This is a genomic window from Mesorhizobium sp. B4-1-3 (genome assembly GCF_006439355.1).
Taxonomy (GTDB): domain Bacteria; phylum Pseudomonadota; class Alphaproteobacteria; order Rhizobiales; family Rhizobiaceae; genus Mesorhizobium.
Genome location: NZ_VFTG01000020.1, coordinates 1 through 54902, shown reverse-complemented (window position 1 = coordinate 54902; position 54902 = coordinate 1). Strand labels below are relative to the sequence as shown.

Here is a 54902-nt window from a genome sequence, read left to right as displayed (position 1 = left end):
CACTTTGGCTGGCGCCCCGCCTTGACCGCGTCCGCGCGGCTCTCGGCAGGCTGGACGTGCGCATCGTCGTGTCGATCGCATTGGATTCGATGCTGGAGGAAGGCGTCGACCTCGCCATCAGCTATCGGAACAGCACGGCAAGCCACCTCGCATCGGCCGACCTCTTCATCGAAAGAGTGATCCCGGCTTGCGCCCCGGCGCTGATCCGCAAGCGTGCCGACCAGCACAGCGCCGAAGTGCTCGACCGCCTGCCCCTCCTCCACATCGACCAGACGATGGGCGACGACGTTTATCCCACATGGGCAAACTGGTTCACCGCCGGCCGCGAGCGCAATCACATAGACCATGGACCGCGCTTCCCGTTGACGGTGCTGGCCGCGCAGGCCGCGATTTCCGGCATGGGCGCCCTGCTTGCCAGCGAACTGGTATTGAGGGAGCATTTCCGCTCCGGCCAGCTCGTCGAGATCGCCCGTAAGGTTCCGGCATTGACCATCAAGCGCCGCCTGGTCTGGCCGGTGGACGGACCGAAGGCCCGCCGCGCCGCCGCAGTCGCCGCGGCGCTTGCCAAATCGGAGGCGGACGATCCCAGGCCCATCGGATCATGACGCCTCTCCTGACAGCCTTCTGTCAGCAGCGTCCAAAGCGCTGCCGGAGCCTTTTCACTCGGCTCTTTCCATTTCGGCCGAGTCCACCCATATTCGGGCCATGGCCAGACATCCTGACAAGAAGACGCCTTCGCAAGACGGCGCGCCGAAGCGGCGCAGCCCGCTGACCGAATTCCTCGACGCCGCCGAACCGCTGGAGCCTGGCGGCTTCGCGGAAGCGCCGCAGGCCGACTTTGCCGGCGCGCCGCTGACCGGCTCGATCTCCGATTGGGCCGGGCAGATCGAGCGCGAAGCGGAAAAGCAGCCGAAGGCGAAAGCTCCGAAGAAGATTCCCGAACGCTCCTCGGCGCCCGGGCGCACCGCGCGCGGCACCTCGATGGGCGGCGCCGCGTCGGCCAAGGAGCGCGCGGCCGCCGGCCTCAACCCTGTGGCCGGCCTCGACATCAGCCTGGAGGATGCCGAGTCGGTTTCCTCCAGCGGCGTCACCGCAACGGTAGCGGCACTGTCGGCGCTGATCGAATCCGGCAATCCGCTGCACAAGGACGGCCAGCTCTGGACGCCGCACCGCCCGGCCCGGCCGGAAAAGTCGGAAGGCGGCATCGCCATCAAGATGGTGTCGGATTTCGAACCCGCCGGCGACCAGCCGACAGCGATCAAGGACCTCGTCGAAGGCGTCGAGCGGAACGACCGCACCCAGGTGCTGCTCGGCGTCACCGGCTCGGGCAAGACCTTCACCATGGCCAAGGTGATCGAGGAGACGCAGCGCCCTGCCCTGATCCTGGCGCCCAACAAGACGCTTGCCGCGCAGCTCTATGCCGAGTTCAAGAAATTCTTCCCGGAGAACGCGGTCGAGTATTTCGTCTCCTACTACGACTATTACCAGCCGGAAGCCTACGTCCCGCGCACCGACACCTATATCGAGAAGGAATCCTCGATCAACGAGCAGATCGACCGCATGCGCCACTCGGCGACGCGCTCGCTGCTCGAGCGCGACGACGTGATCATCGTCGCCTCGGTGTCCTGCATCTACGGTATCGGTTCGGTCGAGACCTATACGGCAATGACCTTCCAGATGCAGGTCGGCGACCGGCTCGACCAGCGCTCGCTTCTCGCCGATCTCGTCGCCCAGCAATACAAGCGCCAGGACATCAACTTCGTGCGCGGCTCGTTTCGCGTTCGCGGCGACACGATCGAGATCTTCCCCGCCCACCTGGAAGACCGCGCCTGGCGCATCTCGATGTTCGGCGACGAGATCGAACAGATCACCGAATTCGATCCGCTCACCGGCCAGAAGACCGGCGAGCTGAAAAGCGTCAAGATCTACGCCAATTCGCACTATGTGACGCCGCGCCCTACCTTGAATCAAGCCATCAAGTCGATCAAGGAAGAGCTGCAGCATCGCCTGCAAGAGCTTGAAAAGGCTGGCCGTTTGCTGGAAGCGCAGCGGCTGGAGCAGCGCACCCGCTTCGACCTGGAGATGCTGGAGGCGACCGGCTCCTGCGCCGGCATCGAGAATTATTCGCGCTATCTCACCGGACGCCGGCCGGGCGATCCGCCGCCGACCTTGTTCGAATATGTGCCCGACAATGCGCTGATCTTCATCGACGAAAGCCATGTCACCGTGCCGCAGATCGGCGGCATGTATCGCGGCGACTTCCGCCGCAAGGCGACGCTGGCCGAATATGGTTTCCGCCTGCCCTCCTGCATGGACAACCGGCCGCTGCGCTTCGAGGAATGGGACGCCATGCGCCCGCTGTCGGTGGCGGTTTCGGCGACGCCCGGCGCTTGGGAACTCGAGCAGTCCGGCGGCGTCTTCGCCGAGCAGGTCATCCGCCCGACCGGGCTGATCGATCCGCCGGTCGAGGTGCGCCCGGCCAAGAGCCAGGTCGACGACGTCGTCGGCGAGATCCGCGAGACGACGAAGCTCGGCTACCGCACGCTGGTGACCGTGCTGACCAAGCGCATGGCCGAGGACCTTACCGAATATCTGCATGAGAACGGCATCCGCGTCCGCTACATGCACTCCGACATCGACACGCTGGAACGCATCGAGATCCTGCGCGACCTGCGTCTCGGCGCCTTCGACGTGCTGGTCGGCATCAATCTGTTGCGCGAAGGCCTCGACATTCCCGAATGCGGCTTCGTCGCCATCCTCGACGCCGACAAGGAAGGGTTCCTGCGTTCGGAGACCTCGCTGATCCAAACCATCGGCCGCGCCGCCCGCAATGTTGACGGCAAGGTCATCCTCTACGCCGACCAGATCACCGGCTCGATGGAGCGGGCGATGGCCGAGACCAATCGCCGCCGCGAGAAGCAGATGGAGTGGAACGCGGCCAACGGCATCACGCCGGAATCGGTGAAGTCGCGCATCGCCGACATCCTCGACTCGGTCTACGAGAAGGACCACGTGCGCGCCGACATTTCGCAGTTCACCGACGACGCCGGCGCCATGATCGGCAACAATCTCAAGACCCATCTCGAGGCGCTGGACAAGCAGATGCGCGACGCAGCCGCCAATCTAGACTTCGAGAAGGCCGCCCGCATCCGCGACGAGATCAAGCGGCTGCGCGAGATGGAACTCGCCATTTCCGACGATCCGCTGGCACGCGAGGTGGAAAGCCAAAGCCCCGCGTCGGGCCGCGAGAAGGGCAAGCACAACAAGGGCGTGGCCAGGCATCGTACCGCCGAGGAGCAGGAGCGTTTCCGCAGGCTCGATGAAGCGCGCGCCGCCGAGGAGGCGGCCAACGCCGCCCGGCCCAACCTCTTCCGCAAGCCGCATCTCGACGAGATGGGCGCCGACGGCGCCGTTCCGGTGAGGAAGCCGCTCTTCGCCAAGCCGTCTATCGACGACATGGGACCCGGTACCGACATGACGACGCCGGCCGGCGCGGTGTCGCGCTCGCTGTTCAAGAAACAGACGGCGCAGGAAGCGCACGGCTCCGACTTCGGCATTCCCGGCGACCGCACCAAGCCGCTGTTCCGCAAGAACTCGCTCGACGAGATGACGGTGCGCCGAACGGAGAAACCGGTCGAAGGAAAGAGGCCGGTGAAGCCGCAGCCAACCTCGGGAACTGGCGAGACTGAGCGTGGCGCGAAGGACGACAAGCCAGTTGTTCGTCAACGCGCCGGAATCGGCTCCTACGAAGACCCGGCCGACGAGCGCCGCCAAAACCGGCGTCCGAGCAAGACGGGACGGCCGGGGCAGTAGCGCCTTCTCCCTTCTCCTCTTGCGGGAGAAGGGAAGTGCTCTGCCGCCCCCTTCCCTCCTGTCCTCCCCCGGTGTACCCAATCTCCCAACTCGAACATCTGGAAAGGAGGGCTGCGTGTCTATCGATCACCATCGTCAGCGTGGCCCGATTTGTGCCCTGCGAGCTTGCTTGCAGGGCTGACCGGGACGGTCCGGGTTTTCCCGTTTCGATTTTTGGTCTGCCCTTCGTGGTGCCGCTAAGCTGATCCGTTGATCAGCCAGCGCACCGTCAAAGTGCATCAGCTGGACTTTCCGGCAAGACCAGAGAAATCGACATGGCCCTGATCAGCCTCAAATCCCTCGGCGTCAGCATGAGTGCGCCGCTCTTCTCCAACCTCGACCTCATCATCGGCGCCGGCGACCGGCTGGGCATCGTTGCCGCCAATGGCCGTGGCAAATCCACGCTTCTCAAATGCCTGGCCGGCGAATTCGAACCCACCGCCGGCGACATCACCCGGTCGCGCGGCCTGCGCGTCGGCCATGTCGAACAATCCGTTCCCGACGCGCTGCTCGATCGCGGCTTCCATGACGTCGTCGCCGACGCCTTACCGCGCGAACAGCTCGACAACGAACTCTGGCGCGTCGATGTGGTGCTGGATTCGCTCGACGTGCGGGAAGAACTGCGCGGCCGGCCGATGCGCGCGCTGAGCGGCGGCTGGCAGCGCCTGGCGTTGATCGCCCGCGTCTGGGTCACCGATCCGGACGTGCTGCTGCTCGACGAGCCGACCAATCATCTCGACCTTGCCAGGATCGGCCAACTCGAGACATGGCTCAACGCGCTGCCGCGCGACGTGCCGGTCATCATCGCCAGCCACGACCGCGCCTTCCTCGACGCCACGACCAACCGCACCCTGTTCCTGCGTCCCGAAGAATCACCGGTGTTCGCGCTGCCTTATTCGCGCGCCAGGCAGGCACTCGACGAGCTCGACTCCTCCATGGCGCGCAAGTTCGAGCGCGACATGAAGATCGCCCAGCAGTTGCGCAAGCAGGCCGCCAAGCTGAACAACATCGGCATCAATTCCGGCAGCGACCTGTTGACGGTGAAGACCAAGCAGTTGAAGGAACGGGCCGAGAAGCTGGAAGATGCCGCGGTGGCGGCGCATCGCGAGCGCTCGGCCGGCGCGATCAGGCTGGCGAACCGCGGCACTCACGCCAAGGTGCTGATCACGCTGGAAGACGCGGCGGTCGAAACGCCTGACGGCACGCTGCTGTTCAGGACCGGCAAGCGCCACATCTGCCAGGGCGATCGCATCGTGCTGCTTGGCCGCAACGGCGTCGGCAAGACGCGCTTCATAGCGATGATCCGCGACGCCATCGCCGAGCCGGGGTCGGTCGCGAACGTCAAGGTGACTCCGTCGACCGTGCTCGGCTACAGCGACCAGGCGCTGTCGGGCATCGATGGCGACGACACGCCGCTGGCGATGGTCTCGCGCCGCTTCGAGGTCGGCGAGCAGCGCGCCCGCTCGCTGCTCGCCGGCGCCGGCGTGGCGATCGAGATGCAGGAGAGGAGGATCGGCGTTCTGTCCGGCGGACAGAAGTCAAGGCTGATGATGCTGGTGCTGAGACTCATCCATCCCAATTTCTATCTGCTCGACGAGCCGACCAACCATCTCGACATCGATGGCCAGGAAGCGCTCGAGGACGAGTTGCTGAAGCATCAGGCGAGCTGCCTGCTTGCCTCGCATGACCGCTCCTTCATCCGCGCCGTCGGCAACCGCTTCTGGCTGATCGACAGGCGGCGGTTGACCGAAGTCGACGACCCGGAAGCGTTCTTCCGCTCCGTCGCCGAAACGCCGAACTGAGAGACGATATATCTGCCGGGCCAGAATTCGAAGCAACACCGGCCCGACAGGCTCTGCTGCCCGTCCGGCAATACTTTTCCATCTGCTAAAAAAGGAGCATCTTGAATTGCTCAGCCATGGAGGGAACGGGCCATGCGTGCAGTGGAAATCGTCAGCAATCTCTACAAAGCCTATGCGGACCGCGACATCGAGGGCGCCCTCGCCTATTGCGCCGAGGATGTCGTATTCCGCTGGATTGCCGATCCCCGGCAATCGCGTCATGCCGGCACCGCGCATGGCAAGCAGGAATTCCTCGCCAGGCTCCTGGTGCTCGACGATGACTTCGAATACCGGCACTTCGTCCCGGTCGAGATCATCGACGGCGGCGACAAGGTCGCTGCGCAGGTCGAGATCTACATGACACGCCGCGCCACCGGGCAGGAGTTCATCATGCGCACCGCCAATTTCTGGACGGTGCGCGACGGCGAGATCATCGAGATGGTGGAATATTACGACACCGCGCTGGCGGCGTCGGTGTTCTGAAAAAGATTGAGGCGATCTGTCGGATCGCCTGTTGCCTCCTCGTCCTTGGGATGCCGACATGGTGATGCCGGCATCAACCAGGGAGAACCAACATGTCGGTACTGTCATCCATCGGCCGCCTCGCCAACCGGTATGCCGCGGCGCGTGCCCGTCATCGGAGCGAGCGCATCCTGCTTTCGCTGCCCGCTGAGTTGCGCAAGGACATCGGCTTTCCGGAGATTTTCGAAACGCGGGAAAGCCGCCGTGCCGCCACCTTCTCGGCGAAAGTCATATAAAGTGACATATCCAATGCGATTGTTCTCCGGTCGCCCGGGCTGCCGGGAACCGGCCCTTTAAGAAATTTTCGGGAGGCATGTAGGATCGCCGCCGGTTCGTCCGTCCTTGGATGGCCAGATCAACCCCGTGAAGAGGAACACGAGAATGAACGACCAGACCCCGCCCCGCGCCAAGGTCCTTGGCGGATTGACCCCCTACCTGCAGGTTGACGGCGCCATCAAGGCCGCCGAGTTCTACAAGAAGGCTTTCGGCGCGGAGGAAGTGTTCGCCTACCCGCCGGACGACAAGGGCCGCACCATGCACATCCATCTCTATGTAAACGGCTCGACGCTGATGCTGGGCGATGCCTATCCCGAACACGGCCATCCGCATCAGGCGGCACAGGGCTACACGCTGCAGCTCCATCTCGGCAGCGACGACATCGATGCCTGGTGGAAGCGTGCGGTCGGTGCCGGCTGCGAAGTCGTTACCCCGCTTCAGGTGATGTTCTGGGGCGACCGCTGGGGCCAGGTGAAAGACCCCTTTGGCGTCGCCTGGGCGATGAACGCGCCGGTGAAGTGAGCCGTCCACCTCTCCCCTGTGGGAGAGGTCGGATTGCCCGATTTGCCCTTCGCAAATCGGCTGGCAATCCGGGTGAGGGGTAGCTTGGCGCCAAGCTGGAGCACCCCTCACCCGTCTCGGCGCTGCGCGCCGATCCACCTTCTCCCGCAAGCAAGGGGAGAAAGAAGATGCCTCCAAAGGAGTTTCATCATGTCCTATGTCGATGGTTTCGTGATCGCCGTGCCGAAGGCAAATCTCGATGACTATAAGAAGCTGGCCAACACCGCAGGCCCGATATGGATGGAGCACGGCGCGCTCTCCTATGTCGAATGCATCGGCGACGACGTGCCCTATGGCGAGCTGACCTCGTTCCCGCGCGCCGTTCAGGCCAAGGACGACGAGTTCGTCATCTTCGCCTGGGTCGTCTACGAGTCCAGGCAAAGCCGCGATGCGGTCATGACCAAGGTGATGGCCGATGAGCGTCTCAAGATGGACTGGTCCGCCATGCCGTTCGACGGCAAACGCATGATCTTCGGCGGCTTCCAGCCATTCATCGAGTTGTAGGGCACAGCCTATCGGTCGTCATCCACGGGCGGAGCAGGAGCGGAGCTCCTGCGCAGACCCGAGGGTCATGCCGTGACATAGCGGCGCCGCTAATCGCGAAGCCCTCCGATGATTCAGAGCAAGCGGCCTACCAGTTCAATGCTGCTCTATCCGTTCTGAAGCTTGTCCAACAGCGGTCTCAGCCGGTCCCCATACCGCTTCCACAGGTCGACGGAGCCCTGATACATCGGCTGGCGCACCTGCGCGGCCGAAGCGGTGCGCACCGGACGATCCGTCTCGTGGAAGGACAGCACCTTGTCGTCCCAGGGTAGGCCGAGATATGCCATCAGCGCCCGCGTCTGCCCTTCCTGGTCGGCGACGAAATCCTCATAGCGCACATCGTGCACGACGCCCGGCAGCACCTTGTGCCAATGCGCCATGATGTCGGCGTACAGGTTGTGGAAATCGGCGAGCTCGCCGAGGTCGTAGCCGTAGCGGTGACTGTCGCCGCGGAAATGCACCTTGAAGATCGACAGGCACGTCGCCGCCGCATCGCGCGCGCAATGCACGATCTTGGCCTTCGGCAGCATCATGTGCAGCAAGCCGACCAGCAGGAAGTTGCCCGGCATCTTGTCGGTGACATGGCGGTACCCACGATAGCGGGCATGCAGCATGTCGAGATAGGCTTGGCCCGCTTCGGCGAAGGCCTTGTCGGGCATGTCGGCGATACCACCGGGGAAGCCGCCCGGCATGCTCATCGGAAACTGCTTGCCGACGGCCGCCTTGAGGATGTTCAACTCGCCGGCGCCAAGGACCTGGGGGTGGCTGGCGATGATCTGCTCGACCAGTGTGGTGCCGGAACGCGGCATGCCGACGACGAAGATCGGCGTGTCGTCTGAAATGTCGCTTGTCCGATGCTTCTCGAAAAAGGCGGTGTCGAAGGCCGCCTTCATCGCCTCGAATTCACTGCGCGTGCGCGCGGGATCGTAGGCGATCGCCTTGCGGCGGATGGCATTGCCCTCCGCGAAATAGTCGAAGGCGCGGCCATAGTCCTTGAGATCGTCATTGACCTTGCCCAGGCCGAAGGAGAGCTGCATGCGCGCGAGGCTGCCCTGCGGCGCCTTGGCGTGCTCGGCCTCCATGCCGGCAAGCTCCTTGTCGCGCTCGGTCTGGCGCTTGACCTGCGTGAGCAGCAGCCAGGCCCTGGCCATGTTCGGGGCGATCGCCAGCGCCTGGCGGGCGAGATCGGCCGCCTCGTCGAGCTTGCCATTCTCCATCATAGCGACGCCCAGCCCGTAGAGGAGCTCGGCATCCTTCGGCCGGATCGACAGCGCCTCGCGGAACAGCTTGATCGCCTCGTCCAGCCGTCCGGCTTCCTGCAGCGTCTCGGCAAGGCCGATGCGCGCACGGACATGGAACGGGTTGCGGCCGATCGTGCCGCGATAGATCTCCTCGGCGGCTTCGAACTGGCCGAGCTGCGTCAGCGACGAACCGAGATTGTCGCGCGCGGCCAATTGGTCGGGCCGGATATCCACCGCGCCACGGAAGAAATCGATCGCGGCGGCGACACGCCCGAGATCGCGCATGACCGTGCCCATATTGTTGAGGAAGTCGGCATTCTCGGGCTGCAGCGTCACCGACTGCTCGATGAGATCGAGCCCTTCCTCGCTCCTGCCGGTCTGGTGCAGCAGCAATCCGAGGAAATGCAGCGCCGCGGCATGGTTCGGCTGCTGCCCCAGGACTTGCCGGTAAAGCGCCTCGGCCTCCTGGCGGCGCCCCGCCTGGTGGAATTGCAACGCCTTTTGCACATACGGATCGAGCGGGCTGGGCGAGCCACCAGGCCTGCCGCCAGCGTTTGCCGCTCTTCTGTGATCTTTGCTAATGGGAAACCTGCCGTATTTGTTGGTCCGCCGGACCTAAGCCATACGGGCAACAGATTCAAGACAAAGCATCAGCGCGCGTCGCGGTGTCCATTGCGCGGATGGACACCGCCGTCTTTTCAGCAGGGCCCGTCGCCGACGATGCGATAGTCCGCCGCGCGGGCCTCGCATGCGTTCGGGAAGGTGCGCATTTGCCCGTGGCGCCTCGCGCAGACCGGAGCATATTCGCGCGTGCAGAACGTCTGCTCCCCACCACCACCGCCGCCGCCATCACGGCAAGCACCTTCCTGCAGGATGCGGTAGCCTTCCCTTTCGGCTAGGCAGGCATTGGCGAAGGTCTGGCGGTCGCCGCCGCGCCGGGCGCAAACTGGTTGGTACTGCATGGTGCAGAACTGCGGATGCGGCCCGGGCGGGCGCGGCCGAGGCCCGTCATCGACGACCACGGTACAGGCCGCCAGCAGCGCCGACAGGATGAAAACGACAACGCCCAGACGCGAGACCGCAAGAAATCGCATATGGCCCTCCTCCTGCCCGGCCCAGTGACGCCGGCTCGCGGCATCCTCGCATCCCGCGCGGCAAACGCAACCACCGGTTATGGAGCAGCGGGACCCGCGGTCGCCACCCTCATTCTGGCCTATGCTTGGTCCGTCTCTGGCCGATGACCGGTGATGAGGCCGAGTCTATCGAGGCCGCAGCGTTGGACGCGCCGAGGGCCGCCCGCGAGCGTCGTCTTGCAACCATCACGTTTCCGTGTAATAAATTTCGCCGTTCGGGCATTTGCGACCCGGAGAGCGGAACGTTTTGGACGACCTTTCCCCGACAAGTGTGAATCTCTGACAGCCCCGTTTTTCGGCGGGGGGTTTGACCATGCGCGAATGCATGACCGCCGAAGCAACCACCGGGATTTGCCCAAGGCGCGAGGCAGCGGGCAAACCACAAGACTGACACGGGTGAAGGAGTTTTCCCCAATGGCCCAGACCGGTACCGTAAAGTTCTTCAATGCCACCAAAGGCTTCGGCTTCATCACGCCGGATGGTGGCGCCAAGGACGTGTTCGTCCACATCTCCGCGATCGAGGCTTCCGGCTTGCGCACGTTGGTCGACGGCCAGAAGGTCACCTTCGACGTCGAGCCCGACCGCATGGGCAAAGGCCCGAAGGCGGTCAACCTGCGCGCCGCGTGATCGCCGGAACAGCCTGTCCTTGCGGACGCGATGGTGCGGCGGGTTCATAAATCGGCTTGCGGGCAGGCTCGAAATTGCGAAGGCGCGACGGAACCGTCGCGCCTTTTTCGCGCGCAAATGCCCGGGTCGGCAGTGAAAACTTTCTCTTGCCGATAGCGCTAAAATAAAGGACAAATTTCCTCTCGGGCAGTTTGCCGGCCCGAGACTTGACTTGATGGGATCAAAGGAGTTTCCCATGCCGCAGACCGGCACCGTCAAATTCTTCAACCATGCCAAGGGCTTCGGCTTCATCACGCCCGATGATGGCGCGAAGGATGTCTTCGTCCATATTTCGGCCGTGCAGGCGTCGGGCCTTCCCGGTCTTGAGGATGGGCAGAAAGTAACATTCGACACCGAGCCGGACAAGCGCGGCAAGGGTCCGAAGGCCGTCAATCTGTCGATCGGCTAAGCCGACTCGCGACGGATCCGACGGAGGCTACGTCAGGCGGGACCGCTCCCGCCGGTACCGGGCTGTGCCCAAGCCTCGAAACCGGGCTGTGCCCAGGCCTCGAAGTCGCCCCAGCCCGAAAATCGCCCGCCTCAAAAAATCGCTTGGGCCGAGTTCCGTTCAGCCTCCGTTCAGCCACGGTCTTCTATTAACCTTTGCTAAAGCCGGTCCGTATCCCCTGAAAATGCGCGGGCCGGCGCGAAGGAGACCGAAAATGAACCATTTTCTCAAGACCGCCATCCTGAGCGTTGGCATTGCCGCGTCCACCTTGGCCACCTTCTCGGCGGCCAGTGCCGACGACTGGCGCTGGCACCATCATCGCAGTCACGGTGGCGACGCCCTCGCCGCCGGTGTTGTCGGCCTCGCCGCAGGCGCCCTCATCGGCAGCGCGCTAAGCAACCCCGGCCCGCGCTATTACGATCCCGCCTATGATGACGGTTATTATGTCGACCGGCCGGTGGTGCGCCGCTACTATGTGCAGCAGCCTCGCGTCGTCTATGCCGACCGCTATGCCGAACCATGGACCCGCGGCTGGTACGAATATTGCTCGGACCGCTACCGCACCTTCAACTCGCGCACCGGCACCTTCACCGGCAATGACGGCGCCCAGCATTTCTGCGTCGCCAACTAAGCCAAGCTGGGGTCCCTGCCCTCAAGAAAGTGCCGCCCTCGGGCGGCGCTTTTCTTTTGCCGGCAAGGTCAGATCAGGAACGGATTGGTCCGCCGCTCATCGCCAAAACGGCTGCCCGGACCGTGACCGCAGATGAAGCCGATATCGTCGCCGAGCGGCAGAAGCTTTTGCTTGATCGAGGCGATCAGGGCGGCGTGGTCGCCGCCGGGCAGATCGGTGCGCCCGATCGAGCCGCGAAACAGCACGTCGCCGACATGCGCGAACTTGGCCGCGCGGTTGTAGTAGACCACGTGGCCCGGCGCATGCCCCGGGCAATGCAGCACCTCGAACTGATGCTCGCCGAAGGACACGACCTCGCCTTCGGTCAGAAAACGGTCCGGCACGCAATTGCGCACCGGATCGGTAAGGCCAAAACGCTTGGCCTGGTTCTCGAGATTGGCAAGCAGCGGCTGGTCGGCCTCGTGCGGGCCGATAATATCGATGCCCAGCGCGTCCTTCAATTCCATGGCGCCGCCGGCATGGTCGATATGGCCATGGGTGATCCAGATCGCGCCGGCGGTGATGGCATTGTCCTTCAGCACCGACAGTATCTTGTCGACATCGCCGCCGGGGTCGACGACGACGCCCGTCTTGTCGTCCATGTCGAAGAGGATGGTGCAGTTCTGCTGGAATGGCGTGACCGGCACGATGCCGGCATTGAGCTGACCCATAACGTTCCTTTCCAAGTTTCGCCCTGATGTAGACAGGTGGGCAAACGCCGTCCACCGTTGGGCACAAATATCCCGGAAACGAAAATGGGCGGCCGAAGCCGCCCATTTGCAAACTTGAAACGACAGACCTTACTTCTTCATCGCGTTCATGACCGCGCCGATAATGCCGGTCAGGATGGCGCCGCCACCCACGCCGCCGAGAAGGTTCTTCAGGTCGAGCGCGCTGCCGATTCCGCCCGCCGCTGCCGCTGCGTCGACTCCACCGCCTCCGAGCAGACTGCCAAGGATAGCCGCACCGCCGACGCCGCCGATCGCGCCGCCGAGAATCCTGGTAAGCTGGCCCATCGCTGCCTGCTTCAGCGCCGCGCCAACCGCCTGGCCACCGATAACGCCGGCAATTACCTGTACAACGATCTGAATAATCGTGTTGCTGTCCATGTAACTAGTCCCTCCATAGCTGCCTGCCTCCAAGGGCGACACCATCATGAGACGCCGAACCGTTCGAAAGTCAAATGCGTGAAAGCTTAAATAAAAGGGGCGGCCCGAAAACCGCCCCTATTGCGCAAAAAAGTTGTGACTATCGCTATTCTGCGGCAATCGCATGCTTTGGCTGCACCGCAGCCGAATAGTCATTCATCAACGTCTTGGCGATCTCGCCGACCTCGAATCGGTACGGGCCGATCTCCGAAACCGGTGTGACCTCGGCCGCCGTCCCGGTGAGGAAGCACTGCTCGAAACCTTCGAGCTCCTCAGGCATGATGGCACGCTCGACCAGGTCGAAACCGCGATCCTTCGCCAGGCCGATCACCGTGCGGCGGGTTATGCCGTCGAGGAAGCAGTCGGGCGTGGGCGTATGGATCTTGCCGTCCTTGACGAAGAAGATGTTGGCGCCGGTGGCTTCCGCCACCTGGCCGCGCCAATCGAGCATCATGGCGTCGGCGTAACCCTTGGCTTCGGCGGCGTGCTTGGACAGCGTGCAGATCATGTAAAGGCCGGCGGCCTTCGACTTTGACGGCGCGGTGCGCGGATCGGGCCGGCGCCACTCGGCGATGTCGAGGCGGATGCCCTTGAGCTTCTGCGCGGGGTCGAAATAGCTCGGCCACTGCCAGATGGCGATGGCGCAGTTGATGCGGTTGTTCTGCGCCGAGACGCCCATCTGCTCGCTGCCGCGCCAGGCGATCGGACGCACATAGGCGTCCTGGAAACCCTGTTTCTTCAAAAGCGTACGGCAGGCCTCGTCGATCTCGGCGACCGGATAGGGAATCTTGAAGCCGAGCAGGCGCGCCGATTCATGCAGGCGCCCATTGTGCTCGGTCAACTTGAAGATCTGGCCGCCATAAGCGCGCTCGCCCTCGAAGACGGCGCTGGCATAGTGCAGGCCATGGGTCAGCACATGGATCTTGGCGTCGGCCCATTTGACGAACTCGCCGTTCATCCAGATGAAGCCGTCCAATTGGTCGAAAGGAACGGATGCCATGGAAACCTCCCGCGGGCGGGCGCCCGCAATCGTTGTCTTTTAGAGCCTTTCGTATCGGCCCCGCCACGGGATCCGAAACGCTGGCCAATGCTTGAAAGCGTAGGCGGATATTCAATTCGTGGCAAACTCAGGAAGTTCCGGAAAAACGGGTTCCGCTTGCCTTTTCGTTCGCAATCCGCCGAAAAGCTTGTCAAAAATTATCATTGCCCGGAAATTACGTCAATAGTACTGACATAATTCCCGCCTCGCATGGAGAAATGATGACGGATCCAAGCCCCGCAGCCGGAAAACCGATCAGGACGGCGATCGCAAACGAGGACGGCATCGACTTCGCCATCATCGAACTATTTTTCTTCGCCTACCGCGATTTCACCTCCGACCCCGACCAGATCCTCGCCGAATACGGCTTCGGCCGCGCCCATCATCGTGTGCTGCATTTCGTCAACCGCAGGCCCGGGCTCACCGTCGCCGAACTGCTCGATGTGCTGAAGATCACCAAACAGAGCCTGGCGCGGGTCTTGAAGCAGTTGATCGATACCGATCATATCGTCCAGGTTCAGGGTCCGCGCGACCGCCGGCAGCGCGAGCTCTACCCGACCGCCAAGGGTCGCGCGCTGGCCCTGGCGCTGGCGCGGCCACAGTCGCGCCGCATCCGTGCGGCATTGGAGGATTCCGGAGCCGCGGAACGCGCCACGATCGAGCGATTCCTGGAAGCGATGGTCAATCCGGAACTAAGAGCGCAGATCGACATTGTGCCTGCGCAAACATCGGGGAAGAACCATGGAGACCATTGAGAAGGTTGATCATCCGGCCGCGCCCGACGATGACGCGCCGCACCTCTTGGTTGTCGATGACGACACGCGTATCCGCAACCTGCTCAAGCAGTATCTGTCCGAGAACGGTTTTCGCGTCACCGTCGCCGGCAATTCCGGCGAGGCCAGGCGCAAGCTCGCCGGCCTCGACTTCGACCTGTTGGTGCTCGACGTGATGATGCCGGGCGAGACCGGCGTCGATCTCACCAAGGCGCTGCGGGCCGAGAAGAACGTGCCGATCCTGATGCTGACGGCGCTGTCCGAGACCGACAGCCGCATTACCGGGCTGGAGGCCGGCGCCGATGATTATCTGCCGAAGCCGTTCGATCCGCGCGAGCTCATCCTGCGCATCAACAACATCCTGCGCCGTGGCGGCCCGGCGGCGACGCCGAAGGTCGAACAGCTGGTGTTCGGACCCTACACGTTCCAGATCGCCAAGCGCGAATTGAAGCGCGGCGGCGAGGCGCTCAAGCTGACCGACCGCGAGCAGGAGATCCTCGCGATCTTCGCCGGGCGGGCGGGCGAGACGATACCGCGCCATGAACTGGTGGGCGATGAATCGGATGTCGGCGAGCGCACCATCGACGTGCAGATCAACCGGCTGCGCCGCAAGATCGAGCGCGATCCGTCCAATCCGGTGTGGCTGCAGACGGTGCGCGGTATTGGGTATCGGCTCAGCGTCGAATAAACTACCGTCGAAGGCCCTTTGCTGAACGGCCATCGACGAGCGGAAGGGCGAATGGCGACCACGCAACTGGACGAGCCGAAAGGAGGCGGCCCCGGCGATCTCGCGCTGCGGATGCTGAGGGCGATGCCGCGCGCCTGGAACCGGTTCTGGCGACTGGTCGCGCTCTACATGCCGAAGCGGCTCTACGCCCGCTCGCTGATCATCGTCATAGCGCCGATGATCCTTTTGCAGTCGGTCGTCGCCTTCGTCTTCATGGAACGCCATTGGCAGACGGTCACCCAGCGTCTGTCGCAGGCGACGATCTCGGACATTGCGGCCGTCATCGACATGATGGAGACCTATCCGCACGACGCCGACTACGCCAACATCATCCGCATCGCCCAGGACCGCATGCAGCTGAAGGTGGACCTGCTGCCGCCCGATCCGCTGCCGCCGCCAGGCCCGAAGCCGTTCTTCTCGATCCTCGACGAGGCGCTGTCGTCGGAGATCACCAGGCAGATCAACCGCCCGTTCTGGATCGACACGGTCGGCAACTCGAACGTTGTCGAAGTCCGCGTCCAGCTTGAAGGCAAGGTGCTGCGCGTCTTCGTGCGGCGCAGCCAGGCCTATGCCTCGAACACCCATATCTTCCTGATGTGGATGGTCGGCACCTCGCTGGTCCTGTTGATGATCGCCATTCCCTTCCTGCGCAATCAGATCAGGCCGATCCTGACGCTCGCCGAGGCCGCCGAGAGTTTCGGCAAGGGTCGGCCGATGCCTCGCGATTTCCGACCGCGCGGCGCCGAGGAAGTTCGCCGCGCGGGTTTCGCCTTCATCCAGATGCGTGAGCGCATCGAGCGCCAGATCGAGCAGCGCACCGCCATGCTGACCGGCGTCAGCCACGACCTCAGGACCATCCTCACCCGATTCAAGCTGCAGCTGGCGCTGGCCGGCGGCAAGTCGGAGACCAAGGCCGCGCTCAACCAGGACATCGACGACATGCAGTCGATGCTGGAGGGCTATCTCTCCTTTGCCCGTGGCGAGGCTGCGGAGGACACCGGCCGTTTCGACCTCAACGCCTATTTCCATAAGCTCGGCGAGGAAGCGCAACTGCGTCGCTGCAAGCTCACGACGACGCTGACAGGCGATCCGGCCGTGCATGTGCGGCCGAACGCCTTTGCCCGTTTGCTTTCGAACGTCATCGGCAATGCGTTCCGCTATGCCAAGACCGTCGAGGTCCACGCTAATCACGGTCGCGGCTCGCTCACCGTCACTATCGACGACGACGGTCCCGGCATCGCGCCCGACAAGCGCGAAGAGGTGTTCAAGCCTTTCCTGCGGCTCGACGAGGCGCGCAACCTCGACGCCAGCGGCACGGGACTTGGCCTGTCGATCGCCCGCGACATCGCCCGCAGCCACGGCGGCGACATCAGCCTCGAGGACAGCCCGCTCGGCGGCCTGCGCGCCGTCATCAAGGTGCCCGCCTAAACAGAGCATGATCCCGAACCGACCTTCGGTTCGGGATCATGCTCAGTCAGAAAACGGCTTCATCCGCCCGTCATGAAATCATGGTCAAGAGCGCGCATGAAGCGCGTGACCTTCGTTGATTCGGCCCTGCCGCCCCGCTTCGATCCCGTGCCCGCCCGGGTGCGCTGGAGCGAGGCGCGGGCTGCCGCCTGGCTGCCGTTCCGGCACCACGCCGGCGTGCCCAGGAACTATTGCAGACGATCGCCATGCGCATCGGGATCGCCATGCGTATCCTGATGGTCACCGACGCATGGCGGCCGCAGGTCAATGGCGTGGTGCACACGCTGGAACGCCTGACCGAGGCGCTGAAACCGTTCGACGTCGAGCTCGATTTCCTGACGCCGAACCTCTTTCGCACCTTGCCGATGCCGACCTATCCCGACATCCGCCTGGCGCTGACGACGCCTGGCCGTGTCGCGCGCCTGATAGAGGTCGCCAGGGCCGACCACGTCCATATCGTCACCGAGGGTCCGCTCGGCATCATGGCGCGCCGCCATTGCCGAAAGGTGGGCCGCCCCTTCACCACCAGCTACCACACGCGCTTTCCCGAATATCTCAGGGCCCGCCTGCCGGTGCCGGAAAGCTGGGCCTACAACTGGCTGCGCGACTTCCACAATTCCGGACAGGGCACGCTTGTCGCCACGCAATCGCTGGCGGACGATCTCGCGGCGCGCGGCTTCAACAAGCTGAGGCCCTGGACGCGCGGCGTCGACATCGACCATTTCCGGCCCGACAAGCGCAAGGAAACCGGATTCCCCCGTCCGGTTTTCCTGTGCGTCGGCCGCGTCGCGATCGAGAAGAACCTGACCGCCTTCCTCGATCTCGACCTGCCCGGCAGCAAGGTGATCGTCGGCGAAGGGCCGGAACTGGCAAAGCTCAAGGCGCGCTATCCCAACGCGCATTTCCTCGGTCATCGCCCGAACGACGAGTTGGCCGAGATCTACGCGTCGGCCGACGTCTTCGTCTTTCCGAGTCGCACCGATACCTTCGGCAACGTCATCATCGAGGCGCTGGCCAGCGGAACGCCCGTCGCCGCCTATCCGGTGACCGGACCGATCGACATCGTCGGCGATGGCGTCGGCGGGGCCGTGTCGAACAACCTCGGCGAGGCGGCGATGAAGGCGCTTCACGTCGATCGCGCCGAAGCGCGCCAGCGCGCCATGCGCTACAGTTGGCAGGCCTGCGCCGAAATGTTCCTCGATGCGGTCGAGGAAGCACTGGGCATGCCAAGTAAGCGCGCCGACCAGGACAGGGTGGCTCCGGGTCGCCCCAGGCTCGTCCTAGAATAGGCGCCCGCCGTCCGGAACCTTGCGCTCGATAGCGCCGAGCACGACGGCGCCCTGCTCGTCGGGAAAGCCGAGCGTCAGCACTTCCGACATGAACGGGCCGATCTGGCGCGGCGGGAAGTTGACCACCGCGAAGACCTGGCGGCCGATCAGCGTCTCCGGCGCGTAGTATTTGGTGATCTGCGCCGACGACTTCTTCACCCCGATCGCCGGACCGAAATCGATCTTCAGCTTGATGGCCGGCTTGCGCGCCTCCGGAAACGGCTCAGCCTCGACGATCGTGCCGGCACGGATGTCGACCCGGTCGAAATCGGCAAAACTGATCTCGGGCTTGCGCTCGCTGCTGGAACTCATCGGCGATATTGGTTTGGTTCAGGCGTTTCCGTGCGTCTCGAAGAGCACGCTGGAGAGCGCGTCCTTGGCCGATGTACCCGACCAGACGACGAACTGGAAGGCCTGGAAATAGCATTCGCAGGCCTCGAGCGCCGACGACAGAAGCACCTCGACCTGCTGGCTCGAAGGCTCGACCCCGCCGGCAAGCAGCAGCGACTGCCGGAACATAATCGCGCCTTCCTGCTCCCACAGATCGAAATGCCCGAACAGCATCTGCTCGTTGATGAGCGACAACAGCCGCATCACTTCCAGCGCGCGCGTCTCCGGCACCTTGATGTCGAAGGCGCAGGCCAGATGCAGCGCCTCGAAATCCTCCATCCAGGAGAAGGAGACGTGGTAGTCGGTCCAACTGCCGGCGACCGAAATCGAAATCTCGTCGTCACCGGCGCGTTCGAAGGACCAGTCGTTGTTGTGGGCCACCTGCTCGATGACATCCACCGGGTGGATTTCGCGGGAGAATTCGAGTTCGAGGAGTTCCATGAATGCTTCCTGTGTTCAGGGGAGCGCCACACGCTCCGCGGGGCACACACGACGAACAATCTTGTCTAGAACTCGGACGGTCAGGACTTTCCAACGCAAAGACCCAACCGGACCCCACCGCCCGGCGCATGACCCTGCTCGAATCATGCAACAAATTCAGTCTATTGATCGGGAGTCGCGTGAACAGCCCAATTTTTCGCACTGCGTCATCCGCATGTGGAAAGGTGGCTGTCACGAAGATTCATGCAATGCCGGTAAGCGATTCACGGCAAAGCGATTTTTCGGATCGCGCTATGTGGAAAAGTTTAACGATTATTTTTTTGCGCGGGGCTTTGCGGCACCCGCAGGTGCGGCCTGCCCGGTCAGTTCGGCGAGCTTGGCCTCGAGCGCCTCGACGCGCGTCGCCAGCTGGATGTTGTCTTCCCGCGCCTTGACCGCCATCTCGCGCATGGCCTCGAATTCCTCGCGCTGCACCACGTCCATGGAGTTCAGCATGCGCTCGGCCTGCGCCCGGAACGCCGTCTCCACCTCGCGCCGCACGCCCTGTGCGGCGCCCGCGGCGTCGGTCATGATCTTCGCGAATTCGTCGAGAATGCGGTTCGGTCCGGTCGCCATGGCAGATCCTCGCTTTGTCGTTTTGACGTAGTGGCGCGCGGCGCGGAATGCAAGCATGTCTCAAGCGAGCAATCGCCACTGGATTGCACGGCCAATAACTATTATTATTCCGAGTGAAGATCGCAAGGGAGCACACCATGGCCATCAGCGCAGATCTGGGTCATCGCCTGGAGGATGTCGTGAACCGACTCGTCAGCGATGGCCGCTACAATTCGAAAAGCGAGGTTTTGCGCGAAGGCGTTCGCCTCGTTGAGGAGCGGGAGAAGCGACTCGCCGTACTGGATGCTGCGCTCTCGAAAGGCATGGCCGACGTTGCCGAGGGGCGCATAAAGCCAGCCGAGGAGGTGTTTGACCGCCTGGAGGCCAAATACAAGGCGATGGCCGCGAGGAGCAGGTGAGGCGGCTGATCTTTGCCGCGCAGGCCGAGACGGACCTCGAGGCCATCGCAGAACACATTGCCAGGGACAACCCGTTCCGGGCCGTGACCTTTCTTCAGGAACTGCGCAGTGCTTGCGTCGAACTGCGCGCGATGCCTGAGCGTTATTCCCTGATTCCGCGCCATCAATCTTCAGGGATTCGGCGTCGCGTCCACGATCACTATCTGATTTTCTTCCACGTCGGCACTGACACCGTTGAGATCCTGCACGTCCTGCATGGCGCGATGGACTATGAACAGATTTTGTTCCCAGGAGCCTTATAGTAAGCTCGCTTACTCACGACATCGACCTTGCCTTGACCGCGCCAAAACCCTGCCGCATGGTCCGCGCCCAATCGTGACCGTCTCCGGGGATCCCGTCTTGAGCGAATATTTCCTGTTGCCGCTGGCCTCCCTGCCCTTCCCCAACATCGATCCGGTCATCGTCCATATCGGGCCGCTGGCGGTGCATTGGTACGGCGTCGGCTACATTGTCGGCATCCTCTTTGCCTGGTGGTACGCGAAGCGCCTTGTCACCAACCCGCGCCTGTGGCCAGACGGCAAGCTGCCGATGAAGCCCGAGGATCTCGACGACTTCATCGTCTGGGCGGCGATCGGCGTCGTGCTGGGTGGGCGCACCGGCTACGTACTGTTTTATGACCTGCCGCGCTACATCGCGCATCCGCTCGACATCTTCGCGGTCTGGCAGGGCGGCATGTCGTTCCACGGCGGCCTGCTCGGCGTCATCCTCGCCATGACGCTGTTCTCGATCAATCGCCGCATCCACACCTGGACACTGTTCGACGTGGTGTCAGCCGGCGTGCCGGTCGGGCTCGGCCTTGTGCGCGTCGCCAACTTCATCAATTCGGAGCTGTGGGGGCGGCCGTCGGACGTGCCCTGGGCGATCGAATTCCCCAATGGCGGGCCGTTCACCCGCCATCCCAGCCAGCTCTACGAGGCTCTGCTCGAAGGCCTCGCGCTGTTCCTGGTGCTGCGCTTCCTCACCCATTCGCGCCTGAAACTGAAGACGCCGCGCTTCGTCGGCGGCGCCTTCATCTGCGGCTACGGCCTGTCGCGCATTTTCGTCGAGTTCTTCCGCGAGCCCGACCAGCAGCTCGGCTACCTGCTCGGCACCAGCTGGCTGACCATGGGCATGATCCTGTCCACGCCGATGGTGCTGGCCGGCATCTGGGCCATGGCGACAGCGAAGCCGGCGCCCGAACCGCGGACGGCATGACACGGCTGAGGGAGCGCATCGTAGGCCTGATGGGCGCCACGGGGCCGATCCCGGTCAGCGAATATATGGCGCTTTGCCTGTTCGATCCCGACGAGGGCTATTACACGACGCGCGAGCCCTTCGGCGCCGCCGGCGACTTCATCACCGCGCCCGAGATCAGCCAGATATTCGGCGAGCTCGTCGCCGTCTGGCTCTACCAGGCCTGGCAGGGTGCCGGCAGGCCTCTGCCCGTAACCTTTGCCGAGATCGGTCCCGGCCGCGGCACCCTGATGAAGGACATGCTGCGCACCTGGTCGCGGCTCGACCCGGCGCTCGTCGCCGGCGCTTCCTTCGCCATGATCGAGACCAGCCAGCGCCTGGCCGAGATCCAGAAGCAAACGCTCGCCGGTCAGGGCGTGGCGTTTGCCTGGCACCAGGCCATCGACACGCTGCCGCCGCAGCCGCTCTTCATCGTCGGCAACGAATTGTTCGACGCGGTGCCGATCCGGCAGTTCGTCTATGTCGGTACGGGATGGCGCGAGCGCGTTGTCGGCCTCGACGGCGCCGATGAACTGCATTTCTTCGCCGGCGCGGGGTCCATCGACCCGGCGCTGCTGCCGGCAGCCGCTGCCGATCCGCCGCAAGGCGCCATCGTCGAAGTGGCGCCTGCCCGTTCGGCGCTGATGTCGCGGATCGCCGAACGCATAGCCGGCTACGGCGGCGCCGGCCTCTTCATCGATTACGGCCATCTGCAGGCAGGGATCGGCGACACTTTCCAGGCGCTGCGCCGGCACCAACGCGAGGACGTTTTGGCCAATCCTGGCGAAGCCGACCTCACCGCCCATGTCGATTTCGCCGCTCTTGCCGACACGGCGCGGGCTCGTGGTCTCGAGGTGGAATTGTCGACCCAGGGCGAATTCCTGCTCGGCATGGGCCTGCTCGAGCGCGCCGGCACGCTCGGCGCCGATGCCGATACCGAGACACGTCAAGCCATTTCCGACGCGGTCGAACGCCTGGCCGGCCCCGATGCGATGGGGGAGCTGTTCAAGGTCATGAAGATCCTGCCGGCGGCGAAATCCGCGTGAGATCGGCGAGCGGCGTCGCCGTCTGGCCCGCTTCGTTCTCCGAACTTCGCCTTGACGAACCCGCCCTGCACGGACGACAAACCCAGCCATGCTGAATCAGACCAGACCCGATCCAGTGCGCTCGCCGCTGCTTGAAAGGGCGCCAGGCATGCGCCACGGCTACTTCACCCGCGTCGGCGGCGTCTCCGACGGCATCTATCGGGGGCTCAACATCGGCATGGGCTCCAGCGACGATCAGACACTGGTCGCCGAGAACCGGCGGCGCGTTGCCGACTGGATGGGCGTGCCGGCGGATCATCTGTTGACCGCGCACCAGGTCCATTCGCCGGATGTCGTTGTCGCCAGGCAACCCTTCGCCGGTCCTCGCCCGAAGGCCGATGCCATCGTCACCGACCGGCCCGGCATTGCCGTCGGCGCCTCTACAGCCGATTGCGGACCGGTGCTGTTCGCCGACGCCGAGGCGCGCATCATCGGCGCCGCGCATGCCGGCTGGAAGGGCGCCTTCACCGGCGTGCTCGAAAACACCATCCTGGCCATGGAAGGCCTCGGCGCCCGCCGCGATCGCATCGTCGCCGTGCTCGGCCCCTCGATCGGACCTGACAATTACGAGGTCGGCCCGGAATTCGTTGCCCGCTTCGTCGAGGCCGATGGCGAAAATATCGGCTATTTCAGACCGTCGGCGAATCCCGGCCACTCGATGTTCGACCTCAACCGATATACGATCGACCGGCTGCGCAAGGCCGGAGTGACGGCCGAAGGACTCGGCCGCTGCACTTACGCGGAAGAAGATCTTTTCTATTCCTACCGACGCACCACCCACCGCAAGGAAGCGGATTATGGACGACAGGTCTCGGCAATCGTTTTGGAGAAAGAATAATGGCGTTGCATTTCGAACGATCGGAATTCGATGCGCGGCGCGACCGGCTGCTGATCGAGATGGCCGAAAAGAAGCTCGACGCCGTGCTTTTGTTTGCGCAGGAGAGCATGTACTGGCTGACAGGCTACGACACGTTCGGCTTCTGCTTTTTCCAGTGCCTGGTGGTGAAGGCCGACGGCTCGATGGTGCTGCTCACCCGCTCCGCTGATCTGAGACAAGCGCGCCACACCTCGACCATCGACAACATCGTGTTGTGGACCGACCGCCAGGATGCCAATCCGGCGATCGACCTGCGCAACCTGCTCAACGACCTCGACCTGCTCGGCGCCCGCATCGGCGTCGAATACGACACCCATGGCCTGACCGCCTATAATGGCCGCCGCCTGGACGAGCAGCTGCAGACCTTCGGCCAGATCGCCGATGCTTCCGGCATCGTCGGCCGGCTGCGCCTGTTCAAGAGCCCGGCCGAGATCGCCAAGGCGGAAAAGGCCGCCAATCTTTCCGACGACGCGCTGGACGCGGCGCTGCCGCTGATCAAGCAAGGCGGCGACGAAGGGCTCATCCTCGCAGCCATGCAGGGCGCGGTCTTTGCCGGCGGCGGCGACTATCCCGCCAACGAGTATATCATCGGCTCCGGCGCCGATGCCTTGCTCTGCCGCTACAAGGCCGGCCGCCGCAAGCTCACCAAGAACGACCAGCTGACGCTCGAATGGGCCGGCGTCTTCCACCACTACCATGCCCCCATGATGCGCACCGTTCTGACCGGCAAGGTGTCGAAACGTCACCAGGAATTGTTCGACGCTTCCCGTGCCGCCCTGCTCGCGGTCGAGAAGGCGATGACGCCGGGCAACACCTTCGGCGATGTCTTCGACGCGCATGCCCGCACGCTCGAGGCGCACAATCTGACCAAGCACCGGCTGAACGCCTGCGGCTATTCGGTCGGCGCCCGTTTCACGCCGTCCTGGATGGACATGCCGATGTTCTACCAGGGCAATCCGGAGCCGATCGCACCCAATATGACGTTGTTTGCGCATATGATCATCATGGACTCCGAGACCGAGACCGCGATGACCCTTGGCCGCACCTACCTCACCACGGAATCGGCGCCGAAGCCGCTGTCGCGCCATGATCTCGACTTGATCGTGCAGTGAATCCATAATGGTTGATTCACGCGGGGGCGTTCGCCACTAGGGAGTTTTCAGGCAAATGAGACGATCGCGGGTGACGACCGTGTCATTGCTTGCGGCGTTGGCTCTCGGCGCCTGCACCAACGCCAAGGATGTCCTGGAACCTTCGGCGATCACCCCGCCCGCAAGTTCGGCCCAGTCTTCGGCCGCCCCTCAGGGCACATCGACGACAGCCATCTCACCGACCACGACCGCGCCGGCTCCTTCGACCGCCACCGCGACGACGGCATCGGCAAAACCCGCAACGCCGGCCCAGACCGCCGCCCTGGCCAAGACGCGGCTGCAGGTGGCGCCGATCGTTGGCGCGTCGGTGGACGCGGCGGCACCGTTGACGGCGGAACTGCAGGCCCGTGCCAAACAGCGCGGCCTGACGCTTGTCGGCAGCACGGACCAGACGGCGACGCATGTGCTGAAGGGCTATTTCTCGACGATGTCCGAGGGCAAGGACACGACCGTCATCTATGTCTGGGACATTTACGATCCGTCCGGCAACCGCCTGCATCGCATCAACGGCCAGCAGAAGGCGCCCGCCGCCGGCAGCGGCGAAGGCTGGCCCACGGTGGCGCCCGCCACCATGCAGGCCATCGCCGACCAGACAATCGACCAATTCGCCGCCTGGCTCGGCAGCGGCGCCGGTTGACCGGACCGGCCGAACTGTTGCCGGCCAAAACTGTTGCTGGCTTACGATGTTTTCCCTGTTTGTTGCGCTCGCCGGAAGGATTCCCCACAACGAGGCTTGCAATACCGGCGCGGGCCGCTAAAAGCCCGCATAAAAGGCTCATGAGAGTCTCTCCGGCCTCTCCATCCTTCACCAGGAACGGTGCATGAAGCTTTTCGCGGGCAATTCCAACCGGGTGCTGGCCGAAGCGGTCGCTCGCTATCTCAACATCCCGTTAGGGAAGGCCAGCGTCAGGCGCTTCGCCGACCAGGAAATCTTTGTCGAGATCCAGGAAAACGTGCGCGGCGAGGATGTGTTCATCCTGCAGTCGACCTCTTATCCGACCAACGACCATCTGATGGAGCTGCTCATCATGATGGACGCCTTCATGCGCTCTTCGGCCCGGCGCATCACGGCGGTCATCCCCTATTTCGGCTATGCGAGGCAGGACCGCCGCGCCTCCGGCCGCACGCCGATCTCGGCCAAGCTGGTCGCCAACATGATCACCCGCGCCGGCGCCAACCGCGTGCTGACGCTCGACCTGCATGCCGGCCAGATCCAGGGTTTCTTCGACATCCCGACCGACAATCTGTTCTCGGTGCCGGTGATGGCGCGCGACGTGAAGGCCAAGTACAAGCAGCTCGGCAATGTCGTCGTCGTATCGCCCGACATCGGCGGCGTGGTGCGGGCGCGCGCGCTGGCCAAACGTTTCGATGCACAGCTCGCCATCGTCGACAAACGCCGCGAGCGCCCGGGCGAATCGGAAGTCATGAACATCATCGGCGCCGTCGCCGGCAAGGATTGCCTCTTGATCGACGACATCGTCGATTCCGGCGGCACGCTTTGCAACGCGGCCGACGCGCTGCTCGCCAACGGCGCGACCTCGGTCACCGCCTATATCACCCATGGCGTGCTCTCCGGCGGCGCCGTCGTCCGTATCGCCGGCTCGAAGCTGCAAGAGCTGGTGATCACCGATTCCATCCAGCCGACGCAGGGCGTGCTCGACGCCCCGAACATCCGCGTCATTTCGATCGCCGACCTGATGGGCGAAGCGATCTCGCGCACGGCGACGGAAGAATCGGTGTCGAGCCTGTTCGATTAGTCGGAACGGGTGGCCTCCGGCGCATAGCGCAGCAGCGTCACCCCTTGCGCAAGGCGCCGTGTTCCGAGCGGCTTCAACGCTAACGACAGACCGGACTGGAAATACGGCTTGCCGCCGCCCAGCACGACTGGATGCATGTAGAGCCGGTACTCGTCGATCAGGCCCGCGCGCGCAAGCTGCCCGGCAAGCTCGGCGCCGGAGACGGAAATTTCGCCGTCCGTATCCGCCTTGAGCGATCTCGCCACCGCCTCGACATCACTCTTCATCAGACGGGCATTCGGCCCGACCTCCCGAAGCGTGGTCGAAAACACGACCTTCGGCGTCTCCCGCCAGGCGCGGGCGAAATCACGCTCGACGTCTTCAGCGCAGATCTCCCGCTCCGGACTGTCCCAGAAGCGCATGGTTTCATACATCCTGCGTCCGCACAGCGCGATTGAAGTCCGCCGCATCTCGTCGTTGAAATGCCGATGCAATTCTTCTTCGGGAACCGGCAGGCCGATGTCGCCACCCGGCCCGGCGATGTAGCAGTCCAGCGATGTCAGCATTGCATAGACGATCGTTGCCACCAGCGTTCCTCCGATTTTGCCTCCCCACAAAGAGGAACATAACTGATTGCAATTTGCAATCGGTATTTGGCAAACGGAACCCGACTGAGAACCGACACGTCAACTCAATGCTGACGAGGCCGTCTCACGCGGCGATCGGACCGCCTGTGCGGCGCGGGCTTTCACCGACATCGCGCGCGCCGCGCATATAGCCGCGCGGCGAGGTGCCGAGCATGCGCTTGAACATGGTCGTGAAGGCCGGCACGCTGTCATAGCCGAGATCGAGCGCCACCCTGGTGATCGGCTCGCCGTCGGCGAGCTTGGGCAGCGCCGCGAATAGGCACGCCTGCTGGCGCCAGGTCGACAGCGACAGCCCGGTCTGGCGGTGGAAAGCGCGGGTGAAGGTGCGGCGGCTCATGCCCGCGGCATCCGCCCATTCGTCGATCGTCGCATGCGGCGACGGGGCCGCCACGAAGCGCCGGCAAAGTGCTGCAAGTTTCGGATCGGACGGGAAGGGCAGGCCGAGCGGCCGTTCCGGCAGGTTCGGGATTTCGTGCAGCAGAAGTCCCATGATGAGCGCGGCGCGCCCTTCGAGTTCGCCGCCCTGCGGCAGCTTCTCGGATTCCACGATCAGGCTGTGCATCAATTCGGTGATGCCGACGACCCGCAGGCCTTCCGGCAGGCCAGCGACCGCATCCGGCACGACATAGACCGAGCGCATCGAGATGTCGCCCAGCATCTCTACGGAATGCTCGGTGCCGGCCGGTATCCACATCGCGTGGTCGGGCGGCACCATCCAGCGTCCATGCCTGGTCGTCACCAGGACGACGCCGACCAGCGCATGCAGCAACTGGCTGCGGCTATGGCGATGCCGCGGCACGTGGTACCCGTCCGGATATTCCGTCGGCAGCGCCACGGCCGGCCCGACGGCCTGTTCCAGCCATTGCCAGCGGCTTTCATGCAACCTGCCGAGCTCGGCGGCATTGCCCTTGAATATCTCCTTGCCATGCGGCATCGATGTGGCCCGCTTGCGAAACTATTGGACCAAACCACGAAAGAAGTCGCTTGGCAACGGGCCTATAAGGCTGGCTGCGGTTCGCCGCCTAGAGCATGATCCCGAAAGTGGGAACCGGTTTTCGGACAAGATCATGCTCCAACAGACTACGGAGCATTGCCTTGACTGACACGACCGCCACCTCCGTCGCCGCACCGGCGCCGGCAAGCAACATCTCGGCGCAAGCGACGGCCTTTACCGTCATCCTTGCGGTGAGCTTCTGCCACTGCGTCAATGACATCATGCAGTCGCTGCTTTCGGCGATCTATCCGCTGCTCAAGGACAATTACGGTCTCGATTTCTGGCAGATCGGCCTTCTGACCTTTACCTTTCAGGTTACGGCCTCGTTGCTGCAGCCGGTGATCGGCATGATCACCGACAAGAAGCCGATGCCCTACTCCTTGCCCTGGGGCATGGCTTCCTCGCTGGTCGGCCTGGTGGTGCTCGCTCATGCAGGCCATTACTGGCTGCTTTTGATCGGCGCCTCGCTGATCGGCATCGGCTCGGCGATCTTCCATCCGGAATCCTCGCGTATCGCCCGCTTCGCCTCGGGCGGCCGCTTCGGCCTCGCGCAGTCGCTGTTCCAGGTCGGCGGCAATTTCGGCCAGGCCATGGGACCGTTGCTCGCCGCCTTCATCGTCGTGCCGTTCGGTCAGACCAGTATTTCCTGGTTCGCCGTCGGCTCGCTGATCGGCATCGTGGTGCTGTGGCAGGTCGGCGGCTGGTACAGCCGGCTGCGCGCCTCGATGGCCAGCCGCAAGCAGGCTGCCCACGTTTCGCCTTTCGCGCGCAAGAAGGTCATGTGGGCGCTGGCCGTGCTGACTCTGCTGGTGCTGACCAAGAACGCCTATATCGCGTCGCTCTCCAGCTACTACACCTTCTACGCCATCCATAAGTTCGGCGTTTCGGTGCAAATGAGCCAGGTGATGCTGTTCCTGTTCCTCGGCGCCTCGGCGCTCGGCATCCTGCTCGGCGGCCCGTTCGGCGATCGCTACGGCCAGAAGGCGATGATCTGGTTCTCGATCGTCGGCGTGCTGCCCTTCACGCTCGCGCTGCCCTACGCCAATATGGAATGGACGATGGTTCTTACAGTGCTGATCGGCTTGATCCTGTCGTCGGCCTTCTCCAACATCGTCGTCTTCGCGCAGGAGCTGGTTCCCGGCCGCGTCGGCATGATCGCCGGCATCTTCTTCGGCTTTGCCTTCGGCATGGGCGGCATCGCCGCCGCGGTGCTCGGCGTCGTCGCCGACATGAAGGGCATCGACTTCGTCTACCAGATCTGCTCGTACCTGCCCTTCCTCGGCCTGCTGACGGTGTTCCTGCCCAACATGAAGGAAGCGCGGAAGGCCTGAACTGCCGGATCAGCGGCTGACAACGATCGCCGCCGGGTTCGGAACCTTGACGGTTCCGGATCCGGCGGCATCTCCATAGCGCAACGTCCCAAAACGCAGGTTCTTTCCTCAACGCCCGCCGGTACGCGAAATCAGCTTCTTCTCCACAAGCCCATGCGCCGCAGCAGGCCGGGCAGAAAGCCGCCGGGACCATCGACAGCAGTCGCCTGGGGCAGCCGCCTCGGCAGCGCTGCGAATTGCCCAGGAAGCTTTTGGAGCGTCGCGGTCCAAAGCAGCGTGTCGAGCTGTGCGATGTCTGCCTGCGTCAATGCTTCCGGTTCGCTTCTGAGGGCCTGCGCGAGCAAATCCCGAAAATCTTCCGGCCTGTCCGCCAGCCGGACATTTCGCCAATGCTTGAATTGCTCGTAGCCACGAAACGCGAAGCTCGTCGCCACGACCGGCTTGCGGCTGTACAGCGCTTCCGCGGTCTTGATGTTGGTGCCGCCGCCTTCGACGATCGGAAGCATCACGGCATCGGCAAGCTCGATCAGCGCGCCGAGGGTCGCACCGTCCTGCACGCCGAGCAGCTCGATCCGGGCATTGTCAGCACCATGGTGCCGCAGGTATCGGGGATCGTTCCGGATCTGGTCGGCAACGCCGCCCACCACGACGATCCGCTCGGTGGGTGAGAGAAAACCGAGGTCCGGTCCCGTCATCCGGAGAAAACCGCGGATGTTGGGCGGATGGCCCGACCCGACGAACAGCGCGGTGCGCAGGCCGGCGAAGCGCGACGCCCAATGATCGAAGGCGGCGGACGTTTCGCGCGGCCATATGCCGTTGGCGGCGACCACCACGCTTGGATTGAGCTTGCGGAAAAAGGCTGCGTCCTGCTCGCTGACGGTGACGACCAGGTCTGCCTTTGCGGCAAGATCGGATTCGATGTCCGCCGCGCGTTGCGCGCTCCACAGGTCCGTCCCCGCGCCGGCTATCGCGGCCTCTTGCGCCAGCAATTGCTGTTCGACGTTGTGCGAACTGTACACGATCGAAAAGCGTGCCTCCGGCGAGCCCGTCTCGACATACTCATGCAAAGCCGGCCAAAGCCAGCATTGCTCGAGGGCGATGACATCCGGCCTGAAGTCATCGAGGAATTTTGCGATTGCGCGGCGACTGGATTTGCTGCGCGCCACGAATTCGGCGCTGGCGACATCGGAACGCCATTTGCGCCTGGCCATCTTCTTGCGAAAGCGGCGCGGCATCTCGATGAAAAGATCGCCGGTCTCCATTTCCCGCCTGGCACCGCGGTGGGGGGTAACGACCACATGACGTGTTTCCCATCCACAATCCCGCAGGACCTTGTGAATGGCATTTGCCCTCAATTGACCGCCATGGACCGGCCGCCAGATCGGAAACGTTCCCAGCGAAACATACCTCATCGGATCGACCTGATGCTACAGCCGCTGGCATCAGGCAGCGGTCCCAAGCCGACACCCATTCTGTTGCCCCCTCTTCGGAGGGGATACTACCATTTTCGGCGTCGAGTCCGGACATGAGATATTGGCGGGTGGGTGCTGGCTTCTCACCGATGTCGAAGAGAACGGCAGGGGGTCGGCCATCCTGCTCAACCTTGCACGATGGTCCTTCCCTCTTCGAGCACCCGCCCTTGGGCGGGTGCTTTCACGGTTTCAGCAGGCAAGCTCAGGCCTTGAAGAAGGCCAGCAGGTCCGCGTTGATGACGTCTGCATGGGTCGTCGCCATGCCGTGCGGAAAGCCCTTGTAGACCTTGAGCTCGCCCTTCTTGAGCAGCTTGATAGCAAGCAGCGCGGAGTCGGCGATCGGCACGATCTGGTCTTCGTCGCCATGCATGACCAGGACCGGCACGTCGATTGTTTTCAGGTCTTCGGTGAAGTCCGTTTCCGAGAAGGCCTTGATACAGTCGTAATGCGCCTTGGCGCCGCCCATCATGCCCTGGCGCCACCAATTGTCGATGACGCCTTCGGAAACCTGCGCGCCCGGGCGGTTGAAGCCGTAGAACGGTCCGGCCGGCACGTCGTGGAAGAACTGGGCGCGGTTGGCGGACAGCGCCGCCCGGAAATCGTCGAACACCTCGATCGGCAGACCACCTGGATTTGCCGGCGTCTTCACCATGATCGGCGGCACCGCACCGATCAGTACGGCCTTGGCGACGCGGCCTGCGCCGCCATATTGCGCGACATAGCGCGCCACCTCGCCGCCACCCGTCGAATGACCGACATGGATGGCGTCCTTGAGGTCGAGATGCGCGGCGAGCGCCGCCACGTCGGCGGCATAGGTGTCCATCTCATTGCCGATGTCGGTCTGGCTGGAACGGCCATGGCCGCGCCGGTCATGCGCGATGACGCGGTAGCCTTGGGCCAGGAAGAACAGCATCTGGGCGTCCCAGTCGTCGCTGCTCAGCGGCCAGCCATGATGGAAGACGATCGGCTGGCCCGTCCCCCAATCCTTATAGAAGATCTGCGTTCCGTCCTTGGTGGTGATCGTGTCGCTGCCCGAGCCCGGCTTGGTTTGCGAGGTCATCTCAATCTCCTTTGGTTGATACCGCAATAAACAATATCGCGATAAATAATTTGGTAACGGAGACTGGAAGCCTTGTCCATGAAAATATGTATCGCGATATCGTTTTTCGTGGTACACACCAGATGCTCAGTCGGCAAAAGGAATGCGCAGTGCCTCTCCCGTTGGATAATCAGCTCTGCTTCACGCTCTATGCCACCTCGATGGCGATCAACCGCGCCTACAAGCCGATGCTGGACGAGATGGGCATCACCTATCCGCAATATCTCGTGCTCAACGCGCTGGGAGAGGCGGACGGCATGTCGGTTGGCAGCATCGCGCATCGGCTCGCCTTGGAATCGAGCACCATCACGCCGCTGGTGAAGCGAATGGAGCAGGCTGGCCTTGTCACCCGGCAGCGCAGCCGGACCGACGAGCGCCAGGTGCAGGTCGACCTGACCCCCAGCGGACGAGCCCTGCTCGTCCAGTGCAGCTGCCTGAACGAGACGCTGATCGAACGCTCAGGCATGAAATTGGCTGAACTCGATGTCTTGAACCGGCAAATCCAGACATTGCGCGATGCGCTGAACGGCGGCCAAGCGAACGACGACGCCTAATGCGTTTCACCGTTTCATGGAAACGGCGAACGCCCTATCTCTTTGATTTAGCGCAATTCCGGACGGAAAACCGCTCACACTTTTCCTGGAATTGCTCTAGCGTCCGGAATCGCGCAAAAGCTGCGGTCATGCCTCGATCTGCACCGGCGGCAGCGGCGGCGCCTCCAACCCCTGGAACGGGTCGCGCCAGGCATCGATCGCTTCCAGCCGGCCATACCAGCGGCGGACCGAGGGATAGTCGTCGAGCGGCAATCCGGCGACGTCGTTGAACGGCAGGAACGTCGCCATGCGGAAATCCGCATAGGAGATCGAATTGCCGACCAGCCATTCCCGCGCGGAAAGCTCAGGCTCAAGGACCGCCGCGGCTCCATGGAACTGCCTCAGCCCTTCCTCGACCAGCGCCTGATCGATCGGACCCAGGCCATAGCGCTGCTTGGTGCCGCGCTCGAAATGCACCATGTCGCAAGCGAAGGCGAAGCGTTCCTTGCCCCAGCTGATCCAACGGATCATGTCCGGCTCGTCGTCCCCGCCGTGCCAGAAATCCGAACGCGTCTCGCGCGAAAGCCGGCAGGCGATCGCGTCGGCCTCCCACAGGGTCCATCCCGCGCCGACCAATATCGGCAAGGTCAGATTGGGATTGAGCGCGCGGTAACGCTCGGCCTGCCCCGGCGCCATCGGCGATGCGAACTCGAACGCGATCTCCGCTTTGAGATAGCGCGCCGTCGCGACAGCGAGGCGAGGATTGGGATTGCGGCTGAACAGGAGTTTCATAGTGGTCCCCACGGATCTGGTCACGCGCCGCAGGACGTTCGGGAACCGCCCGATCCTACATTTGTCGCAAACGGGATTTCCGGTTTATGCTCGGCACCGGAACCACCCTGCAGGCCTTTCAGCCCAACCGCTTGCACCCTTGCCCGCCTTCCGCTATAGAGCCGCCATCCGCGTAGACACCCTTGGAGGCAACGCGGAGGAAGGCCGCCCAGGCCTCGCATGATCCCCAGACGCATTTGGATCGCCAAACGCATCGGACAGGTCGTGCAAGGCCGCGACGGCTTTCGACGTTTACGGTTGGCTTCGTGCTTGCCGCAAGCGCTCCATAACACGCGAAAGGAAATGCCATGAGCCACGATGCTTACGAGCTCAAGGCCGAAGCGCGCGAACAGGTCGGTAAGGGGTCCGCCCGTGCAGTTCGCCGCAACGGTAAAGTGCCTGCAGTTATTTACGGCGACAAGCAGCCTCCCCTGGCGATTGCGCTGAACTACAAGGACATCTTCTACAAGATCCATGGCGGCGGGTTCCTGACAACGGTCGCCACGATCGATGTCGACGGCAAGAAGATCCAGGTCCTGCCGAAGGATTTCCAGCTCGACCCGGTCAAGGATTTCCCTGTCCATGTCGACTTCCTGCGCATCGGCAAGGACACCGAAGTCAATGTCGACGTGCCTGTCCACTTCATCAATGAGGACAAGTCGCCCGGCATCAAGCGCGGCGGCGTGCTCAACATCGTTCGCCACGAAGTCGAGTTCCACTGCCCGGCCAACGCGATCCCGGAATTCATCACCGTCGATCTCGCCGGCACCGACATCGGCGACTCGATCCACATCTCGGCCGTCAAGCTGCCGGCCGGCGTCAAGCCGGTCATCTCCGATCGCGACTTCACCATCGCGACCATTGCCGGCTCGTCGGCGATGAAGCCGGAGGCTGAAGCCACCACCGAGACGGCCACCGAGACGGCGGCCCCGGCGGCCGAAGAGAAGTAATTCTCCACGCTTGGAGGCGACGATGCTTGTCTTTGCAGGCCTCGGCAATCCGGGCGCGAAATACGAGAACAACCGGCACAATGTCGGCTTCATGGCGGCGGACGCGATAGCCCGCCGCCATTCCTTTTCGCCCTGGTCGAGAAAATTCCAGGGCCTGATCTCAGAAGGCACGCTCGGCGGCGAGAAAATCCTGCTGATCAAGCCGCAAACCTTCATGAACCTGTCCGGACAGTCGGTCGGCGAGGCGCTGCGCTTCTATAAGCTCGAACCCGCCGCGCTCACCGTTTTCTACGACGAGATCGACCTTGCCGCCGGCAAGCTCAGGGTCAAGGTGGGCGGCGGCTCCGGCGGCCACAACGGCATCCGCTCGATCGACCAGCATGTCGGCAACGCCTATCGCCGGGTGCGCATCGGCGTCGGCCATCCCGGCGTCAAGGAGATGGTGCACGGCCACGTGCTCGGCGATTTCGCCAAGGCGGACTACGAGTGGCTCGATGTCCTGCTGGACGCAATCGCCGACGACGCTGCGCTGCTCGCCAAGGGCGACGACAGCTCGTTCATGAACCGCGTCACGCTCACTCTGCGCGACAAGCTCGTGCCGACCGGCAACGACGACCGCCCGCCGCCCAAGCCGCCGAAACAGCAAAGCCATATCCGCCAGGCGCGCCCGCAGCAGCCGGCGACAAAAATTCCCGAAAGCGGCCCGATGGCCGCCATGCTGAAGAAGCTGTTCGGAAAGGACTAAGAGGCGGTACCGCCCGCACCGCCCGACGTCCCGCCAGACTTCGCCGGCTTGCACGATGATCCCGCGATAACCAGATTAGCCGCCATGAGGCGGCCCGGCCGATCGGGGCTTGACGTTCGTCACCCCTATCGCCCATAGCCCTCACCAAATCGAATTCCCACAGGACTGGACGAACATGGGTTTCAAATGTGGCATCGTTGGCTTGCCCAACGTCGGCAAGTCGACGCTGTTCAACGCGCTGACCAGGACGGCCGCCGCGCAGGCCGCCAACTATCCTTTCTGCACCATCGAGCCGAACACCGGCGAGGTGGCGGTGCCTGATCCACGCCTGCAGAAGATCGCGGCGATCGGCAAGTCGAAGGAGATCATCCCGACCCGCATCTCCTTTGTCGACATCGCCGGCCTGGTACGCGGCGCCTCCAAGGGCGAAGGGCTGGGCAACCAATTCCTCGCCAACATCCGCGAGGTCGACGCCATCGTGCATGTGCTGCGCTGCTTCGAGGATGACGACATCACCCATGTCGAAGGCCGCATCGACCCGGTGGCCGACGCCGAGACGGTCGAGACCGAGCTGATGCTCGCCGACCTCGAAAGCCTCGAGCGCCGCATCGTCCAGTTCCGCAAGCGCGCCGCCGGCAAGGACAAGGAAGCCATGGCCGTGCTGCCGATGATGGAAGCCGCCCTCGAATTGCTGCAGGCCGGCAAGCCGACGCGCTTCCTGCTCAACGGCATCGCGCCGGAGGATTTGCGCATCCTGCAGGGGCTGAACCTGCTCACCTCGCATCCCGTTCTCTATGTCTGCAACGTCGCCGAGGCGGATGCCGCCACCGGCAACGAGCACACCCGCGCGGTGGAGAAGATGGCCGCCGCGCAAGGCGCCGGCACGGTGGTGATCTCGGCGGCGATCGAAGCGGAAGTCGCCCAGCTTTCCGACGAGGAGGAAATGGAGTTCCTGGCCTCGATCGGCCTCGACGAGCCTGGCCTCAACAAGGTGATCCGCGCCGGCTACGAGCTCCTGCACCTGATCACCTATTTCACCGTCGGGCCGAAGGAGACGCGCGCCTGGACTATCCACAAGGGCGATAAGGCGCCGCAGGCGGCCGGCGTCATCCATACCGACTTCGAACGCGGCTTCATCCGCGCCCAGACGATCTCCTACAACGACTTCGTCACGCTGGGCGGCGAAGTGGCGGCCAAGGAAGCCGGCAAGGCGCGCGACGAAGGCAAGGAATATGTCGTCCAGGACGGCGACATCATGCTGTTCAAGTTCAATACCTGATGGCCTGACTGGCTTACCAGAAATCACTTGACCAAACCGTCCTAGGCCTGCATCCGGGTTGCCCGATCTTTGGGATAACCGGATTGCCGACATGACCGGAAAGACCTGGGCTTATGAGGATTTCGTCGAGGGCGCCTCGCTGGACATCGGCAGCAAGACCGTAAGCGCTGCCGAGATCATCGAATTCGCCTCGGAATTCGATGCTCAGCCGATGCATCTCGACGAGGAAGCCGGCAGAGCCAGCATCCTCGGCGGGCTTTCGGCTTCGGGCTGGCACACCTGCGCGATGTTCATGCGCATGCTGTGCGACGCCTTCCTGCTCGATTCGACTTCTCAAGGGTCGCCCGGCATCGAGCATGTGAAATGGAAGAAGCCGGTTCTGGCCGGCGACACCCTGCGCGGCACGGTCACGATCCTGTCCAAGCGCCAATCCAAATCGCGGCCCCAGCTCGGCTTGATCACCATGCATAGCGAACTGGTCAACCAGCGCGGCGAAAGCGTCTTCGAGCTGGAGAACACCGGCATGTTTCTGACCCGCGAGGCCGCGGCATGAGCCTCGACGAATTCTTCCTGATCGGCCAGACGGTCACGCTCGGCTCGCACAAGTTCGAGGCCGACGAGATCAAGGCGTTCGCCAGGAAATACGATCCGCAGATCTTCCATGTCGATGAAGAGGCGGCGAGGAAGAGCGTGCTCGGCGGGCTCTGCGCCTCGGGATGGCACACCGCCGCCACCTGGATGAAATACAATCTCGAAAAGCGCATGGAAACCGAGGGCGTACGCTGGACCGGCCCCGGCCCGCAGCCCGAATTCGGCCCCTCGCCCGGCTTCCGCAATTTGAAGTGGCTGAAGCCGGTCTATGCCGGCGAGACGGTGACCTTCACGCGCACCGCGCTGGCGCACCGCCCGCTCGCCGGGCGCCCTGGCTGGAACCTGCTTACGCTGCGCTCGGAAGGCTTCGATTCGACCGGCGACAAGGTGATTGAGTTCGACAGCGCCGTTCTGGTGAAGGTGGAGTAGCGAGTGGTGTGTAGTAAAGGCGCATAAATTTCGTGCTCGAACGTATTCGCTATTCGCTATTCACTATTCACCACTGACTAATGCCCCTCATACCCGATCAGCGTCCTGACCGGCACGCCGAGCGCTTCCAGCTTCTGGCGACCGCCGAGGTCCGGCAGGTCGATGACGAAGCAGGCGGCGACGATGTCGGCGCCGATTTGCCTGAGCAACTTCACCGCCGCTTCCGCCGTGCCGCCGGTGGCGATCAGGTCGTCGACCACGATCACCTTCTCGCCCGGCGAGACGCCATCCTTGTGCATCTCCATCTCGTCCAGCCCGTATTCGAGGCTGTAGGCCACGCGCACCGTCTCGTAAGGCAGCTTGCCCTTCTTGCGGATCGGCACGAAGCCCGCCGACAACTGGTGCGCAACGGCGCCGCCGAGGATGAAGCCGCGTGCCTCGATGCCCGCGATCTTGTCGATCTTCAGCCCGGCATAGGGATGCACCAGCTCGTCGATGGCGCGGCGGAAGGCACGCGCGTCGCCAAGCAGCGTGGTGATGTCGCGAAACAGGATACCGGGCTTCGGATAGTCCGGGATGGTGCGGATAGCTGCAAGCAGCGTGTCTTCGAGGGAGGATTTCATCGAGGCTTTCCGCATGTCCGGCTGTCGGATTTGACGGCGCCGGCCATTGCTGCCCGACGCGACCGACAAGGGCTACCGCGATGTCGCGCCGGAGACAAGCACATCCGGCAAGGATCGGCGCCGACCGGCCGCGGCCAAAAGGAAGGGCGCCCGCGAAGGCGCCCTTCGAAAGCAGGCGCTGCCGTGCGGCTACATGCCGAGGTCCGAGCGCAGTTCGGAGCGCGCCACTTCGTACTCGGCCTTGAAATCGGGACGGTTGAGTAGGACCGCGGCGATCACGCTGCCGGAAATCTTGCCCATCTCGATATCGGAGGGATAGTGGATGCCGCCGACCACGCGATTATGGGCGAATTCGGCCGCACGCGCCATGATCTCTGCCCGCTTCTCCGGCACCATGTCGGCAAGAATGATGCCCATCATCGTGCCGACCGTCGCGTGGCCAGACGGCCACGAGCCGGAGTTCGACAGCTTCACGACCGGCTTGACGAGATCGCTGAGCTGATGCGGGCGAGGACGCTTCCAGACATCCTTGGCAGGATCGACCACGGCGCCTTCGGTCGCCACGACGCGATCGAAGAAGGCGCTGAATTTTGGCAGCGTTTCCTTGCTGAACTTCGGTCCCATGACATCCGCGAATCGCCACACATTCTCTTCGGCATCGGCGATGGCGCGCTTTTCCATTTCCGGCGTGCGCGTCACCTGAAGGGTTAGCACCTCGCCGAGTTCAGCCTTGGTCTCAGCCGAATCGTTGGCGGGCGGCGGAGGCAGGATCATCGTCAGATCGATGTCCTTGCTGGTGACGAAGGGCTGCGCCTCCTCGGCATGGGCGACATGTCCGGTGACAAGCAGCAGGAAACCTGCCGCGAGCGATGCGAATCTTTTCATGGGTAGGATCCTTTGAAGTAGGGGCAAGACAGGATCGCCACGCGCAATGACGGCCATGTGACATGGCCGGATCAACGCGGTCTCGAAATGCGAAAAGGGCGCCTCAGGGGCGCCCTTCGAGCTTTCCGCTTTATCGCGCCTCAATGCGCGACGTCTGCCCACACCCTGCGCTTGGTCATGTAGACCAGCGCGCCGAAGAGCAGCAGGAAGACCATGACGCGGAAGCCGGTCTTCTTGCGGTCCTCCAGATGCGGCTCGGCGACAAACATCAGGAAGGCCGAGACGTCGCGGGCATACTGGTCGACGGTCTGCGGCGAGCCGTCGTCATAGGTCACCTGGCCGTCCGAGAGCGGCTTCGGCATCTTCAGCGACACGCCGGACAGGAAGTACGGATTGTAGTGCGTGCCTTCCGGGATAACCATGCCAGCCGGCGGCGTCTGGTCGTAGCCGGTGAGCAGCGAGTGGATGTAATCCGGGCCGCCCTGCGCATACTGGGTGAAGATATCGAAGATGAAGCGCGGGAAGCCGCGCTCGACGCCGCGCGCCTTGGCAAGCAGCGACATGTCCGGCGGGGCGGCGCCGCCATTGGCGGAGGCCGCGGCCTGCTCGTTCGGGAACGGCGCCGGGAAGTGGTCCGACGGCTTGCCGGGGCGGTCGAACATGTCGCCGGCATCGTTCGGGCCGTCATGAATGGTGTATCCGGCGGCCAGCGTCTTGATCTGCGCGTCCGAATAGCCGAGCCCTTCCAGCGTGCGGAAGGCCACCAGGTTCATCGAATGGCAGGCCGAGCAGACTTCCTTGTAGACCTTGAGGCCGCGCTGCAGCTGCGCCTTGTCGTAGGTGCCGAACGGGCCGGCGAAGCTCCAGCTCATTTCCTTCGGCTCGTTGATCGGGAAATGCGTCGGAGCAGCCGGGTTCTGTTCTTCCGCGGCGATGGCCCCAGCACTTGACATCCAAGTGCCCGCGACCACCAGGCCGAGCAGCGCCAGCGAGGTGAGAATCTTCTTCATACCCAAAATCCCCTCAGATCCTCAGCCTTTGGTTTCCGGCGCGGCGGTCGCGCCTGCCGGATGTCCGCTGCCGCCCTTGTTCTTTTCCAGCACCGCCTCGGTGATCGAGTTCGGCAGCCTCCGCGGCGTCTCGATCAGGCCGAGCACCGGCATGATGATCAGGAAGAAGGCGAAGTAGAACAAAGTCGCCATCTGCGCCATGAAGACGTAAGAGCCTTCCGCCGGCTGCGAGCCCAGCCATCCGAGCAGGATGGCGTCGGCGACGAACAGCCAGAAGAACAGCTTGTACCACGGACGGTAGACCGCCGAGCGGACCTTGGAGGTGTCGAGCCACGGCACCAGGAACAGCATGGCGATAGCGCCGAACATGCACAGCACGCCGCCGAGCTTGGAGTTGATCGGGCCGATGTTGAAGGTGATGGCGCGCAGGATCGCGTAGAACGGCAGGAAGTACCATTCCGGAACGATATGGGCCGGCGTCTTCAGCGGATTGGCGACCGTGTAGTTGTCCGGGTGGCCGAGATAGTTCGGCAGATAGAAGACGAAATAGGCGAAGACGAACAGGAACACGATCATGCCGAACGCGTCCTTGATGGTCGCATAGGGCGTGAAGGCGACGGTGTCGGTCTTCGACTTGACCTCGATGCCGGTCGGATTCGACTGGCCCACGACATGCAACGCCCAGATGTGCAGGACGACAACGCCGGCGATCATGAACGGCAGCAGGTAATGCAGCGCGAAGAAGCGGTTCAGTGTCGGGTCGTCGACGGCGAAGCCGCCGAGCAAAAGCTGCTGGATCCAGTTGCCGACCAGCGGGATGGCGCTGAAGAAGCCGGTGATGACGGTGGCGCCCCAGAAGCTCATCTGCCCCCAAGGCAGCACATAGCCCATGAAGCCGGTGGCCATCATCAGCAGGTAGATGATGCAGCCTAGGATCCACAGCAGCTCGCGCGGCGCCTTGTAGGAACCATAAAACAGGCCGCGGAAGATGTGGATGTAGACGGCGACGAAGAAGAACGAGGCGCCGTTGGAATGGAGATAGCGCAACAGCCATCCCGAATTCACGTCGCGCATGATCTTCTCGACCGAATCGAAGGCGAGATTGGTGTCGGACGTGTAGTGCATCGCCAGCACGATGCCGGTCAGGATCTGCGAGACCAGCATGATCGACAGGATGCCGCCGAACGTCCACATGTAGTTCAGGTTGCGCGGCACCGGATAGGCGACGAAACTGTCATAGATCAGCCGCGGCAACGGCATGCGGGCGTCGAACCAGCGCTCGATACCGGTCTTGGGCGTATAGGTCGAGTGTCCCTCGCTCATCGAAATGTCCCCTGCCTCAACCGATAAGGATCTTGGTATCGGAAATGAACTTGAATACCGGGATCGCCATGTTCTCCGGCGCCGGGCCTTTGCGGATGCGGCCGGCGGTGTCGTATTGCGAACCATGGCACGGGCAGAACCAGCCGCCGAAGTCGCCTTCCTGGCCCAGCGGGATGCAGCCGAGATGGGTGCAGACCTGCACCATCACCATCCAGGCTTCCTTGCCGGGCGTGGTGCGGTTGGCGTCGGTCGCCGGCGCGTCGGCCGGCAGGTTGGCGTTGCGCGCGATCGGGTCCTTGAGATCGGCGAGGTTGACGGCTTCGCCGTCCTTCATTTCCTTCTCGGTGCGGTTGCGCACCACCACCGGCTTGCCGCGCCATTTGACGATCAGCGAGCTGCCCGGCTGCAGCGAGGAGACATCGACCTCGACCGAGGCCAGCGCCAGCGTCGAGGCGTCGGGGCGCATCTGGTCAATGAACGGCCACGCGACGGCTCCGGCGCCGACAACGGCGGCCATGCCGGTGGCTACGTAGAGAAAATCGCGACGGTTGGGATCGTGGATGTCGGTTGCGCTCACGGGTGCCTGATCCTTTCGCCTCTTCCTAACCGGAGGCCGAGCCTTGTCCCCGCTCATCGCACCTGCCCGACAGCGCATGGCGAACAGGCTAGCGAATTCCTCCGGCATTTGGATTTTCGGTTTATGCGGGCGGCCCGTTTTTGTCCAGCGGGGTGAGGCCACAAGGGCAGATTGTCGCGGGGATGGGCAGCGACCGTGGCCGATGCGTCCTTGCGAGGCCGGCTTGCAGGGCGAACAACGGGAATCCGGGGCGAAGTCGAGGCCGTGTTTGCCTCGACATCGGCTCCTGGCACGGTCTATTCTGCCGCCATGGCGCATGTCATCGAACGCGACAGCTGGGCCGAAGCCCCCGACCGCTGGAAAGGCGAGCTGCAATGCGGCCAATTCGGCGCCAATTCCTGCCTGATCTTCAATTATCAGGAGAAGATCGGGGGCGGGCCGCGCCTGCACAAGCATCCCTACGCGGAGATCTTCGTCATCCGTTCCGGCACCGGCCTGTTCATGATCGGCGACCAGGAGATCAAGGCCACCGCCGGCCAGATCCTGATCGTGCCGCCCGGCACGCCGCACAAATTCACCAATCTCGGCCCCGGTCCGCTCGAAAGCACCGACATCCATGAGAACGGCCACTTCATCACGGAATGGCTGGAGTAGCGTTGTCGGTTCCTAGAGCAATTCCGGGAAAAGTGTGAGCGGTTTTCCGTGCGGAATTGCGTCAAAACAAAGGGATAGAGCGGTTCGCCGTTTCCGTGAAACGGTGAAACGCTCTAGCTGGCGCCCAGCCTGACCAGAACCGCCCGAGGGATGTCGTATTCGCGGATCACGGCATCGTGCTTGCGCAAGCCGCAAAGCTCGCGCTGGATGAAGTAGGCGTGGACGGCCGCCGCCGCTTCCTTGAGCAACCGGTTACGATGCTCGCCCTCGCCACCCTCGCGCAACTTGGCAAGGCTTTCCTCGACACGCTGGCCGGCGCGGCCGAGCGCTGCGGCCTTTTCGGCGAGGATTTCGTGGCCGAGCAGGTCGAGCGCGCTCTCCTGCGCGCCTGACCGTCCGAAATTGGTGGGCATGCGTACCGACATGACGCCGTTCTACTCCGCCGGCCGCGTCTCTTCCAGCGCGCTTTCCTCATTGAACAGGAAGCCCCCGGACTGCCGTTTCCAGAGCCGCGCATAGAGCCCATCGAGCGCCACCAGTTCGTCATGCGTGCCCTGTTCGACGATGCGGCCGCCGTCGAGCACCACCAGCCGGTCGAGCGCCGCGATGGTGGAGAGCCGGTGCGCGATCGCGATCACCGTCTTGTTCTCCATCAGCCTGGTCAGGTTCTCCTGGATCGCCGCCTCGATGTCCGAATCGAGCGCCGAGGTCGCCTCGTCGAGGATGAGAATCGGCGCATCCTTGAGGAAGACGCGCGCGATCGCCACGCGCTGCCGCTGCCCGCCGGAGAGCTTCACGCCGCGCTCGCCGACATAGGCCTCGTAGCCGGCGCGACCTCTGGTATCGCGCAGTCCCAGGATGAAGTCATGCGCTTCGGCCTTTTTCGCCGCCGCGACCACTTGCGCATCGGTGGCATCCGGCATGCCGAGCTTGATGTTGTCGCGCAGCGAGCGGTGGAACAGCGCCGTATCCTGGCTGACGACCCCAATATTGCCGCGCAGCGAGTTCTGCGTCACATGCGCGATATCCTGGCCGTCGATCAGGATCCGGCCGCCTTCCAGGTCATAGAGACGTAGGATCAGGTTGGCCAAGGTGGTCTTGCCGGCACCCGACGGGCCGACCAGACCGACCTTCTCGCCCGGGCGCACGATGAGGTCGATGCCGTCGAGCACCCCTGCCCCCTTGCCGTAATGGAAGGTGACATTGCTGACGTCGATGCGGCCGCCGGTGACGACCAGTTCCTTGGCGTCCGGCGCGTCGGTCAGGCCGAGCGGCTGCGTGATCAGCGCCTTGGAGTTCTCAAGCACGCCGAGGTTCCTCAGAATGCTGTTGAGCTGCATCATCAGCCTTCCCAGCAGCATGTTGAGCCTCAGCACCAGCGATAGCGTGAAGGCGACGGCACCGACGGTGATCGAACCTTCGACCCACAGATAGATGGCGAAGGCGGCGATCGCGGTGATCATGACGCCGGAGAGCATGGTCAGCGCCATGCGCACGCCGGTCAGCCGCCGCGTGAAGGGCCGCAGCGCGTCGAGATAGATATCGAAGCCGTTGCGGATATAACGGTCGTCGCCGTCGGCAGCGAACAGCTTCAGCGTCTGAACGTTGGAATAGGAATCGACGATGCGGCCGGTGATCATCGAGCCGGCCTCGGCGGTCGCTTCGGCATGCTTGCGGATCGCCGGTAGATAAAGTTTCGCCAGCCAGCCGAATGCCGCGATCCACACCACCACCATCACCGCCAGCCGCAAATCCAGCCCCGCGACCAGCGCTAGTGTGGTGACCGTATAGACGATCATGAACCAGACCACCTCGATGAAGCTTTCCATCAGGTCGCCTGTCGCCTGCCCCGCCTGCCAGACTTTTGTCGCGATGCGGCCGGCGAAATCGTTCTGGAAGAAGGCGTAGGACTGGCGCGAGACGTGCCGGTGCGCCTGCCAGCGCACTAGGTTGTAGAAGCCCGGCGTGATCGTCTGCTCGTCGACCAGCGCCGACAGGCCGACCACGGCGGTGCGGATGATGAGCACCACCGCGCCCATGAACAGGAGCTCGGGACCGGCGGCGGCCCAAAGCGCATGCCAGCTTCGCTCGCCGGGCAACTGGTCGAGGATATCGACCAGCCTTCCGACGAAATAGAACAGGCCGGCCTCGACCAGCGGGGCGATGCCGCCGATGATCAGCATGGCGAAGAAGGCAAGCTTCGCCTGTCCGACATAGTGCCAGAGGAAGCCCCCGACGCCGGCGGGCGGCCGCAGATTCGCAGGCTCGCGGAACGGGTAGACCCAGTGCTCGAACCAGCGATAGATGGCCTGCATCATTCGGCGGCTTCACCTTTCGTCGGCAGATCGTCGGCGACCGGCTTCTCCTCGAGCAGGAATCCGCCCGACTGGCGCCGCCAGAGCTGGGCATAGAGCCCGCCCTTTGCGATCAGCGCTTCATGCGAGCCGTCCTCGACGATGCGGCCTTTGTCCATGACGACGAGCCGGTCCATCGCCGCGATGGTCGACAGCCGGTGGGCGATGGCGATGACGGTCTTGCCCTGCATGAGCTTGTAGAGGTTCTCCTGGATGGCGGCCTCCACCTCCGAATCGAGCGCGGACGTCGCCTCGTCGAGAATGAGGATCGGCGCGTCCTTCAGCATAACGCGGGCAATTGCGATGCGTTGCCGCTGCCCGCCGGACAGCTTCACGCCGCGCTCGCCGACAAGCGCCTCATAGCCGCTCTGCCCATGCGGATCGGTCAGTCCGGCGATCACATCGTCGATCTGGGCGGCCTTGGCGGCCCTGAACATCGCCTCGTCGCTGGCCGACTGGCGCCCATATTTGAGGTTCTCGCGAACCGACCGATGCAAGAGCGAGGTGTCCTGGTTGACGAAGCCGATCGCCGCCCGAACGCTTTCCTGCGAGACGTTGCGGATGTCCTGCCCGTCGATCAGCACCTTGCCGTCCTGCACGTCGAACAGCCTGAGCACGAGATTGACCAGCGTCGACTTACCGGCCCCGGAACGGCCGATCAGGCCAACCCGCTCGCCCGGCGCGATCCTCAGCGACAGATTGTCGATGACGCCGCCTTTGCCGTCCTTGCGCCAGTAGTTGAAGTTCACCCGGTCGAACTCGATTGCGCCGGCGGTCACGACGAGGGCCGGTGCGTCGGGCTGGTCTTGCATGACGATCGGCCGCGCGATCGTCGTCATCGAATTGCTGGCGACGCCGATCTGCCGGAAGACGTTGGCGCCGACATCGAGGATCCTGCCGGAGATGTTGGCGATCTGCAGCGCGAACGGTATCGCCGTCGCCACGGCCGCGGTGGTCATCGCGCCGGCGTTCCAGCCAACGAGCGCCAGCCAGCTCACGGCCACAAGCAGCGCCGCGTTGAGGATGAACAGGGCCGACCACATCAGCGTGAAAACGCGCATCAGCTGGTAGAACGTGTCGGCGTGCTCGACGACCGCCTGCGAGACATAGTTGTCTTCATGCTCGCCGGTCGAGAACGTCTTCAGCGTCAAAATATTGGTGTAGCTATCGACCATCCGGCCGCTCACCTGTGACCACCGCTCCGACAATTCGGACGAGCGTTGCGTGATCCTGGGCATCGCTGACCAGAAGATCAGGCAATAGAACACCAGCCACACCGCCAAGCCAGCCAGGAGAAGCGGGTCGAGCCGGGCCAGCACGACGATGGCGACCGCCACGAAGACCAGCGCATACCATACGGCATCGACGGTGAGGTTGACGCTCATCTCCATCGAATCGCCGCTCTGCATGACCTTGGTTCCGATGCGGCCGGCGAAGTCGTTCTGGAAGAACGACCAGTCCTGGCGCACGACATGCCAGTGGCTCTGCCAGCGGATGAGGTCGATGAGGTTCGGCGCGATGGCATGGTTGCGGATGAGCGCATCGATAACCATCGACAGCGGACGCAGCAGCACGACGATCGCCATGATGACGAGCAGTTGCCCATGCGCGGCGAAGAAATCGCCCGGCTTGGTGCTGGAAAGCAGGCCCACGATCAGGCCGACGAAAATCGGCAGCATCGCGTCCACGATTGCCGCGACCGCAACGATGACGACGCGCAGCCAATAGGCGGTGCGAAACTGCCTTATGAAATACCAGTAGAAGCGCCAAAGCCCCATTGGCGGCTGCCTGTCTTCGGCCAGCGCCACCGGCGAATAACGGCTTTCGAACCAGGTGAAGATGCGGTCGAACATTTTTTCTCTCACAGGCGCCGGAACCCGCCGGGGCCTGATTTGGTCGCCGGCAGGCTTCTGACCATGTCGTCGTTACGCCTGGGATCGATTCCCGGCAATCGCTGTAACCTTGATGCCGGAGCGGCTCGACGGCTCACAGAACCGTCGGGCGCTCCAAGTCTTTGTTTTGCGCAATTCCGGACAGAAAACCGCTACGCACTTTTCCTGGAATCGCTGTGATCGCGTCACTCCGCCGCCCACTCGGATTGAGGCGCTTTGGCGTCAGCCGGCGCGTCATCGAGCAGGAAGCCGCCCGACTGGCGCTGCCAGAGCTGCGCGTAAAGCTCGCCCTTGGCCACGAGTTCCTCATGCGAGCCTTCCTCGATGATGCGGCCCTTGTCCATGACGACGAGCCTGTCCATCGCCGCGATCGTCGATAGCCGATGCGCGATGGCAATCACGGTCTTGCCCTGCATCAGTTTGTAGAGATTCTCCTGGATCGCTGCCTCGGCTTCCGAATCGAGCGCCGAGGTCGCCTCGTCGAGGATCAGGATCGGCGCGTCCTTCAGCATGACGCGGGCGATCGCGATGCGCTGCCGCTGACCGCCGGACAGTTTGACGCCGCGGTCGCCGACATGGGCGTCGAATCCCTTACGGCCGTTGTGGTCCGAAAGCCCGCCGATGAAATCGAGCGCCTCCGCCCGGCGCGCCGCCTCGATCAGCATCTCGTCGGTCGCGTCGGGCCGGCCGTAAAGGATGTTCTCCTTCACCGAGCGGTGCAGCAGCGAGGTGTCCTGCGTCACCATGCCGATCTGCGCGCGCAGCGAATCCTGCGTCACCGCCGCGATCTCCTGGCCGTCGACGAGGATCCTGCCGCTTTCCAGGTCGTAGAAACGCAGCAGCAGATTGACCAGCGTCGACTTGCCGGCGCCCGAACGCCCGACAATGCCGACCTTCTCGCCGGGCTTCACGGTGAGCGACAGGTTCTCGATGACGCCCTTCTGCTTGCCGTAATGGAAGCCGATGTCCTCGAAGCGGATTTCACCCTGGCTGACGGCGATGTCCTTCGCGCCCGGCTTGTCTTCGACCAGGCGCGGCAGCGAGATCGACTGGATGCCGTCCTGCACCGTGCCGATATTCTCGAACAGCCCGGACATCTCCCACATGATCCATTGCGACATGCCCCACATGCGCAGCACCAGGCCGATGACCACGGCGACCGCGCCGATCGTCACCGCCTCGCCCAACCACAGCCAGAGCGAGATCGCCGTCACCGAGAACAAAAGCAGCGAGTTCAGGATGTAGAGCAGTCCGTAAAGCACCGTCACCAGCCGCATCGAGCGGTAGACGGTGTCGAGGAAGCTCGCCATGCCTTCCCTGGCGAAGGTCGCCTCGCGCCGCGCATGCGAAAACAGCTTCACCGTCTGAATGTTGGTGTAGCTGTCGACGACGCGCCCGGTCATGGTCGAGCGCGCATTGGCCTGCTCCTCGCCGACCTTGCCGAGCCGCGGGATGAAAAAGCGCAAGAGCCCGACATAGCCGACCAGCCATACGGCAAGCGGCGCCGCCAGCCGCCAGTCGGCCGAGCCGACGATGAACAACATGCCGAGGAAATAGACGATGACGTAGTTCAAGACGTCGATCAGCTTGATCACGCATTCGCGCACAGCGAGCGCCGTCTGCATCAGCTTGGTGGCGATGCGGCCGGCGAACTCGTCCTGATAGAAGGCCATCGACTGCTTGAGCAGATAGCGATGCACCTGCCAGCGGATGCGCATGGGATAGTTGCCCATCAGCGTCTGCTGGTTGAGCAGCGAATGCAGCCAGACCGTGCCCGGCAGGGCGAACAGCACGACGAAAGCCATGCCGGCGAGCTTCAAGTGCTCCGTCTGCAGGAAGGTTTCGCGGTTCTGCGCCGACAGCCAGTCGACGATGCGGCCAAGAAAGCCGAACATCCAGACTTCGGTGAAAGCGATCGCCGTCACCAGCACCGCATCGAAGATGATGTAGGGCCAGGCGCCGCGCGTGTAATGCACGCAGAACGCGATCAGCGTCTTGGGTGGCTCGACCGGCTCCGCAGCCGGGAAGGGATTGAGCCTGTTTTCAAACCAGCGGAACATTCCGGGCACTCACGATGCTATGCGCTTACGCTGCGCGGGATTGATGCGGTGGGTTTTGCGGCCGCCCGGCATTGCGGGCCGGCGACACGGAATCATCCGTGTCGCCGGCCCTGCTGCTCGCAATATAGGGTTTCGCCGGCATTTCGCCGACAGGCTCGTTCGACGATCCTGACGGCCCCGAGAATGCCGACAAAGAGCCTGAGCCTGCCCAGTTCCTGTCGCCCGGCCGGATCAGGCGGATGATCCGCCGCACCAGCGTGGGTCGGCTGTGGTCGGGCACCGCGCGCGAGAAATCGACGTCCGGCAGCATGCCGCGATGCGGCCTGCGCCGTTCCTCGGCATGCACCGCCGACGAATAGGTCTCGCCGATCAGCAGCGCCCACGTGGCCACCTTGCGCTCGTGCAGGCTTCTTGAACCAGGTATTTTGTAGGGATCGAACATTGGTCCGTCCTCCATATGCAAATGCGTTAAAAAGGGTGACGCCGCCTCGATCACCGGCATTCGACCGAAGGCGCGGATCGAATCGGCCGGAACGGGACGGCAAGCGTCGATTGGGACGCGACAAGCGTCGGCCTCGACACGTTCAGCGGGGGCGCGGCCGCCCTTTGGCAGTTTGAAAAACATCGCAAGATTCCTTCGAAGGCCGAAAACTGGTTCGGCGGGAATCGGTGCGATGAGGACTTAAAGTGTCAGAAGAATCGTCGTACCGAAACCGCCGGCGGGCATACGTAAGCCCCGGATGGGAGCTGGATGTGCATGGTCATCATGTGTTCCCCTCCATTCGGTTCGGGTTGACGACTGCGGGCATATACTCGACTTCGCAGAAAATGGCCATCCGACAGTCCAGAAATCGCCGAAAGCCGGAGATGCCTGTGGCCGATCTGCCACTTATTAGCAGGATGCGAAAATGAACGACCGTCTCCGCATCGCGCTCTACCAGCCGGATATCGCCGGCAACACCGGGACGATCCTGCGCTTCGCCGCCTGCCTCGACGTCGGCGTCGATATCATCGAGCCGGCTGGTTTCCCGCTCTCCGACCGGGCGCTGAAACGGGCCGGCATGGATTACCTCGAAATGGCGACGCTCTCCCGCCATGCCGACTGGCACGCCTTCGAGGAATGGCGAAAGGCGCATGCGCGCCGCCTGGTGCTGCTCACCACCAAGGCGGCGACCGCCTATACCGACTTTGCTTTCGCCGCCGGCGACATTCTCCTGTTCGGCCGCGAATCCGCCGGCGTGACGGAAGAAGTCCATCAAGCGGCGGATGCGCGACTGACCATACCGATGCGGCCGGGGGCGCGCAGCATCAATGTCGCGCTGTCGGTCGCCGTGGTCGCGGGTGAAGCGCTCCGTCAGATCGGCTAAAGCAATTCCAGGAAAAGTGTGAAACGGTTTTCCGTCCGGAATTGCGTCGAAACAACGAGCCAGTTTTCGCGCTTCCGCGCTATCCCGAACCGCCGCCCCTTCCGCCGTCATTCCTGCCCAGGCGCACATCACCCTTCTCCTGCAATTGCCCCACCGACATTTCTTGGCTACAAGCTCAACTTAACTTGAGGTCAAGCAGGAATTTGAGAATGGTTCCGGTGCGGGAATTGACGGTCGGCCAGGTGGCGATGCGCAGCGGCGTCGCGGTTTCGGCGCTGCATTTCTACGAGGCGCGCGGCCTGATCCGCAGCCACCGCACGTCTGGCAATCAGCGGCGCTACAGCCGTGACGTGCTGCGCCGCGTGGCGATCATCCGCGTCGCCCAGGAAGTCGGCATCTCCTTGGCCGAGATCGCAGCAGCCTTTCAAGCTTTGCCGGAGGGCCGCACGCCGACGCGCGAGGATTGGAATCTGCTTTCAACGGCTTGGCGAGATGGGCTCGACCAGAAGATTAGCCAGCTGAAGAAATTGCGCGACGGCCTGACCGACTGCATCGGCTGCGGCTGCATGTCGATCGACAAATGCCCGCTGAGGAACAAGGAAGACCGGCTGGCCCGGGAGGGGACGGGGGCGAGAAGGCTGGCGGTGCGCTGACAGTCTGTCGCCAAGGTGCATTGAGATTCAGGTCAGGCCGAGCCGGAGTCGAAGACGGGCGCGAAGCGACCAAACTAGGTGGCTTCCGAGAACCGGAGCGGAGCGTACGTAAAATACGTGAGCACTGGAAGCGCAGGAAGCCGCCATTGCAGGCCGGCGTCACCTGAATATCAATGCACCTCAATCCGCCGCCGGCAGCCGGCGCATGGTGAACTCGATGACATCGCCCGGACGTTCGAACCAGCTTTCGATCTCGGTCCAGTAGGCCTGCTTCGGGAACCGTTCGAACCACTCCTTCGCCTTGAGGCGGGCCGCTGGCCTCGGCAGCACGAAGGTCTCGCGCAGGAAACCGTCGCGCGGCTGGCCTGCACGGTCGGCCCGCGAGCGCTCCAGCCTCTTCTTCAAACCATCCAGCGGCGGTCTTGCCGGGGTGCGCACGAAGGAACTCCTTTGCGCCTGGATCAGACAGGACTTGACCCTTGCCTTTAAGAGATTAGGGATCGCGCGCAGAAAAAACGAGTCATTTGTCAGGCAAGCGGCCTGCGACTGGAGACGGATTTGGAACGACCTGACCTTCCGGTGGGGCTGCCGGCCGACATCGAGCAGAAGAAGATGAAGGCCCGCCTCTGGTTTGAAGCGCTGCGCGAGCGCATCTGCGCCACCTTCGAGCAGCTCGAGCAGGAGCTTCATGGACCGCTGTCCTCATGGTCGCCCGGTCTTTTCGAGAAGACGCCCTGGGAACGCGACGACGGCAAGGGCGGCGGCGGCACCATGTCGATGATGCGCGGCCGCGTCTTCGAGAAGGTCGGCGTGCATACCTCGACCGTCTATGGCGAATTCTCGCCCGAGTTCAGGAAGCAGATTCCCGGCGCCGAGGAAGACCCGCGCTTCTGGGCGAGCGGCATCTCGCTGATTGCGCATCCCTGGAACCCCAACGTGCCGGCCGTGCACATGAACACCCGCATGGTCGTCACCACGCGCCAGTGGTTCGGCGGCGGCGCCGATCTGACGCCGGTGCTCGACCGTCGGCGCACCCAAGACGATCCCGACACGGTCGCCTTCCATCGCGCCATGCAGTTCGCTTGCGAGAAGAACGCCGCCGTCGCCGACTATCCCAAATTCAAGGCCTGGTGCGACGAATATTTCTTCCTGCCGCACCGCAACGAGCCGCGCGGCATCGGCGGCATCTTCTTCGACTGGCTGCATTCGGACGAGGACAAGGGCGGCTGGAATGCCGATCTCAATTTCGTCCAGGATGTCGGCCGCTCCTTCCTCGTCGTGTACGCCCATCTGGTGCGGGGCAACTTCAACCAGAACTGGACCGATGCCGAGCGCGACGAACAGCTCATCCGGCGCGGCCGCTACGTCGAATTCAATTTGCTTCACGATCGCGGCACCATCTTCGGCCTGAAGACCGGCGGCAATGTCTCCTCGATCCTGTCCAGCCTGCCGCCCGAGGTAAAATGGCCGTAACGATCGGGTGAGCGCGGCGATGGCCGCATTGCTGTCCCATTCGCCGAATCTTGGCGGTCAATGTGGCAGGGGCAATATCTTTATCGTCTAATATCGTTTTGAAAAAATCGAGATATCAAGGTCTTCGGGTCGGGAAGCGCCGGCGGCAGAGATAGCGATCATCGTCTCCCACAGCCGTGACCCGACGCGACTTGACGACCCTGATCATCGGAGGTGCCTCGCCAAATGGGCACCCGCATTCCAGGAGAGCACGCCATGCGTAAGCTTATCGTGACGGCAGCAACGGCCGCCCTTCTCGCCTCGGGCGGCGCCGCGTTCGCGGCGGTCAAGCACACCACGGGAACCGTGAAGAGCTTTGACCAAACGACCATGAGCCTTGTTCTGGATGATGGATCGACGTTCAAGCTGTCCAAGGCCTTCAAGGATCCCGGCATTCAGGCCGGCGAGAAAGTCCGCGTGTCCTGGGACACGAGCGGCAAGAACAAGATTGCCGAGGCCGTCAAGATCATGAAGTAACGGCTAGGCCCCGGCAGAGCAGGCTCAGGCAGCACGAAAGGCGGAGCACCAGTGCTCCGCCTTTCGGTTTCGTATCTTTGCGGCGCGGATCCGCCTTGGTTATTCTTCATGCAACCGAAAACGGCGGCACGTGTTATTGTTATCCATCCGGGCAGTCCTCCGAAAAAGCCCGCAACAGCTTCCGAGGGATTGCATAAAAACAAATGGCCGGAGCGGTCGGCTTGGTGGCTCCGGAGCGAGGAAAGGAAAACCCGATGAAGGAATTTCAATGCGGATCGCTGGTTCCTGGCTGCGACTGGCACACGCGCGCCGAAGAGGAAGCTGAGGTCATGCGCCGCGCCGTCGAGCATATGCGCGAGACGCATGGCGAAACCATCATCCGCGAGACGATGATCGAGGCGATCCGCTCGCGCATCCAGAAGGTTCGCGATGCCGCCTGAGCGGCCAACGTCCAGAATTCGACCACAAGGGGCCCCACACAAGAACGAGCGCCTCCTGTGCCATGCCAAAGCCTCCTGCCGGTGATCGTGTGGGTCGCCGGCAGAAACATTTTCCGCATAATTCAAGCAATTCTTATATTCGTAGCGGCTTGGATAACCTTCCGGTAACGGTGCGCGTGCGATTCTCCAACCCATGATCCGGCCAGAGGGGCTGCCAGAGGAGCCTTTGCCATCAAGGCGCTGTCCGGAATGGTGGGGCGAGGTGCTTCGCGCATGCGCGAGCGGTCCAACATCGGAGCAGGTCTCTGCGCGGCGGCGCTCCTGTCGTGCGCCTTGCTCTTTGCGTCCGCGGCAATGGCCCAGGAATGGACGACCTCGCTCGTCGATATCCATCAGGGTTCTCCACTTAGCGATCGCGCCAGGGGCCTCGGCAATGGCGGCTACGAGTTGCAGAGCGGAAGCTGGATATCGTTCACCCGTTGGTACCATGCGAGCTGGGTCGATATGCATGTCGACTTCCTCAGTCAGATCACGCCCGATACCGGCTTTCTCTGGGGGTTCGGCACCGGAGAGCAGGCCGAGAAATACCGCATCGAGCCCAGCCTGAAGCTTGGCTTTCTCACCCAGATCCATCCCAATCCGAACAGCACGCTGTCGCTTGCGGTCACCTCGACCATCGGCGGCGGCCTCACTGAAAAGCCTTGCGAAGCCGACTATGGCGACCTGGGCACCTACAGCGTCAATTGCCGGCTCGCGGCGGGCGTCACCGCGCCGGAGGAAACCTTGAAATACTTGGTCAGCGCCAAGCCGGAGACCATGCATCTCTGGTTGAATTATCGTCTCACTTTCTGATCGCGGGAGCCGCAAATGAACATCATCTCGTGCCCGAATTCGCGCCCGTCCCGTTTCTCATTGAACTGGGGAACGAAGTTGGGCGTCGCAGCCGCCCTTGCCGTCCTCTGGGCGCCGATCGCCTCGGCGCAGGAGGTTCTCAGCGCGGACGAGACGGCTGCGCTATGCCATGGCGGCGGCTCCATCTGCGTGAGCGCAACGATCCCGGTGGCGCGCACTGCGCAAACGGTGCAGAACTGGATGAGCCCCGACGTCGGCGCCGCATGGGCGGCCGGCTACAAGGGCAAGGGCGTCACCATCACAATGGTCGACGACTTCAGCAGCACGTCGCGTTTTTCCGGCAATTTCGGGATCGGTGTGCAGACCCAGCGGCACGGCGAATGGACGCGCGAGGAAGCAAGCATGATCGCTCCCGCCGCAACCATACGCTCCAAGGATTTCTCGACCGGCACGTCCGTCTCGCTGGCTAGCGGCCGCAACGTGCTCAACCTGAGCTACGGCATGTACACCACCGCCGGCTACGGCGCGAACCAGATCTGGTGGGCTCCAGAGGAGTCCTCGATCATCTCCTACGCCAGCAAGGGGTCGGCCATCGTCTCGAAGGCGGCCGGCAACGATTCGGTCGCTGTCGGCGGGGTCACCGGTGGCCAGCAGGACTATCTCGACCTTGCCCTGATCGGCAAACCGACGGCGATCTTCGTCGGCGCGCTGTCGACGAACGGCACCACGGCCAACAAGGCTCAGCTCGCCTGGTATTCCGACTATGCCGGCTCGAACCCGGCTGTGCAGAGCCATTTCCTGGTGGTCGGCGTCGAAGGCGACAAGACGGGCCTTTACGGAACGTCTTTCGCCGCGCCGATCATCTCCGGCTATGCCGCGATCATCGGCAGCAAGTTCACCAAGGCAACGCCGGTGCAGATCACCAATGACCTGCTCAACACGGCCCGCACCGACACGCTGGCCAATTACAACCCGTCCATCTACGGCAAGGGCGAGGCAAGCCTTTCCCGCGCGCTCGCCCCTGTGGCGATCCATTGACAGGCGCCTAGGACCAATCGACATTCAGGATTCAGTTCTGCGGTGATGTGTGATTCATGGGTTTCCAGATTCGGTAATCTGGAG

Annotated in this window: 61 protein-coding genes (1 of these 61 running past the window's edge); 37 read left to right on the top strand and 24 right to left on the bottom strand. The window is 63.4% G+C overall.

Annotated elements, in window-relative coordinates; translation table 11 throughout:
• From FJW06_RS30235 to FJW06_RS22100, 7 genes are all read left to right on the top strand, one after another.
• A protein-coding gene (locus tag FJW06_RS30235) for a LysR substrate-binding domain-containing protein (protein ID WP_246674778.1) crosses the window boundary here: on the top strand, positions 1-605 show its 3' portion. The gene continues 283 nt to the left of window position 1, outside the view; 605 of the gene's 888 nt are visible here — the last part of the coding sequence; its start codon lies beyond the left edge, outside the window; the stop codon is at positions 603-605.
• A 100-nt stretch (positions 606-705) separates the two neighbouring features.
• A complete protein-coding gene (gene uvrB / locus FJW06_RS22125) occupies positions 706-3813 on the top strand; it encodes an excinuclease ABC subunit UvrB (protein ID WP_140754470.1) in 3108 nt (1035 codons plus the stop codon).
• Positions 3814-4127: 314 nt separating this feature from the next.
• Positions 4128-5654 carry an ABC-F family ATP-binding cassette domain-containing protein gene (locus FJW06_RS22120; protein WP_140754468.1) on the top strand — a complete coding sequence of 509 codons (1527 nt, stop codon included), beginning with the start codon at positions 4128-4130 and terminating at the stop codon, positions 5652-5654.
• Positions 5655-5786: 132 nt separating this feature from the next.
• Positions 5787-6176, top strand: a complete 390-nt coding sequence (locus tag FJW06_RS22115) for a nuclear transport factor 2 family protein (protein ID WP_140754466.1) — start codon at positions 5787-5789, stop codon at positions 6174-6176.
• A gap of 92 nt (positions 6177-6268) precedes the next feature.
• On the top strand, positions 6269-6451 hold the full coding sequence (locus tag FJW06_RS22110; protein WP_041012788.1) for a hypothetical protein: 183 nt from the start codon (positions 6269-6271) through the stop codon (positions 6449-6451).
• Between the two features lie 145 nt (positions 6452-6596).
• Entirely contained in the window at positions 6597-7013 is a 417-nt protein-coding gene (locus FJW06_RS22105) for a glyoxalase/bleomycin resistance/extradiol dioxygenase family protein (protein ID WP_140754464.1), read from the top strand.
• 189 nt (positions 7014-7202) lie between these two features.
• A complete protein-coding gene (locus FJW06_RS22100) occupies positions 7203-7556 on the top strand; it encodes a DUF1428 family protein (protein WP_140754462.1) in 354 nt (117 codons plus the stop codon).
• A gap of 146 nt (positions 7557-7702) precedes the next feature.
• On the opposite strand, the gene FJW06_RS22095 is transcribed toward FJW06_RS22100, so the two are convergent.
• Both FJW06_RS22095 and FJW06_RS22090 read right to left on the bottom strand, forming a co-directional pair.
• Positions 7703-9343 carry a tetratricopeptide repeat-containing sulfotransferase family protein gene (locus FJW06_RS22095; protein WP_140754460.1) on the bottom strand — a complete coding sequence of 547 codons (1641 nt, stop codon included), beginning with the start codon at positions 9341-9343 and terminating at the stop codon, positions 7703-7705.
• A 191-nt stretch (positions 9344-9534) separates the two neighbouring features.
• Entirely contained in the window at positions 9535-9930 is a 396-nt protein-coding gene (locus FJW06_RS22090; RefSeq protein ID WP_140754458.1) for a Kazal-type serine protease inhibitor domain-containing protein, read from the bottom strand.
• A 453-nt stretch (positions 9931-10383) separates the two neighbouring features.
• On the opposite strand from FJW06_RS22090, the gene FJW06_RS22085 reads away from it, so the two are divergent.
• The 3 genes from FJW06_RS22085 (at position 10384) to FJW06_RS22075 (ending at position 11714) form a co-directional block, all read left to right on the top strand.
• Positions 10384-10596, top strand: a complete 213-nt coding sequence (locus FJW06_RS22085; protein WP_006202520.1) for a cold-shock protein — start codon at positions 10384-10386, stop codon at positions 10594-10596.
• 235 nt (positions 10597-10831) lie between these two features.
• On the top strand, positions 10832-11044 hold the full coding sequence (locus FJW06_RS22080; RefSeq protein ID WP_006202521.1) for a cold-shock protein: 213 nt from the start codon (positions 10832-10834) through the stop codon (positions 11042-11044).
• A gap of 253 nt (positions 11045-11297) precedes the next feature.
• Positions 11298-11714: a BA14K family protein gene (locus FJW06_RS22075; protein ID WP_140754456.1), complete on the top strand. Its 417-nt coding sequence runs from the start codon at positions 11298-11300 to the stop codon at positions 11712-11714.
• Between the two features lie 68 nt (positions 11715-11782).
• On the opposite strand, the gene FJW06_RS22070 is transcribed toward FJW06_RS22075, so the two are convergent.
• The 3 genes from FJW06_RS22070 to FJW06_RS22060 all read right to left on the bottom strand — a co-directional run bounded on the left by FJW06_RS22070 (position 11783) and on the right by FJW06_RS22060 (position 13901).
• On the bottom strand, positions 11783-12424 hold the full coding sequence (locus tag FJW06_RS22070) for an MBL fold metallo-hydrolase (RefSeq protein WP_140754454.1): 642 nt from the start codon (positions 12422-12424) through the stop codon (positions 11783-11785).
• A 129-nt stretch (positions 12425-12553) separates the two neighbouring features.
• Positions 12554-12862 carry a hypothetical protein gene (locus FJW06_RS22065; protein WP_140754452.1) on the bottom strand — a complete coding sequence of 103 codons (309 nt, stop codon included), beginning with the start codon at positions 12860-12862 and terminating at the stop codon, positions 12554-12556.
• A 145-nt stretch (positions 12863-13007) separates the two neighbouring features.
• Positions 13008-13901 (bottom strand): branched-chain amino acid aminotransferase, encoded by an 894-nt coding sequence (locus FJW06_RS22060; RefSeq protein WP_140754450.1) that lies wholly within the window; start codon positions 13899-13901, stop codon positions 13008-13010.
• A gap of 260 nt (positions 13902-14161) precedes the next feature.
• Here FJW06_RS22060 and FJW06_RS22055 point away from each other — a divergent pair, with 260 nt between their 5' ends.
• The 4 genes from FJW06_RS22055 (at position 14162) to FJW06_RS22040 (ending at position 18196) form a co-directional block, all read left to right on the top strand.
• A complete protein-coding gene (locus FJW06_RS22055) occupies positions 14162-14695 on the top strand; it encodes a MarR family transcriptional regulator (protein ID WP_181178497.1) in 534 nt (177 codons plus the stop codon).
• Positions 14682-15401 carry a response regulator transcription factor gene (locus FJW06_RS22050; RefSeq protein WP_140754446.1) on the top strand — a complete coding sequence of 240 codons (720 nt, stop codon included), beginning with the start codon at positions 14682-14684 and terminating at the stop codon, positions 15399-15401. Before FJW06_RS22055 ends, FJW06_RS22050 begins: the two co-directional genes overlap by 14 nt.
• Positions 15402-15452: 51 nt before the next feature.
• Positions 15453-16868 (top strand): ATP-binding protein, encoded by a 1416-nt coding sequence (locus FJW06_RS22045; RefSeq protein ID WP_140754444.1) that lies wholly within the window; start codon positions 15453-15455, stop codon positions 16866-16868.
• Positions 16869-17131: 263 nt separating this feature from the next.
• The gene (locus tag FJW06_RS22040; protein WP_140754580.1) at positions 17132-18196 is read left to right on the top strand and encodes a glycosyltransferase family 1 protein; all 1065 of its coding nucleotides are present in this window, start codon (positions 17132-17134) and stop codon (positions 18194-18196) included.
• Here the strand turns inward: FJW06_RS22040 and FJW06_RS22035 are convergent.
• The 3 genes from FJW06_RS22035 to FJW06_RS22025 form a co-directional block, all read right to left on the bottom strand.
• Entirely contained in the window at positions 18188-18547 is a 360-nt protein-coding gene (locus FJW06_RS22035; protein WP_140754442.1) for a tRNA-binding protein, read from the bottom strand. The two genes, FJW06_RS22040 and FJW06_RS22035, sit on opposite strands and share 9 nt — an antisense overlap.
• An 18-nt stretch (positions 18548-18565) precedes the next feature.
• Positions 18566-19066 (bottom strand): YbjN domain-containing protein, encoded by a 501-nt coding sequence (locus tag FJW06_RS22030; protein WP_040989643.1) that lies wholly within the window; start codon positions 19064-19066, stop codon positions 18566-18568.
• 312 nt (positions 19067-19378) lie between these two features.
• Positions 19379-19681 carry an accessory factor UbiK family protein gene (locus FJW06_RS22025; protein ID WP_140754440.1) on the bottom strand — a complete coding sequence of 101 codons (303 nt, stop codon included), beginning with the start codon at positions 19679-19681 and terminating at the stop codon, positions 19379-19381.
• A 137-nt stretch (positions 19682-19818) separates the two neighbouring features.
• On the opposite strand from FJW06_RS22025, the gene FJW06_RS22020 reads away from it, so the two are divergent.
• The 8 genes from FJW06_RS22020 (at position 19819) to FJW06_RS21985 (ending at position 26221) form a co-directional block, all read left to right on the top strand.
• Complete coding sequence (locus FJW06_RS22020) at positions 19819-20079, top strand: type II toxin-antitoxin system ParD family antitoxin (RefSeq protein WP_140754438.1); 261 nt, start codon at positions 19819-19821, stop codon at positions 20077-20079.
• Positions 20076-20381, top strand: a complete 306-nt coding sequence (locus tag FJW06_RS22015; protein ID WP_140754436.1) for a type II toxin-antitoxin system RelE/ParE family toxin — start codon at positions 20076-20078, stop codon at positions 20379-20381. The genes FJW06_RS22020 and FJW06_RS22015 overlap by 4 nt, the downstream gene beginning before the upstream one ends.
• Before the next feature lie 97 nt (positions 20382-20478).
• Positions 20479-21333: a prolipoprotein diacylglyceryl transferase gene (lgt, locus tag FJW06_RS22010; RefSeq protein ID WP_140754434.1), complete on the top strand. Its 855-nt coding sequence runs from the start codon at positions 20479-20481 to the stop codon at positions 21331-21333.
• A complete protein-coding gene (locus tag FJW06_RS22005; RefSeq protein ID WP_140754432.1) occupies positions 21330-22397 on the top strand; it encodes a class I SAM-dependent methyltransferase in 1068 nt (355 codons plus the stop codon). The genes lgt and FJW06_RS22005 overlap by 4 nt, the downstream gene beginning before the upstream one ends.
• Before the next feature lie 88 nt (positions 22398-22485).
• Positions 22486-23274: a peptidoglycan editing factor PgeF gene (pgeF, locus tag FJW06_RS22000; RefSeq protein ID WP_140754430.1), complete on the top strand. Its 789-nt coding sequence runs from the start codon at positions 22486-22488 to the stop codon at positions 23272-23274.
• Complete coding sequence (locus FJW06_RS21995) at positions 23274-24425, top strand: Xaa-Pro peptidase family protein (protein WP_140754428.1); 1152 nt, start codon at positions 23274-23276, stop codon at positions 24423-24425. The genes pgeF and FJW06_RS21995 overlap by 1 nt, the downstream gene beginning before the upstream one ends.
• 55 nt (positions 24426-24480) lie before the next feature.
• Entirely contained in the window at positions 24481-25101 is a 621-nt protein-coding gene (locus FJW06_RS21990) for a hypothetical protein (RefSeq protein ID WP_140754426.1), read from the top strand.
• Between the two features lie 184 nt (positions 25102-25285).
• Complete coding sequence (locus FJW06_RS21985) at positions 25286-26221, top strand: ribose-phosphate pyrophosphokinase (protein WP_140754424.1); 936 nt, start codon at positions 25286-25288, stop codon at positions 26219-26221.
• Here FJW06_RS21985 and FJW06_RS21980 read toward each other — a convergent pair.
• On the bottom strand, positions 26218-26787 hold the full coding sequence (locus tag FJW06_RS21980) for a dihydrofolate reductase family protein (RefSeq protein ID WP_140754422.1): 570 nt from the start codon (positions 26785-26787) through the stop codon (positions 26218-26220). The genes FJW06_RS21985 and FJW06_RS21980 overlap by 4 nt on opposite strands.
• A 124-nt stretch (positions 26788-26911) precedes the next feature.
• Positions 26912-27781, bottom strand: coding sequence for a helix-turn-helix transcriptional regulator (locus FJW06_RS21975; protein ID WP_140754420.1), 870 nt, complete (start codon positions 27779-27781; stop codon positions 26912-26914).
• 161 nt (positions 27782-27942) lie between these two features.
• Between FJW06_RS21975 and FJW06_RS21970 the strand changes: the two genes are divergently transcribed.
• Entirely contained in the window at positions 27943-29172 is a 1230-nt protein-coding gene (locus FJW06_RS21970) for an MFS transporter (protein ID WP_181178495.1), read from the top strand.
• A gap of 131 nt (positions 29173-29303) precedes the next feature.
• On the opposite strand, the gene FJW06_RS21965 is transcribed toward FJW06_RS21970, so the two are convergent.
• Together FJW06_RS21965 and FJW06_RS21960 are read right to left on the bottom strand one after the other, a co-directional pair.
• A complete protein-coding gene (locus FJW06_RS21965) occupies positions 29304-30584 on the bottom strand; it encodes a glycosyltransferase (protein ID WP_140754418.1) in 1281 nt (426 codons plus the stop codon).
• A gap of 262 nt (positions 30585-30846) precedes the next feature.
• A complete protein-coding gene (locus FJW06_RS21960) occupies positions 30847-31704 on the bottom strand; it encodes an alpha/beta hydrolase (RefSeq protein ID WP_140754416.1) in 858 nt (285 codons plus the stop codon).
• Between the two features lie 149 nt (positions 31705-31853).
• Here FJW06_RS21960 and FJW06_RS21955 point away from each other — a divergent pair, with 149 nt between their 5' ends.
• On the top strand, positions 31854-32297 hold the full coding sequence (locus FJW06_RS21955; RefSeq protein ID WP_140754414.1) for a MarR family transcriptional regulator: 444 nt from the start codon (positions 31854-31856) through the stop codon (positions 32295-32297).
• Between the two features lie 126 nt (positions 32298-32423).
• Here the strand turns inward: FJW06_RS21955 and FJW06_RS21950 are convergent, their stop codons facing one another.
• Complete coding sequence (locus FJW06_RS21950; protein WP_140754412.1) at positions 32424-33068, bottom strand: glutathione S-transferase family protein; 645 nt, start codon at positions 33066-33068, stop codon at positions 32424-32426.
• 347 nt (positions 33069-33415) lie between these two features.
• On the opposite strand from FJW06_RS21950, the gene FJW06_RS21945 reads away from it, so the two are divergent.
• The 5 genes from FJW06_RS21945 (at position 33416) to FJW06_RS21925 (ending at position 37101) form a co-directional block, all read left to right on the top strand.
• A complete protein-coding gene (locus tag FJW06_RS21945; protein WP_140754410.1) occupies positions 33416-34057 on the top strand; it encodes a 50S ribosomal protein L25/general stress protein Ctc in 642 nt (213 codons plus the stop codon).
• Between the two features lie 22 nt (positions 34058-34079).
• Positions 34080-34802: an aminoacyl-tRNA hydrolase gene (pth, locus tag FJW06_RS21940; RefSeq protein ID WP_140754408.1), complete on the top strand. Its 723-nt coding sequence runs from the start codon at positions 34080-34082 to the stop codon at positions 34800-34802.
• Positions 34803-34977: 175 nt separating this feature from the next.
• Complete coding sequence (gene ychF / locus FJW06_RS21935) at positions 34978-36081, top strand: redox-regulated ATPase YchF (protein ID WP_140754406.1); 1104 nt, start codon at positions 34978-34980, stop codon at positions 36079-36081.
• Positions 36082-36172: 91 nt separating this feature from the next.
• Positions 36173-36634: a MaoC family dehydratase gene (locus FJW06_RS21930; RefSeq protein ID WP_140754404.1), complete on the top strand. Its 462-nt coding sequence runs from the start codon at positions 36173-36175 to the stop codon at positions 36632-36634.
• Complete coding sequence (locus FJW06_RS21925; protein ID WP_140754402.1) at positions 36631-37101, top strand: MaoC family dehydratase; 471 nt, start codon at positions 36631-36633, stop codon at positions 37099-37101. Before FJW06_RS21930 ends, FJW06_RS21925 begins: the two co-directional genes overlap by 4 nt.
• 77 nt (positions 37102-37178) lie before the next feature.
• On the opposite strand, the gene FJW06_RS21920 is transcribed toward FJW06_RS21925, so the two are convergent.
• The 5 genes from FJW06_RS21920 to petA all read right to left on the bottom strand — a co-directional run bounded on the left by FJW06_RS21920 (position 37179) and on the right by petA (position 41519).
• On the bottom strand, positions 37179-37724 hold the full coding sequence (locus FJW06_RS21920) for an adenine phosphoribosyltransferase (RefSeq protein ID WP_073986147.1): 546 nt from the start codon (positions 37722-37724) through the stop codon (positions 37179-37181).
• Between the two features lie 189 nt (positions 37725-37913).
• Positions 37914-38609 carry a phosphatase PAP2 family protein gene (locus FJW06_RS21915; RefSeq protein ID WP_140754400.1) on the bottom strand — a complete coding sequence of 232 codons (696 nt, stop codon included), beginning with the start codon at positions 38607-38609 and terminating at the stop codon, positions 37914-37916.
• Positions 38610-38749: 140 nt separating this feature from the next.
• On the bottom strand, positions 38750-39619 hold the full coding sequence (locus FJW06_RS21910; RefSeq protein ID WP_140754398.1) for a cytochrome c1: 870 nt from the start codon (positions 39617-39619) through the stop codon (positions 38750-38752).
• A gap of 21 nt (positions 39620-39640) precedes the next feature.
• Positions 39641-40942, bottom strand: coding sequence for a cytochrome b N-terminal domain-containing protein (locus FJW06_RS21905; protein ID WP_140754396.1), 1302 nt, complete (start codon positions 40940-40942; stop codon positions 39641-39643).
• Between the two features lie 16 nt (positions 40943-40958).
• On the bottom strand, positions 40959-41519 hold the full coding sequence (gene petA / locus FJW06_RS21900) for a ubiquinol-cytochrome c reductase iron-sulfur subunit (protein WP_112126775.1): 561 nt from the start codon (positions 41517-41519) through the stop codon (positions 40959-40961).
• Positions 41520-41828: 309 nt separating this feature from the next.
• On the opposite strand from petA, the gene FJW06_RS21895 reads away from it, so the two are divergent.
• Complete coding sequence (locus FJW06_RS21895; protein ID WP_140754576.1) at positions 41829-42173, top strand: cupin domain-containing protein; 345 nt, start codon at positions 41829-41831, stop codon at positions 42171-42173.
• Positions 42174-42286: 113 nt separating this feature from the next.
• On the opposite strand, the gene FJW06_RS21890 is transcribed toward FJW06_RS21895, so the two are convergent.
• From FJW06_RS21890 to FJW06_RS21870, 5 genes are all read right to left on the bottom strand, one after another.
• A complete protein-coding gene (locus tag FJW06_RS21890; RefSeq protein ID WP_140754394.1) occupies positions 42287-42598 on the bottom strand; it encodes a DUF6665 family protein in 312 nt (103 codons plus the stop codon).
• A gap of 9 nt (positions 42599-42607) precedes the next feature.
• A complete protein-coding gene (locus FJW06_RS21885) occupies positions 42608-44491 on the bottom strand; it encodes an ABC transporter ATP-binding protein (protein ID WP_140754392.1) in 1884 nt (627 codons plus the stop codon).
• Positions 44488-46380, bottom strand: a complete 1893-nt coding sequence (locus FJW06_RS21880; RefSeq protein WP_140754390.1) for an ABC transporter ATP-binding protein — start codon at positions 46378-46380, stop codon at positions 44488-44490. Before FJW06_RS21880 ends, FJW06_RS21885 begins: the two co-directional genes overlap by 4 nt.
• A 224-nt stretch (positions 46381-46604) precedes the next feature.
• A complete protein-coding gene (locus FJW06_RS21875; protein ID WP_140754388.1) occupies positions 46605-48479 on the bottom strand; it encodes an ABC transporter ATP-binding protein in 1875 nt (624 codons plus the stop codon).
• Positions 48480-48504: 25 nt separating this feature from the next.
• Positions 48505-48981 carry a hypothetical protein gene (locus FJW06_RS21870; RefSeq protein WP_246674777.1) on the bottom strand — a complete coding sequence of 159 codons (477 nt, stop codon included), beginning with the start codon at positions 48979-48981 and terminating at the stop codon, positions 48505-48507.
• A gap of 406 nt (positions 48982-49387) precedes the next feature.
• On the opposite strand from FJW06_RS21870, the gene FJW06_RS21865 reads away from it, so the two are divergent.
• Both FJW06_RS21865 and soxR read left to right on the top strand, forming a co-directional pair.
• Positions 49388-49846: a tRNA (cytidine(34)-2'-O)-methyltransferase gene (locus FJW06_RS21865; RefSeq protein WP_140754384.1), complete on the top strand. Its 459-nt coding sequence runs from the start codon at positions 49388-49390 to the stop codon at positions 49844-49846.
• 209 nt (positions 49847-50055) lie between these two features.
• Entirely contained in the window at positions 50056-50499 is a 444-nt protein-coding gene (gene soxR, locus FJW06_RS21860) for a redox-sensitive transcriptional activator SoxR (protein ID WP_140754382.1), read from the top strand.
• Between the two features lie 180 nt (positions 50500-50679).
• Here the strand turns inward: soxR and FJW06_RS21855 are convergent, their stop codons facing one another.
• Positions 50680-50937, bottom strand: coding sequence for a hypothetical protein (locus FJW06_RS21855; RefSeq protein WP_140754380.1), 258 nt, complete (start codon positions 50935-50937; stop codon positions 50680-50682).
• Positions 50938-51057: 120 nt separating this feature from the next.
• Here FJW06_RS21855 and hemF point away from each other — a divergent pair, with 120 nt between their 5' ends.
• The 5 genes from hemF to FJW06_RS21830 all read left to right on the top strand — a co-directional run bounded on the left by hemF (position 51058) and on the right by FJW06_RS21830 (position 54818).
• Positions 51058-51972 (top strand): oxygen-dependent coproporphyrinogen oxidase, encoded by a 915-nt coding sequence (gene hemF, locus FJW06_RS21850; protein WP_140754378.1) that lies wholly within the window; start codon positions 51058-51060, stop codon positions 51970-51972.
• A gap of 255 nt (positions 51973-52227) precedes the next feature.
• Positions 52228-52488 (top strand): DUF1344 domain-containing protein, encoded by a 261-nt coding sequence (locus FJW06_RS21845; protein WP_140754574.1) that lies wholly within the window; start codon positions 52228-52230, stop codon positions 52486-52488.
• A gap of 254 nt (positions 52489-52742) precedes the next feature.
• Positions 52743-52928 carry a DUF1059 domain-containing protein gene (locus FJW06_RS21840; RefSeq protein ID WP_040989704.1) on the top strand — a complete coding sequence of 62 codons (186 nt, stop codon included), beginning with the start codon at positions 52743-52745 and terminating at the stop codon, positions 52926-52928.
• A 273-nt stretch (positions 52929-53201) separates the two neighbouring features.
• The gene (locus FJW06_RS21835) at positions 53202-53780 is read left to right on the top strand and encodes a hypothetical protein (RefSeq protein WP_140754376.1); all 579 of its coding nucleotides are present in this window, start codon (positions 53202-53204) and stop codon (positions 53778-53780) included.
• A 15-nt stretch (positions 53781-53795) separates the two neighbouring features.
• On the top strand, positions 53796-54818 hold the full coding sequence (locus FJW06_RS21830) for a S8/S53 family peptidase (protein WP_140754374.1): 1023 nt from the start codon (positions 53796-53798) through the stop codon (positions 54816-54818).
• The last annotated feature ends 84 nt before the right edge of the window (positions 54819-54902 follow it).

Excerpts from the sequence above, each read along its gene's own strand:
- uvrB (WP_140754470.1), top strand. The coding sequence starts at position 706 with ATGGCCAGACATCCTGACAAGAAGACGCCTTCGCAAGACGGCGCGCCG.
- FJW06_RS22120 (WP_140754468.1), top strand. The coding sequence starts at position 4,128 with ATGGCCCTGATCAGCCTCAAATCCCTCGGCGTCAGCATGAGTGCGCCG.
- FJW06_RS22115 (WP_140754466.1), top strand. The coding sequence starts at position 5,787 with ATGCGTGCAGTGGAAATCGTCAGCAATCTCTACAAAGCCTATGCGGAC.
- FJW06_RS22110 (WP_041012788.1), top strand. The coding sequence starts at position 6,269 with ATGTCGGTACTGTCATCCATCGGCCGCCTCGCCAACCGGTATGCCGCG.
- FJW06_RS22105 (WP_140754464.1), top strand. The coding sequence starts at position 6,597 with ATGAACGACCAGACCCCGCCCCGCGCCAAGGTCCTTGGCGGATTGACC.
- FJW06_RS22100 (WP_140754462.1), top strand. The coding sequence starts at position 7,203 with ATGTCCTATGTCGATGGTTTCGTGATCGCCGTGCCGAAGGCAAATCTC.
- FJW06_RS22090 (WP_140754458.1), bottom strand. The coding sequence starts at position 9,930 with ATGCGATTTCTTGCGGTCTCGCGTCTGGGCGTTGTCGTTTTCATCCTG.
- FJW06_RS22085 (WP_006202520.1), top strand. The coding sequence starts at position 10,384 with ATGGCCCAGACCGGTACCGTAAAGTTCTTCAATGCCACCAAAGGCTTC.
- FJW06_RS22080 (WP_006202521.1), top strand. The coding sequence starts at position 10,832 with ATGCCGCAGACCGGCACCGTCAAATTCTTCAACCATGCCAAGGGCTTC.
- FJW06_RS22075 (WP_140754456.1), top strand. The coding sequence starts at position 11,298 with ATGAACCATTTTCTCAAGACCGCCATCCTGAGCGTTGGCATTGCCGCG.
- FJW06_RS22070 (WP_140754454.1), bottom strand. The coding sequence starts at position 12,424 with ATGGGTCAGCTCAATGCCGGCATCGTGCCGGTCACGCCATTCCAGCAG.
- FJW06_RS22065 (WP_140754452.1), bottom strand. The coding sequence starts at position 12,862 with ATGGACAGCAACACGATTATTCAGATCGTTGTACAGGTAATTGCCGGC.
- FJW06_RS22060 (WP_140754450.1), bottom strand. The coding sequence starts at position 13,901 with ATGGCATCCGTTCCTTTCGACCAATTGGACGGCTTCATCTGGATGAAC.
- FJW06_RS22055 (WP_181178497.1), top strand. The coding sequence starts at position 14,162 with ATGACGGATCCAAGCCCCGCAGCCGGAAAACCGATCAGGACGGCGATC.
- FJW06_RS22050 (WP_140754446.1), top strand. The coding sequence starts at position 14,682 with ATGGAGACCATTGAGAAGGTTGATCATCCGGCCGCGCCCGACGATGAC.
- FJW06_RS22045 (WP_140754444.1), top strand. The coding sequence starts at position 15,453 with ATGGCGACCACGCAACTGGACGAGCCGAAAGGAGGCGGCCCCGGCGAT.
- FJW06_RS22040 (WP_140754580.1), top strand. The coding sequence starts at position 17,132 with ATGCGTATCCTGATGGTCACCGACGCATGGCGGCCGCAGGTCAATGGC.
- FJW06_RS22035 (WP_140754442.1), bottom strand. The coding sequence starts at position 18,547 with ATGAGTTCCAGCAGCGAGCGCAAGCCCGAGATCAGTTTTGCCGATTTC.
- FJW06_RS22030 (WP_040989643.1), bottom strand. The coding sequence starts at position 19,066 with ATGGAACTCCTCGAACTCGAATTCTCCCGCGAAATCCACCCGGTGGAT.
- FJW06_RS22025 (WP_140754440.1), bottom strand. The coding sequence starts at position 19,681 with ATGGCGACCGGACCGAACCGCATTCTCGACGAATTCGCGAAGATCATG.
- FJW06_RS22020 (WP_140754438.1), top strand. The coding sequence starts at position 19,819 with ATGGCCATCAGCGCAGATCTGGGTCATCGCCTGGAGGATGTCGTGAAC.
- FJW06_RS22005 (WP_140754432.1), top strand. The coding sequence starts at position 21,330 with ATGACACGGCTGAGGGAGCGCATCGTAGGCCTGATGGGCGCCACGGGG.
- pgeF (WP_140754430.1), top strand. The coding sequence starts at position 22,486 with ATGCTGAATCAGACCAGACCCGATCCAGTGCGCTCGCCGCTGCTTGAA.
- FJW06_RS21995 (WP_140754428.1), top strand. The coding sequence starts at position 23,274 with ATGGCGTTGCATTTCGAACGATCGGAATTCGATGCGCGGCGCGACCGG.
- FJW06_RS21990 (WP_140754426.1), top strand. The coding sequence starts at position 24,481 with ATGAGACGATCGCGGGTGACGACCGTGTCATTGCTTGCGGCGTTGGCT.
- FJW06_RS21985 (WP_140754424.1), top strand. The coding sequence starts at position 25,286 with ATGAAGCTTTTCGCGGGCAATTCCAACCGGGTGCTGGCCGAAGCGGTC.
- FJW06_RS21975 (WP_140754420.1), bottom strand. The coding sequence starts at position 27,781 with ATGCCGCATGGCAAGGAGATATTCAAGGGCAATGCCGCCGAGCTCGGC.
- FJW06_RS21965 (WP_140754418.1), bottom strand. The coding sequence starts at position 30,584 with ATGAGGTATGTTTCGCTGGGAACGTTTCCGATCTGGCGGCCGGTCCAT.
- FJW06_RS21960 (WP_140754416.1), bottom strand. The coding sequence starts at position 31,704 with ATGACCTCGCAAACCAAGCCGGGCTCGGGCAGCGACACGATCACCACC.
- FJW06_RS21950 (WP_140754412.1), bottom strand. The coding sequence starts at position 33,068 with ATGAAACTCCTGTTCAGCCGCAATCCCAATCCTCGCCTCGCTGTCGCG.
- FJW06_RS21945 (WP_140754410.1), top strand. The coding sequence starts at position 33,416 with ATGAGCCACGATGCTTACGAGCTCAAGGCCGAAGCGCGCGAACAGGTC.
- pth (WP_140754408.1), top strand. The coding sequence starts at position 34,080 with ATGCTTGTCTTTGCAGGCCTCGGCAATCCGGGCGCGAAATACGAGAAC.
- ychF (WP_140754406.1), top strand. The coding sequence starts at position 34,978 with ATGGGTTTCAAATGTGGCATCGTTGGCTTGCCCAACGTCGGCAAGTCG.
- FJW06_RS21930 (WP_140754404.1), top strand. The coding sequence starts at position 36,173 with ATGACCGGAAAGACCTGGGCTTATGAGGATTTCGTCGAGGGCGCCTCG.
- FJW06_RS21925 (WP_140754402.1), top strand. The coding sequence starts at position 36,631 with ATGAGCCTCGACGAATTCTTCCTGATCGGCCAGACGGTCACGCTCGGC.
- FJW06_RS21920 (WP_073986147.1), bottom strand. The coding sequence starts at position 37,724 with ATGAAATCCTCCCTCGAAGACACGCTGCTTGCAGCTATCCGCACCATC.
- FJW06_RS21915 (WP_140754400.1), bottom strand. The coding sequence starts at position 38,609 with ATGAAAAGATTCGCATCGCTCGCGGCAGGTTTCCTGCTGCTTGTCACC.
- FJW06_RS21910 (WP_140754398.1), bottom strand. The coding sequence starts at position 39,619 with ATGAAGAAGATTCTCACCTCGCTGGCGCTGCTCGGCCTGGTGGTCGCG.
- FJW06_RS21905 (WP_140754396.1), bottom strand. The coding sequence starts at position 40,942 with ATGAGCGAGGGACACTCGACCTATACGCCCAAGACCGGTATCGAGCGC.
- FJW06_RS21895 (WP_140754576.1), top strand. The coding sequence starts at position 41,829 with ATGGCGCATGTCATCGAACGCGACAGCTGGGCCGAAGCCCCCGACCGC.
- FJW06_RS21890 (WP_140754394.1), bottom strand. The coding sequence starts at position 42,598 with ATGTCGGTACGCATGCCCACCAATTTCGGACGGTCAGGCGCGCAGGAG.
- FJW06_RS21885 (WP_140754392.1), bottom strand. The coding sequence starts at position 44,491 with ATGATGCAGGCCATCTATCGCTGGTTCGAGCACTGGGTCTACCCGTTC.
- FJW06_RS21880 (WP_140754390.1), bottom strand. The coding sequence starts at position 46,380 with ATGTTCGACCGCATCTTCACCTGGTTCGAAAGCCGTTATTCGCCGGTG.
- FJW06_RS21875 (WP_140754388.1), bottom strand. The coding sequence starts at position 48,479 with ATGTTCCGCTGGTTTGAAAACAGGCTCAATCCCTTCCCGGCTGCGGAG.
- FJW06_RS21870 (WP_246674777.1), bottom strand. The coding sequence starts at position 48,981 with ATGCCGGTGATCGAGGCGGCGTCACCCTTTTTAACGCATTTGCATATG.
- FJW06_RS21865 (WP_140754384.1), top strand. The coding sequence starts at position 49,388 with ATGAACGACCGTCTCCGCATCGCGCTCTACCAGCCGGATATCGCCGGC.
- soxR (WP_140754382.1), top strand. The coding sequence starts at position 50,056 with ATGGTTCCGGTGCGGGAATTGACGGTCGGCCAGGTGGCGATGCGCAGC.
- FJW06_RS21845 (WP_140754574.1), top strand. The coding sequence starts at position 52,228 with ATGCGTAAGCTTATCGTGACGGCAGCAACGGCCGCCCTTCTCGCCTCG.
- FJW06_RS21840 (WP_040989704.1), top strand. The coding sequence starts at position 52,743 with ATGAAGGAATTTCAATGCGGATCGCTGGTTCCTGGCTGCGACTGGCAC.
- FJW06_RS21835 (WP_140754376.1), top strand. The coding sequence starts at position 53,202 with ATGCGCGAGCGGTCCAACATCGGAGCAGGTCTCTGCGCGGCGGCGCTC.
- FJW06_RS21830 (WP_140754374.1), top strand. The coding sequence starts at position 53,796 with ATGAACATCATCTCGTGCCCGAATTCGCGCCCGTCCCGTTTCTCATTG.